Annotated in this window: 48 protein-coding genes, 2 tRNA genes and 1 pseudogene (1 of these 51 running past the window's edge); 29 read left to right on the forward strand and 22 right to left on the reverse strand. The window is 67.2% G+C overall.

Annotated features, from left to right (window positions below; translation table 11 throughout):
* Together A5706_RS33790 and A5706_RS22315 are read left to right on the forward strand one after the other, a co-directional pair.
* A partial coding sequence (locus A5706_RS33790) for a PecA family PE domain-processing aspartic protease (RefSeq protein WP_304528406.1) occupies positions 1–1,134 on the forward strand: 1,134 nt, incomplete at its 5' end.
* A gap of 72 nt (positions 1,135–1,206) precedes the next feature.
* A complete protein-coding gene (locus A5706_RS22315) occupies positions 1,207–1,467 on the forward strand; it encodes a hypothetical protein (protein ID WP_068135414.1) in 261 nt (86 codons plus the stop codon).
* 15 nt (positions 1,468–1,482) lie between these two features.
* On the opposite strand, the gene A5706_RS22320 is transcribed toward A5706_RS22315, so the two are convergent.
* Genes A5706_RS22320 through A5706_RS22340 form a run of 5 tightly spaced genes read right to left on the reverse strand, consistent with a single transcriptional unit; the run spans position 1,483 to position 7,279 of the window.
* Positions 1,483–2,982 (reverse strand): class I adenylate-forming enzyme family protein, encoded by a 1,500-nt coding sequence (locus A5706_RS22320; RefSeq protein WP_068135416.1) that lies wholly within the window; start codon positions 2,980–2,982, stop codon positions 1,483–1,485.
* 49 nt (positions 2,983–3,031) lie between these two features.
* Positions 3,032–3,967, reverse strand: a complete 936-nt coding sequence (locus tag A5706_RS22325; RefSeq protein WP_068135420.1) for an acyl-CoA dehydrogenase family protein — start codon at positions 3,965–3,967, stop codon at positions 3,032–3,034.
* Entirely contained in the window at positions 3,964–5,121 is a 1,158-nt protein-coding gene (locus A5706_RS22330) for an acyl-CoA dehydrogenase family protein (protein ID WP_197517939.1), read from the reverse strand. The genes A5706_RS22325 and A5706_RS22330 overlap by 4 nt, the downstream gene beginning before the upstream one ends.
* Positions 5,118–6,224: an acyl-CoA dehydrogenase family protein gene (locus A5706_RS22335; protein WP_068135607.1), complete on the reverse strand. Its 1,107-nt coding sequence runs from the start codon at positions 6,222–6,224 to the stop codon at positions 5,118–5,120. The genes A5706_RS22330 and A5706_RS22335 overlap by 4 nt, the downstream gene beginning before the upstream one ends.
* Positions 6,221–7,279 carry an acyl-CoA dehydrogenase family protein gene (locus A5706_RS22340; RefSeq protein WP_068135423.1) on the reverse strand — a complete coding sequence of 353 codons (1,059 nt, stop codon included), beginning with the start codon at positions 7,277–7,279 and terminating at the stop codon, positions 6,221–6,223. The genes A5706_RS22335 and A5706_RS22340 overlap by 4 nt, the downstream gene beginning before the upstream one ends.
* Positions 7,280–7,349: 70 nt before the next feature.
* Here A5706_RS22340 and A5706_RS22345 point away from each other — a divergent pair, with 70 nt between their 5' ends.
* Positions 7,350–8,216 (forward strand): LLM class flavin-dependent oxidoreductase, encoded by an 867-nt coding sequence (locus A5706_RS22345; protein WP_068135426.1) that lies wholly within the window; start codon positions 7,350–7,352, stop codon positions 8,214–8,216.
* Here the strand turns inward: A5706_RS22345 and A5706_RS22350 are convergent.
* On the reverse strand, positions 8,179–8,898 hold the full coding sequence (locus A5706_RS22350; protein WP_068135429.1) for an SDR family oxidoreductase: 720 nt from the start codon (positions 8,896–8,898) through the stop codon (positions 8,179–8,181). The genes A5706_RS22345 and A5706_RS22350 overlap by 38 nt on opposite strands.
* Positions 8,899–8,903: 5 nt before the next feature.
* Positions 8,904–9,737, reverse strand: coding sequence for a FadR/GntR family transcriptional regulator (locus A5706_RS22355; RefSeq protein WP_068135432.1), 834 nt, complete (start codon positions 9,735–9,737; stop codon positions 8,904–8,906).
* Positions 9,738–9,798: 61 nt separating this feature from the next.
* Between A5706_RS22355 and A5706_RS22360 the strand changes: the two genes are divergently transcribed.
* From A5706_RS22360 to A5706_RS22370, 3 genes are read left to right on the forward strand one after another with little or no spacing between them, the layout of a single operon-like run.
* Entirely contained in the window at positions 9,799–12,189 is a 2,391-nt protein-coding gene (locus tag A5706_RS22360; RefSeq protein WP_068135434.1) for a CoA transferase, read from the forward strand.
* A gap of 18 nt (positions 12,190–12,207) precedes the next feature.
* The gene (locus A5706_RS22365; RefSeq protein ID WP_046185638.1) at positions 12,208–12,399 is read left to right on the forward strand and encodes a ferredoxin; all 192 of its coding nucleotides are present in this window, start codon (positions 12,208–12,210) and stop codon (positions 12,397–12,399) included.
* Between the two features lie 40 nt (positions 12,400–12,439).
* Positions 12,440–12,880, forward strand: coding sequence for a nuclear transport factor 2 family protein (locus A5706_RS22370; protein ID WP_068135437.1), 441 nt, complete (start codon positions 12,440–12,442; stop codon positions 12,878–12,880).
* Position 12,881: 1 nt separating this feature from the next.
* Here the strand turns inward: A5706_RS22370 and A5706_RS22375 are convergent, their stop codons facing one another.
* Positions 12,882–14,189, reverse strand: a complete 1,308-nt coding sequence (locus A5706_RS22375; protein ID WP_369831942.1) for a cytochrome P450 — start codon at positions 14,187–14,189, stop codon at positions 12,882–12,884.
* A gap of 51 nt (positions 14,190–14,240) precedes the next feature.
* On the opposite strand from A5706_RS22375, the gene A5706_RS22380 reads away from it, so the two are divergent.
* The 6 genes from A5706_RS22380 to A5706_RS22405 all read left to right on the forward strand — a co-directional run bounded on the left by A5706_RS22380 (position 14,241) and on the right by A5706_RS22405 (position 18,953).
* Positions 14,241–15,368, forward strand: a complete 1,128-nt coding sequence (locus tag A5706_RS22380) for a Rieske 2Fe-2S domain-containing protein (protein WP_156767275.1) — start codon at positions 14,241–14,243, stop codon at positions 15,366–15,368.
* Positions 15,368–16,933: an AMP-binding protein gene (locus tag A5706_RS22385; protein WP_068135443.1), complete on the forward strand. Its 1,566-nt coding sequence runs from the start codon at positions 15,368–15,370 to the stop codon at positions 16,931–16,933. Before A5706_RS22380 ends, A5706_RS22385 begins: the two co-directional genes overlap by 1 nt.
* Positions 16,934–17,025: 92 nt before the next feature.
* On the forward strand, positions 17,026–17,451 hold the full coding sequence (locus A5706_RS22390; protein ID WP_068135445.1) for a nuclear transport factor 2 family protein: 426 nt from the start codon (positions 17,026–17,028) through the stop codon (positions 17,449–17,451).
* The gene (locus tag A5706_RS22395) at positions 17,412–17,984 is read left to right on the forward strand and encodes a MaoC family dehydratase N-terminal domain-containing protein (RefSeq protein WP_156767276.1); all 573 of its coding nucleotides are present in this window, start codon (positions 17,412–17,414) and stop codon (positions 17,982–17,984) included. Before A5706_RS22390 ends, A5706_RS22395 begins: the two co-directional genes overlap by 40 nt.
* Positions 17,981–18,430, forward strand: a complete 450-nt coding sequence (locus A5706_RS22400) for a MaoC family dehydratase (protein WP_068135448.1) — start codon at positions 17,981–17,983, stop codon at positions 18,428–18,430. Before A5706_RS22395 ends, A5706_RS22400 begins: the two co-directional genes overlap by 4 nt.
* Positions 18,417–18,953, forward strand: coding sequence for a maleylpyruvate isomerase family mycothiol-dependent enzyme (locus tag A5706_RS22405; protein ID WP_231985380.1), 537 nt, complete (start codon positions 18,417–18,419; stop codon positions 18,951–18,953). The genes A5706_RS22400 and A5706_RS22405 overlap by 14 nt, the downstream gene beginning before the upstream one ends.
* Here A5706_RS22405 and A5706_RS22410 read toward each other — a convergent pair.
* The gene (locus A5706_RS22410; protein ID WP_068135451.1) at positions 18,948–20,414 is read right to left on the reverse strand and encodes an aldehyde dehydrogenase; all 1,467 of its coding nucleotides are present in this window, start codon (positions 20,412–20,414) and stop codon (positions 18,948–18,950) included. The genes A5706_RS22405 and A5706_RS22410 overlap by 6 nt on opposite strands.
* A 97-nt stretch (positions 20,415–20,511) precedes the next feature.
* On the opposite strand from A5706_RS22410, the gene A5706_RS22415 reads away from it, so the two are divergent.
* A complete protein-coding gene (locus A5706_RS22415) occupies positions 20,512–21,870 on the forward strand; it encodes a secreted hydrolase (protein ID WP_068135454.1) in 1,359 nt (452 codons plus the stop codon).
* A gap of 60 nt (positions 21,871–21,930) precedes the next feature.
* Here the strand turns inward: A5706_RS22415 and A5706_RS22420 are convergent, their stop codons facing one another.
* Positions 21,931–23,079 carry an aromatic ring-hydroxylating dioxygenase subunit alpha gene (locus A5706_RS22420; RefSeq protein ID WP_068135457.1) on the reverse strand — a complete coding sequence of 383 codons (1,149 nt, stop codon included), beginning with the start codon at positions 23,077–23,079 and terminating at the stop codon, positions 21,931–21,933.
* 40 nt (positions 23,080–23,119) lie between these two features.
* On the opposite strand from A5706_RS22420, the gene A5706_RS22425 reads away from it, so the two are divergent.
* The 5 genes and pseudogenes from A5706_RS22425 to A5706_RS22445 all read left to right on the forward strand — a co-directional run bounded on the left by A5706_RS22425 (position 23,120) and on the right by A5706_RS22445 (position 36,426).
* The gene (locus tag A5706_RS22425; protein WP_068135462.1) at positions 23,120–23,995 is read left to right on the forward strand and encodes a MerR family transcriptional regulator; all 876 of its coding nucleotides are present in this window, start codon (positions 23,120–23,122) and stop codon (positions 23,993–23,995) included.
* Between the two features lie 69 nt (positions 23,996–24,064).
* Positions 24,065–24,784 (forward strand): DUF1906 domain-containing protein, encoded by a 720-nt coding sequence (locus tag A5706_RS22430; RefSeq protein WP_068135466.1) that lies wholly within the window; start codon positions 24,065–24,067, stop codon positions 24,782–24,784.
* 498 nt (positions 24,785–25,282) lie between these two features.
* Positions 25,283–34,519, forward strand: coding sequence for a type I polyketide synthase (locus tag A5706_RS22435; RefSeq protein WP_068135469.1), 9,237 nt, complete (start codon positions 25,283–25,285; stop codon positions 34,517–34,519).
* Positions 34,520–34,604: 85 nt separating this feature from the next.
* Positions 34,605–34,997 (forward strand): holo-ACP synthase, encoded by a 393-nt coding sequence (locus tag A5706_RS22440; RefSeq protein WP_066928483.1) that lies wholly within the window; start codon positions 34,605–34,607, stop codon positions 34,995–34,997.
* Positions 34,998–35,029: 32 nt separating this feature from the next.
* A pseudogene (locus A5706_RS22445) lies at positions 35,030–36,426 on the forward strand (dipeptidase).
* A 3-nt stretch (positions 36,427–36,429) separates the two neighbouring features.
* On the opposite strand, the gene A5706_RS22450 reads toward A5706_RS22445, so the two are convergent.
* Positions 36,430–36,957, reverse strand: coding sequence for a DUF3060 domain-containing protein (locus tag A5706_RS22450; RefSeq protein ID WP_068135475.1), 528 nt, complete (start codon positions 36,955–36,957; stop codon positions 36,430–36,432).
* 161 nt (positions 36,958–37,118) lie between these two features.
* On the opposite strand from A5706_RS22450, the gene A5706_RS22455 reads away from it, so the two are divergent.
* Positions 37,119–37,478: an MmpS family transport accessory protein gene (locus tag A5706_RS22455; protein ID WP_197517940.1), complete on the forward strand. Its 360-nt coding sequence runs from the start codon at positions 37,119–37,121 to the stop codon at positions 37,476–37,478.
* 24 nt (positions 37,479–37,502) lie between these two features.
* Here A5706_RS22455 and A5706_RS22460 read toward each other — a convergent pair whose 3' ends face one another.
* Positions 37,503–38,288, reverse strand: coding sequence for a DUF4239 domain-containing protein (locus A5706_RS22460; RefSeq protein WP_068135482.1), 786 nt, complete (start codon positions 38,286–38,288; stop codon positions 37,503–37,505).
* Positions 38,289–38,411: 123 nt separating this feature from the next.
* The gene (gene bcp, locus A5706_RS22465; RefSeq protein WP_068135485.1) at positions 38,412–38,885 is read right to left on the reverse strand and encodes a thioredoxin-dependent thiol peroxidase; all 474 of its coding nucleotides are present in this window, start codon (positions 38,883–38,885) and stop codon (positions 38,412–38,414) included.
* Positions 38,886–38,989: 104 nt separating this feature from the next.
* Here bcp and A5706_RS22470 point away from each other — a divergent pair, with 104 nt between their 5' ends.
* On the forward strand, positions 38,990–39,217 hold the full coding sequence (locus tag A5706_RS22470) for a DUF3618 domain-containing protein (RefSeq protein WP_068135488.1): 228 nt from the start codon (positions 38,990–38,992) through the stop codon (positions 39,215–39,217).
* Positions 39,218–39,260: 43 nt separating this feature from the next.
* Here A5706_RS22470 and A5706_RS32520 read toward each other — a convergent pair whose 3' ends face one another.
* Entirely contained in the window at positions 39,261–39,479 is a 219-nt protein-coding gene (locus A5706_RS32520) for a ferric uptake regulation protein (RefSeq protein WP_082964554.1), read from the reverse strand.
* A gap of 547 nt (positions 39,480–40,026) precedes the next feature.
* Here A5706_RS32520 and A5706_RS22475 point away from each other — a divergent pair.
* Both A5706_RS22475 and A5706_RS22480 read left to right on the forward strand, forming a co-directional pair.
* Positions 40,027–40,449 (forward strand): MmpS family transport accessory protein, encoded by a 423-nt coding sequence (locus A5706_RS22475; RefSeq protein ID WP_197517943.1) that lies wholly within the window; start codon positions 40,027–40,029, stop codon positions 40,447–40,449.
* Positions 40,446–43,403, forward strand: coding sequence for an RND family transporter (locus tag A5706_RS22480; protein ID WP_068135497.1), 2,958 nt, complete (start codon positions 40,446–40,448; stop codon positions 43,401–43,403). The genes A5706_RS22475 and A5706_RS22480 overlap by 4 nt, the downstream gene beginning before the upstream one ends.
* Before the next feature lie 43 nt (positions 43,404–43,446).
* Here A5706_RS22480 and A5706_RS22485 read toward each other — a convergent pair.
* Positions 43,447–43,519 (reverse strand) — tRNA-Lys (locus A5706_RS22485).
* A 142-nt stretch (positions 43,520–43,661) separates the two neighbouring features.
* A complete protein-coding gene (locus tag A5706_RS22490; RefSeq protein ID WP_068135616.1) occupies positions 43,662–44,900 on the reverse strand; it encodes a GNAT family N-acetyltransferase in 1,239 nt (412 codons plus the stop codon).
* Positions 44,901–45,071: 171 nt separating this feature from the next.
* On the opposite strand from A5706_RS22490, the gene A5706_RS22495 reads away from it, so the two are divergent.
* The 4 genes from A5706_RS22495 (at position 45,072) to A5706_RS22510 (ending at position 50,038) form a co-directional block, all read left to right on the forward strand.
* Positions 45,072–47,432, forward strand: coding sequence for an MMPL family transporter (locus A5706_RS22495; protein WP_068135499.1), 2,361 nt, complete (start codon positions 45,072–45,074; stop codon positions 47,430–47,432).
* Positions 47,425–48,318: a DMT family transporter gene (locus tag A5706_RS22500; RefSeq protein ID WP_068135502.1), complete on the forward strand. Its 894-nt coding sequence runs from the start codon at positions 47,425–47,427 to the stop codon at positions 48,316–48,318. The genes A5706_RS22495 and A5706_RS22500 overlap by 8 nt, the downstream gene beginning before the upstream one ends.
* A gap of 118 nt (positions 48,319–48,436) precedes the next feature.
* Positions 48,437–49,660 carry an Ig-like domain-containing protein gene (locus A5706_RS22505; protein WP_197517941.1) on the forward strand — a complete coding sequence of 408 codons (1,224 nt, stop codon included), beginning with the start codon at positions 48,437–48,439 and terminating at the stop codon, positions 49,658–49,660.
* 87 nt (positions 49,661–49,747) lie between these two features.
* The gene (locus tag A5706_RS22510; RefSeq protein WP_067155278.1) at positions 49,748–50,038 is read left to right on the forward strand and encodes a hypothetical protein; all 291 of its coding nucleotides are present in this window, start codon (positions 49,748–49,750) and stop codon (positions 50,036–50,038) included.
* Between the two features lie 46 nt (positions 50,039–50,084).
* Here A5706_RS22510 and A5706_RS22515 read toward each other — a convergent pair.
* Positions 50,085–50,160, reverse strand: a tRNA-His gene (locus A5706_RS22515).
* Between the two features lie 53 nt (positions 50,161–50,213).
* Positions 50,214–50,861, reverse strand: a complete 648-nt coding sequence (gene orn / locus A5706_RS22520; protein WP_068135505.1) for an oligoribonuclease — start codon at positions 50,859–50,861, stop codon at positions 50,214–50,216.
* Positions 50,862–50,965: 104 nt separating this feature from the next.
* On the opposite strand from orn, the gene A5706_RS22525 reads away from it, so the two are divergent.
* Complete coding sequence (locus tag A5706_RS22525) at positions 50,966–52,522, forward strand: helicase HerA-like domain-containing protein (RefSeq protein ID WP_068135508.1); 1,557 nt, start codon at positions 50,966–50,968, stop codon at positions 52,520–52,522.
* Positions 52,523–52,542: 20 nt separating this feature from the next.
* Here A5706_RS22525 and A5706_RS22530 read toward each other — a convergent pair whose 3' ends face one another.
* Together A5706_RS22530 and cmrA are read right to left on the reverse strand one after the other, a co-directional pair.
* Positions 52,543–53,460: a cyclopropane mycolic acid synthase family methyltransferase gene (locus A5706_RS22530; protein WP_156767277.1), complete on the reverse strand. Its 918-nt coding sequence runs from the start codon at positions 53,458–53,460 to the stop codon at positions 52,543–52,545.
* Positions 53,461–53,629: 169 nt separating this feature from the next.
* Positions 53,630–54,436: a mycolate reductase gene (cmrA, locus tag A5706_RS22535; protein WP_068135511.1), complete on the reverse strand. Its 807-nt coding sequence runs from the start codon at positions 54,434–54,436 to the stop codon at positions 53,630–53,632.
* Positions 54,437–54,479: 43 nt separating this feature from the next.
* Between cmrA and A5706_RS22540 the strand changes: the two genes are divergently transcribed.
* Positions 54,480–55,805 carry an MFS transporter gene (locus A5706_RS22540; protein ID WP_068135514.1) on the forward strand — a complete coding sequence of 442 codons (1,326 nt, stop codon included), beginning with the start codon at positions 54,480–54,482 and terminating at the stop codon, positions 55,803–55,805.
* Here A5706_RS22540 and A5706_RS22545 read toward each other — a convergent pair.
* Together A5706_RS22545 and A5706_RS22550 are read right to left on the reverse strand one after the other, a co-directional pair.
* Positions 55,802–56,590, reverse strand: a complete 789-nt coding sequence (locus tag A5706_RS22545; RefSeq protein WP_068135516.1) for an MmpS family transport accessory protein — start codon at positions 56,588–56,590, stop codon at positions 55,802–55,804. The genes A5706_RS22540 and A5706_RS22545 overlap by 4 nt on opposite strands.
* Before the next feature lie 67 nt (positions 56,591–56,657).
* Positions 56,658–57,314 (reverse strand): TetR/AcrR family transcriptional regulator, encoded by a 657-nt coding sequence (locus A5706_RS22550; RefSeq protein ID WP_082964555.1) that lies wholly within the window; start codon positions 57,312–57,314, stop codon positions 56,658–56,660.
* A gap of 172 nt (positions 57,315–57,486) precedes the next feature.
* On the opposite strand from A5706_RS22550, the gene A5706_RS22555 reads away from it, so the two are divergent.
* Positions 57,487–57,671, forward strand: partial view of an AMP-binding protein gene (locus tag A5706_RS22555; RefSeq protein WP_082964558.1) — the beginning only. The gene runs 1,381 nt beyond the window's last position; 185 of the gene's 1,566 nt are visible here — the first part of the coding sequence; its start codon is at positions 57,487–57,489; the stop codon falls past the right edge of the window.

The following is a 57,671-nucleotide window of genomic DNA, read 5'->3' on the forward strand; positions in this document are numbered from 1 at the left end:
GGATTGCTGGCCGGTGTCGGCGGGGCCGGAGGTGCCGGAGGTCCAGGCGGCGCCGGCGGTGCCGGTGGGAACGTCAACCTGTTGGGTATCGGCGGCATGGGTGGGGTCGGTGGGGAAGGGGCCTCGGGCGGAGCCGGAGGTGGTGGCGGCCTATGGGGCAACGGCGGCCTCGGCGGCAGCGGCGGGGTTGGCGGTGTTGGCGGTGCCAGCGGCTCCGGCGGTTTGCTGGGCGGCGTACCGGGCGCGGCCGGCACCGCCGGTCCGGCGCCTACGATCCCGCTGCAGTACATGACGGATGGCCCCGCCCACATCGGCTTCTACATAAACCCGTCGATAGGCGGCGGGCCGAATGTGCCGGTGCTGGTGGATACCGGATCGAGAGGTCTCACGGTCCCACTTCAAGACGTCAACCTTGCGAACCTTGGCACGCCGGGCCCCTCGGGTACCGCCCATTACGGCGACAGCAGCGCGTCAGTCTTGACCGAGGAATACACCACGTATACGACAACGGTGAATTTCGGGAACGGAATCGTCACTGGGCCGACCACCGTCGCCGTCGTCACCTCCGCGTTCCGCACGGACAGTAGTGGCCAATACACCGTTCCCCTGTCAGACATACCTGCTGTTATGGGTGTCGGGGTAAACGTTGGCCATTTCCCCACCAGCACCGTGCAAGCGTTGCCGGGCAACCTCGGTCAAGGAGTGTTGGTAAACGACCCCATGTTCGCCCCCGGGGGGACGCTGGAGTTCGGTCCCAACCCGCTTCCGGCCGTTACTTCCGTGTCCGGAGCGCCGACCGCCACCCTGGTCCTACAGATCACGCCGCCAGGCGGGACGCCCGGCGCTCCCCAGACTGTGTATCCCTCGGCTATCGATGCCGGCGGTCAACTCGGGGTGATCCCGCAATACCTCGTCCCCGGGAGTACGGCCGGCGATCCCGTGCCATTGGGAACAACTCTTACCGTCTACACCGGCAGCGGGACGGAGCTATACCAGGAAACGTTCATGACGGCCGACGCACCGACGGTTGAGCCAACCTTCAACTTCAATACCGGGATTCTCCCCTTCTACAAGTATCCGATCTACATCTCCTACAGCCCCAGCGGTTTCGGGACGACAATTTTTGATGCTTAAGGCGCGGTCGTCAAAGCCGGCGGTTAAGCATTCGGCGCTGAAATGCCGTCATCGGACTAGCATCAACGTGTTATGAAAGCGGTCGTCGTCGCGGTCTGTTTCGTGATCGTCTCGGTGTTCGTCAGCGTTCCGGCGGTGGCGCACGCGGACCCGTGCGTCAACGGCACCGTCCGGCCGGGTGGTTGGGGTGGGGACTCGTTCCTGTGCCAGGACCGCGGGTGGTTGCATGTCGTGCCGAACGGTGTCGCCGGTAATCGCCCCGATCAACCGCCGCCGCCGGGGTGTGTGAGGTTTCCGGACAAGTACATGTGCCCCGCTGACAGCCCCGGCTAGCAGCCACGCCAGGACCTAGCCGCCGCGGGACTCGATCATCGCCGAGCGATTGACCTTGGTGGCCGCGGTGCGGGGGATCGCGTCGACGAACTCGACGGTCTTGGGCGCCTTGTAATGGGCGAGCCGGCCTTTCGCGTACTCGATCACCTCTTCCTCGGTGAGGCGCACGCCGTCGGCCGGCTGAACCACCGCGTGCACGCGGCGCCCCCACTGCGGGTCGGAAAGCCCGATGACGACGACGTCGGCGATGCCCGGGTGGCCCGCGAGGGCCGACTCCACCTCCGCCGGAAAGACATTGGCGCCGCCGGTGATGATCATGTCCACCCGGCGATCGACGATGTACAGGTAGCCGTCCTCGTCGAGATACCCGATGTCGCCGGCGGAACGGAAGCCGTCCTCGGTCGTCGGCAGGGGCGCCGCCCCGCCCAGGTACCGCGAGCCCGCGGCCATCGGTGACCGCAGGTAGACCTCGCCGTGTTCACCGGGGCCCAGCGGTATCCTTCCGGCGTCGAGAATCCGGATCTCGGTGTCCCGAAAGCCGCGTCCGACGCTGCCCGGATGCGCGAGCCACTCGTCGCCACGCAGCGCGGTGAGTCCCAGGTTCTCGGTCATTCCGTACGCCGTCACGATCTGCTCCGGGCTCAGCAGCTCGAACCAGGTATGCATGAGCGACGGCGGCATCACCGCGGCGCCCTGCAAAACGAAGACGACGCTGGACAGGTCGCGCTGCCGGACGTCGGGCCGCGCGGCGATGCGCGCCAGCATCGTGGGCGTCGCCGTGAAGTTTGTGACCCGGAAGCGTTCGATCAGATCCAAAACGAGTGCCGCGTCGAACTTTTCGAGCACCACCAAGTGGTCACCGGCCAACAGGAAAAAGAACGTGGCGAAGCCGTTGGTGTGATACATCGGCGCGGGCACCATGATCGTCTGCGGCTGCGCCACCGGCGTCCAGTTCGACAGGAACGGCTCGCCGTGCTGCGGCGTCCACAGCGAGGGTGCCAGGCTGAGGATCACCTTCGGCACACCGGTCGAGCCGCTGCTGCAGATGCCGTTGGCGTTGGGGGAAACGACTGGGGGCAGCGGGGTTTCCGGCTCGGCGGCCGCCCGCGCGTCCAGCTCCCAGCGGGTTTTTTCGTCGACGACGACCGCGGGGTCGATGACCTCGCGCACCCGGTCTCGCTCCCACTCGGGCAGGTCCCAGTGCATGGGCACGGGAACCGCGCCGATCTTCCAGCACCCCAGCGCGGCGAGCATCAGGTGCTGGGAGTTCGGGATCGCCAGCGCCACAAGGGAGCCGACCCCCGCGCCGCCGGCCGCCAGCGCGCGACCCCACTGGTTGGCGCGGGCGTCGAGTTCACCGAAGGTCAGCGTGCTCGCGGTGCCGTCGAGCGCGACGACCGTCACCGCCTTGTCGTCGGGGCGTTCCTCGGCGAGCTGCTGAAGCTTGGCGCCGAACGGGATCCCTTCCTCCAGCGGATTGGGGCCCGCCTCGGACGCGACTTGCTCGGTGCTCATGCGCGCCGCTCCTCCTCATCGCTGCGCTCTGCATCGTCGCCGGCGCGGCTCACGCCGATACCGGCCCGCTGAACAGCGTCTCCAGGTGGCCGTCCCGGACGTCGGGTATCAAGCGCAGCGCGAGCGCCTCGGCGCTCAACGGCAACCGGATCAGCGGTTGGGTGTGCCGGTCGAGCACGCTGACGTCGGACTCGTCGCAGAAGCCCAGGGCGCCGAGCAGTTGATGCGAGGTCCGCAGCACCTGCCGCGCGGTGTCGGCGGCCTTGTATCGCAATACCAGCGCGTCGGCCGAATGCACCTGCACAGGCAGGGATTCCGGCCGGCAGATGGTGTACTTGGCGAGTTCGTGCAGGCCGCGCACCCCGACGGCGGCGTCGGCGACCGCGAACCTGACGGCCTGGAAATCGGCCAGCGGCTGGCCGAACTGGACCCGCGCGCGCACGTGTTCGGTGACGATGTGCAGCGATTGCTGCAGGGCTCCCAGAATCCGCCATGATCCCAGCACGAGATGAAGGTTAACGTCGCCGGCCGGGACGGTTCCGTCGGGTGCGCTTAAGGTGGCGGGCACCAGAAACGGCCCCAGCTTGGCGTTCGTCCGCACGCCCGGTTGCGGGTGGTACCGAGCGCCGTCCAGGTCGGCGGCGATCCAGTCACCGGGCAGGTCGCCGTGATCGATGCGCGGCGCTTCGGGATTGACCAGGGTCAGTCGGGCGCCGTCGATCGCCAGTAGCTCCTCCACGACGGGGTAGGGCAGCGCGTTTGCGCCGGCGGCCTGGCAGAGCACCGCGGCGGCAAGCAAGTCGTCGGCCTCCGACCGTACGTCGAGTTCGAACGCGCCGACGTCGGTCAGGGCGCTGCGTGCCGCGTCGCGCACGCTGTCGTCGGCCTCGGCGCGCAGCGCCGCCGGTGGGCCGCCCACCCGGGCGAGCCGCTTGGTGGCGACGGCGGCGAAGTCGCTGATATCTTGTGGCAGTTCGGTTTTCACCGATGGCCTCCCAGAACGTCGCGTGCCACCAGCATTCGCTGCACCTCGATGGTGCCCGATGCCACGGTGGCGGCCTGTGCGTAGCGCCAATGGTCTTCGATGGCCCCGTGCAGGGGCGCCGACGAGCCGCTGTCCAGCGCGAACGGGCCCAGCACGTCGAACAGCAGCTCGGCGACCTGCTGATCGCACGTGGTGGTGGCGATGCGGGCGGCACTGGCCGCCGCCCCCGCCGACGGGTCGTCCTGCAGTGAGATGGCCCGATATGCCAGCAGCCTGGCCACCCGCAGGTCGACCAGCGCCCGAGCCCAGCGGGCGCGAATCGATTCGGGCAGCGCGTCCCAGCCGTCGCCGAGTTGTTTCTGCAGCCGGTCGAGCAGGGACTCGCACCGCGCGTAGCGCGCGATGCCGACCCGCTCGAACGCCAGCGCTTCCCGCATCACCCGCCAGCCGTCGCCGACCTCGCCGAGGACGTCACCGGGGAACGCCTGCACGTCATCGAGGAACATCTCGTTGAGGTGATGCGGTCCCAGCATCGACGGGATCGGCCGAACGGTGAACCCGGGCCGGTCCATGGGTATCAGGAACAGGGTGAGCCGCTTGGCCTTTGGCGCGTCGGGATCGGTGCAGGCCGCCAGCACGCACCAGGACGCCATCTGGGCGTACGAGGTCCACACCTTCTGGCCGGTGATGCGCCACCCGTCCCCGTCCGGCACCGCGCGGGTGCGCAGCGAGACGAGGTCGGTTCCGGCCTCGGGCTCGGAAAAGCCTTGGCACCAGATCACATCGCCGGACGCGATGGCCGACAGGTGCTTGGCCTTTTGTTCGTCCGTGCCGTAACGCATCAGCGCCGGGCCGACCCAGTTGATCCCCATATACTGCGGGCCGCGGGGCTCGTGCTGGGCCCACATCTCCTCGCGCAGCACGGTCTGCTGCCAGACCGAACCACCGCCGCCGCCATGCTCTTTCGGCCACGCCAGCGCCAGCAGCCCCTCGGTGGCCAACAGCTTGCAGAACGTCTCGGTGGTGGCGAGATCTTGCGGGTTTTCGGTGCAGGCGCCGAGGAAGTCGGCGGGGATGTGGTTGGCGATCAACTCCCGCAGATGATTTCGGAGTTGTCCGGCGTCCTCGCCGAGGTCGTAATCCATCCGAGTCATCCCTTCGGCAGTCCGAGCAGCCGCTCGGCGATGATGTTGCGCTGCACTTCCGACGTTCCGCCGTAGATGGTGGCGGCCAGCGCGTCCTGACGTTCGAACAGCAGATCCGAATCGCTGACCCAATCCTGTCCCTTGGCGACGGCGGCCAGTTCCCAAACGCGTTGCAAGGTAACCGATCCGAGCAGCTTCATGATGTCGGCCTCGGGGCTTGGCCGGCCCGCCAGTTCGTTGCCCAGGGCCCGGTATCCGGTGGCGCGCAGCGCCTCGGCATCGGCCAGCAGCGACCCGAGCTCGGCGCAGATGTCGTCGGTCGGACGGGCCCCGCGCACCGCATCGAGTCCGCGCTTGATCTCGACCCAGTTCATGATCCAGATCATCTGGCGCTCGTGGTGCAGCGACGACAACGCGACGTTCCAGCCGCCGTTGAGCGGCCCGAGCAGGTTTTCCGCAGGAACCTCGACGTCGTCGAGGAAGACCTCGCAGAACGTCTCGTCGGAAATCGAGGCCATGCGGATCGGCTCGATCCGCACCCCGGGCGATTGCAGGTCGAGGATCAGACACGAGATGCCGCGATGCTTCGGCGCCTCGGGGTCGGTGCGCACATACAGGGTGCACCAGCGCGACAGGTGTGCGTGGGTCGTCCAGATCTTGTGACCGTTGACCCGGAAGATGTCCCCGTCACGCTCGGCCCGCGTGCGCAGCCCGGCGAAATCGGACCCCGCTTCCGGCTCGGACATGCCCAGTGCCCACCACTCGTCGCCTCGCAGCAGGGGAACCAGGAGCCGGTCGACCTGGGCGGGCGTGCCGAACTGGCGGATACCGGGCGCGGCGACGCCGGGACCCTGAATGTTGGGCAGCTTGGGCGCGGATCGCAGCGCCGCCTCGATCCGAACCTCCATCGCGTCGCGCAGGCCGAGCGAGCGGCCACCGTGCTCGCGGGGCCAGGTCGGCTGGATCCAGCCGGCCTCGAAGGACGCCCGCTGATAGTCACGCCGCAGCGGCAGGTCCCAGCGGTATTCGCGGTAGTTCTCGTAGTAGTCCTTCGGCAGGAATTCCGTGAGCCACGAGCCGAATTCGTCGACTATGGATTCCACGGCGGTCATCCGCTGCACCCCGCGAACCGGCGGCCCACCTCGTGGTAGAGCGCGCGGCTGTCACCCAGCATCGCCGCGCCCTGCCAGGCGTGCCGGACGTAAAGGTGGATGTCGTGTTCCCAGGTCTGCCCGAGGGCACCGTGTACCTGCACCGCGGTCCGCGCGCAATTGACCGCCGCTTCGCCGGCCGCCGCCTTGGCCAGCGCGGCGACGGTCCAGGCGTCACCCGGGTCCGGATCGGCCAGCCGGGCCGCCGCCGAGTAGGTGAGGCTGCGCGCCCGCTCCACGCCGACGTGGTTGTCGGCCAGCGCGTGTTTGATGCCCTGGAACGCACCGATCGGCGTGCCGAACTGCCGCCGCGTCTTCGCGTGCTCGACCGCGCGGTGCAGGGCGGCGCTGGCCACGCCGACCAGGTCGGCGGCCGCGGCAACCAGAGGCGCGGCCAGCGCCGATTCGAGCTCCACCGGCGCGGCGGCCACCGGCTCGGCGTCGACCTCGACGTCGGCCACCGGTTGCGCCGGGTCCGTCGACTCGCCCGCCAGCACGGTCACCCCGTCACCGCAGCGCGCGACGACCGCCATGACCTCGTTGTCCGCGTGGGCCAGCGTGACGAGCAGCTCCGCGCGCGACAGATTGGGGACCGCGACCGCCCGCCCGCGCAGCCGTCCCCCGCGCAACGTCATCGGTGCGCCGGGTAGCCGAGACCCTTTCGAGTGGACCGCCAGGGTCGCGACGGCGCCGCCGGCGACGTCGGCGAGCACCGAGTCGAGGCCGCTGGCCCGTAAGGCGCCCGCGGCCAGCCCGACGCTGCTGAGCAACGGGATCGGCGCGATCGCGGCGCCGCATTCCTCGAGGACGACTGCCAGCTCGACGGGTCCGTAGTCGATTGCTTCAGGGGCCGCGAGCTCCGTCCAACCGAGGTCGACGACCGTCTTCCACGGGGCACGCCAGCGCTCGGGATCTACCATCGCCTGGCGGGCGGCATCCGGCGGACACTCGGTGCGCAGGATGCCGCGCACGGTGTCGCGCAGCGACAGCTGCTCCGAAGTCAGTCCGACATCCATAAGACCCCTAACATAATAAAAATAGTAAACTAGCGCCGCTGTTGCAATCGGCGCGAGCATAGGTGGGCACATGGTCGAGTGGTATCTGTTCCTGCCCCAAGTACGGTTGTCGGCCGCCGACATCACAGAGCGGACGCTTCATGCCGAGGCCGCCGGTTTCGACGGGGTGGCGTTCATCGATCACCTCGAGGCGCCCGGGCTGCCCGACGAAACCATATGGGAGGCAATGGGCATCGCCACCTGGGTCGCGGCCAGGACGGAGCGGCTGCGGATCGGCCACCTGGTGCTCTGCGACGCGTTCCGGCATCCCGCCATGCTGGCCAAACAAGCCGTCACCCTCTCGGACGCGTCGAACGGCAGATTCGACCTCGGCCTCGGCGCGGGCTCCTGGCCCGCCGAGTTCACCAGATTCGATGTGGGTGAGCAGGATCCGAAGGCCAGGGTGGCACAACTCGGGCGCCACATCGAGCTGATCCGGCAGTACTGGGGCGACGCGCCGGGGGAGGCCGTGCAAGTCCCGCGCAGGTCCCATCCGATACCGCTGCTGCTGGGCGGCACCGGACCCCGGATGATGGAACTCGTTCGTAAATACGCGGATTGGTGGAATCTGCCGGCCAACCACCTCGACAAATTGCCCGAGCTGGCCCCGGCCGCAGGCACGGCGCGCGTGTCGATGCAGCAGATGGTGGGATTTGTCCGGACAGGCAGCGACCCGGACAAGGTGCGCGAGGTGAGCACCCGGCGATTCGGCAACCTCGGTTCGGGACTGGTCTGTGGTGCTGCCGACGAGCTGATCGCGCACTTCGGCGGTCTGGCCGCCCAGGGCGTCGAGCGGTTCTACGTGTGGTTCGCCGATTTCGCCGCCCCGGAATCCCTGCGCGAGTTCGGCGAGTCGGTGATCAAGGGGTTCGCTGGCGCCGGCGGCGGGCTTCCGTAGGCACGACCGGCGGCCGCGCGAACGGACCGCGCTGCACGGCCGAGAGCCGGATCTCCGGCAGGTCGACCGACGGGTCGACGGTGTCCAGCCAGGCGACCGCCTCGGCGACGTCGGACACCTGGATCGCGTACATCTCGAAGGGAACGTCCTGCAGCATCTCGGTTTCCACCGGGCCGGGCGTCACGATGTGCACGGCGATCCCGTCACGGTCCACCTCGAGCGCCAGGGCGCGGGCGAACGCATTCATGCCGGCTTTCGACGCGGAGTAGGCGGTGCGGGCCATCATCGGCTCATGCGCCGCCGACGACGAGATGAACACGAACCGTGAGCCCGCGCGCATCCGGGGCAAAGTGGCGGCCGTGACCACGAAGCAGGAATCCAGGTTGGCCGAGATGATGGTCCGCCACTGGTCGAATGTCTGCTTGCGCGCGTACGTTCCGCCGAGGGTGCCGGCCGCGTGCACGACGAGGTCGATCCGCTCCAAACCGCTTATGGCAGAAGCGAACCCGTCGGGATCGGACGCGTCGGCGACGATGTGGCGGGCGCTGAGTTCCTCGGCGGCCGCGCGGAGCGGGGCCTCGCGCCGCGCCGAAAGCACCACGTCGTAGCCGAGCTCGCTGAGCTTGCGGGCGCATCCCTTCCCGATCCCGCCGCTGCCGCCGGTGACTAGTGCCGTTCGCATCGACGTCAGGTGCGCCGGACGTCCCGCGGGCGCGACCCCGAACGTGAAAGAGCCTGCGGCGACAGCGCGTAGATGCGTTGATCCGGCCTGCCCGACAGCACGTAGGTCTGCGCGTCGGCGAGGTGGCGGCCCGCGATGCGGCGGGCGCGGTCGACGTCACCCTCGGCGATGGTGTCGGTCAGCTTGATGTGGGTGGCGAGCACGGCGCGGCGCTGTGTCAGCGAGGGGTAGGTGCCGCGCGCCGAGCTTTCGTCGGCCCACTGCTGCTCGTGGCTGGTCCACAGCGTCTCCAGGCTGCCGACCACCGCGATGATGGTGTGATTTCCGCAGCCACGGACCACGAGATCGTGGAATTCACGGCCGATTTCGGTGAAGAGCCGCCCGTCGTCGAGGTTTTCCGCCATCGAGTCGTTGACCCGCTTGAGTTCCGGCACCAGCGTGTCCGCCCGGTCGGGGCGTTGGGCGGCCAGTGCGGCGCAGGCGGGCTCGAGTTCCCGCAGCGCGAAGCCGAGGTCGGCCACCTGGACAGACTCGCTCTGCAGCAACAGGCCGAGCATGTAGGCCGCGCTGGTCTTGGCGGGCGCGTGCACCACCGCGCCGCCGCGGTTGCCCCGCCGCACCGAGACCAGGCCCTCGGTCTCTAGGATCCGCAGCGCCTCGCGCAGGGAGACCAGGCTGACGTTGAACTGCTCGACGAGCACCTCCTGGCGCGGCAGCAGGTCGCCGTCGGCGAGCTCACCGTCGATGATCTGACGGCGTAACTCGTCGGCTACGATTTCGGCGATCCGCGGCGCCGACAGTCGGCGACGGGCGTCTTGGCCAATTCCCAGGGCGGTCATCCAATCCTCGCGCGTGCTCGACTGGCTTAGCTATTTTAGCAGTAATGGTATAAATAGCCGCGTGAGGCGCGAGCCCGACAGCCGGCCGACACCGCTCGACGGATTGCGTGTCGTCGAGATCAGCGACCGGATCGCCGGCGACTACTGCGGCAAGCTGCTCGTCGACGCCGGGGCGGAGGTGCGCACAATCGAACCGCCGCAAGGGGATTGGTTGCGGCGGTACTCCGCCAGCTGTTCGCCCGTCCCGGAGGGCCAGGCAGCCCCATTTTTCGGCTACCTCAATGCCGGCAAGCGCAGCCTGACCGTCGCCGCGGACTCCGAACGCTATCGCGCCGAGCTGGCCGGCGCCGACGTCGTGGTGGTCACCGCGGGCCGGTCACGGGCCGCGGCGCTGGGCATCGACCCACAGCGGCTGTTGGGCGATTCCCCGCGCGCGATCGTCGTCACGATCTCCGACTTCGGTTGGACCGGACCCTACGCCGAGCGCGCCGCGAGCGAATTCACGTTGCAGGCTTGGGCCGGCTCGCCCGGCTTTCGCGGCGACCCCGCCGGGCCACCGATCGCGATCGGCGGCGACCTGGGGGAGTACATGGGCGGCGTCTACGCGGCGTTCGGCGCGCTGGCGCTGCGTCGCCGAGTCGAGCGTGGCGGCCCGGGCGAGCATCTCGACCTGTCGATGCTCGAGGCGATGACCGCGATGCAGAGCAGCGAATGGTTGCATTCTCAGCTGCTGCGAGTTCCGCCCGTCCGCCGCACGCTGGAGGTGCCCTCGATCGAACCGGCCAAGGACGGCTACGTCGGCATCACCATGGTCACCGGGCAGCAATGGCTCGACTTCTGCGCGATGGTCGAGTGCCCACAGCTGGAGGAGATCGAACAGCTGCGGTTTCAGATCGGGCGGTGGGCCTACCGCGACCTGATCCGCGAACACATCGGCCCGTGGCTGGCCGAACGCACCGTGGCGGAGATCGTCGAACTCGGTCAGCTCTTCCGGTTGCCGATCGCGGCGCTGGGCAACGGCTCCACCATCCGCGACATGGAGTACGCGCGGGAGCGCGGGGTGTACACGCACAACCCGGCCGGCTTTCACCAGCCGCGCCCGCCGTGGCTGATGGCGGCGTGCGCGCCCGCGGCGCTGGGCGCCACCCCCGCGCCGGGTGAGGCCAACGACGAACCAGCTTGGGCGAGAAGCGAATCCGATCCGGTGCCCACTTCGCGGGGTCTGCCGCTGGAGGGCCTGCGCATCGTCGACCTGACGGCGTTCTGGGCCGGGCCGGCCGCGACCCACCTGCTCGCCGCGTTCGGCGCCGACGTCGTCAAGGTGGAGTCCATCCAGCGACCCGACGGCATTCGCTACTCGGGCGGGATGCGCACCGATGTGGACGACTGGTGGGAGTACGGCTGGGTGTTCCACGCGATGAACACCAACAAGCGTTCCGTCACACTGGATTTGGGCTCGGCTCGCGGACGCGCGGTGTTTCTGGATTTGGTCACCGGCGCCGACGTGGTGATCGAGAACTTCTCACCGCGGGTGATGGACCAGTTCGGCCTGACCGCAGACGTGCTGCTGGAGGTCAACCCGAAACTCGTCGTCGCCCGGATGCCGGCGTTCGGCCTGGACGGTCCGTGGCGTGAACGCGTCGGATTCGCCCCGACCATGGAGCAGATCGCGGGCCTGGCCTGGGTGACCGGGTTGCCGGACACGCCACCGGTGACGCCGCGCGGAGCGTGCGATCCGCTGGCCGGCGTGCACGCCGCGTTCGCCGTGCTGGCCGCGCTGAACTTCGCCGAACGCACCGGCACCGGCCAGCTGCTCGAGCTGCCGATGTTGGAAACGGTGCTCAACGCCACCGCGATACAGGCGATCGAAGCCGAGGTGTTCGGGGTGACGCTGGGTCGGCGCGGCAATCGTGGTCACGGGGAGGCGATCCAGAACATCTATCGGTGCGCCGGTGACGATGACTGGATCGCGCTCACGGTGCGCGACGACCGGCAGTGGCAAGCCCTGGTGGACGCGATGGATCGTCCCGCCTGGTGCGACGAGGGCCTGGCGACCGTGGCGGGGCGGCGGGAGCGCGCCGACGACATCGATCGCCGGCTGCGGGATTGGTTCGCCGCGCAAGCGCTGGAACCGACGGTGGAGCGGTTGGCCGGCGCGGGCGTTCCCGCCGCGCCGGTCGTGTCGCCGTCGTTGGTGACCGAGAACCCCCAACTACGCGACCGGGGATTCCTGGAGGCCCTGAACCATCCGAGCACCGGGCCGGGCCTGTATCCGTGCCCGCCGTTCGCGAAGCTGGCCGGCCAGGACAAGTGGCTGCTACGCCCGCCGCCGCGGCTAGGCGAGCACAATGGGCAGGTACTGCGCGATCTGTGTGGACTGACCGACGACGAGCTGGCAAACCTGGCCAGCGACAAAGTGATCGGGACCCGCCCGGCGGGCCTCAAAAGATAACAGTGAGGAGGTCGCCTGATGCGCGTTACGGTCGACGAGAACCTGTGTGAGGCCAACGGCTTTTGCGAATCGCTCGCCCCGGAGGTGTTCGAACTGGGAGACGAGGACGTGGTGCAGATCGCGGACGGTCCGGTGCCGCCGCGGCTGGAGATCGATGTGCGCGCCGCGGTGGACCAGTGCCCCAAGGCCGCGCTACGGCTGATCGACTGACGGGCGCCACCATGTCGGCGGCGCACCGTAGAGTGCGGGCATGCCGCCGAGGGACATGTCCAGGTACGCCGCGATGCGCCCCTACTTCGAGGTCGTCGCTGACGCCCTGACGGGGTTGGTCGACGGGACCGACTTCTTCGACATGCACGCCGAGGATGTGGTGGTCGAGTACGTCATCACCGTCCCGGATTACCCGCGCCGCATCGTCGGCCGCGAGGCGCTGGCCGAGCTGTACGCCGACTACGGGGAGTCGATCGTCCAGAGCGGCAGCAGCGACGTGTACCGCTATTACGACCCGGAGAAGTCGGTGGTGATTCTCGAGTACACCATGCACGGCACTGTGGTGCGCACCGGTGCGCCCTACGTCAACCGCTTCATCTCGGTGATCGCGGTCAAGGACCGCAAGATCGTGCACTGGCGCGACTACCTGGACCCGTTGGCCGTGTTCGCCGCGTTCGGCGACGCGCCGGCGCCCTATTGAGTTACCGCCGCTCTCCCAGCGAAATCGCCATCTCGTCATAGATCGACATGTTGGTGAGCAGATTCGGATAGGCCACCTTGGCCGGACCGAGGGCGATGTCGTCGCAGCGCAGCAGCAGTTCGTCGAAGACCGCGCGTAGTTCGGCGCGCGCCAGCATGGCGCCCAGGCAGTGATGCGGTCCGCCGCCTCCGAATGCCACATGCGGGTTGGGCTGACGCGCGATGTCGAACGTGAACGGGGAGGGGAACACCTCCTCGTCGCGGTTGGCCGAGCGCAGCATGGACACCACCCGCTCGCCCTTCGCGATGTGCTGGCCGTCCATCTCGACGTCGACCTTGGCGGTGCGCGTCCAGTAGGCAACCGGTGACGCCCAACGCAATACCTCCTCGACGGCGCTCGGCCGCAGCTCCTCCCGCGCGCGGTACCGCTCGATCTGCTCGGGGTTCTCGACGAACGCCTGCAGCCCAATCGCCAACGCGTTCTTGGTGGTGTCGCTGCCGGCGAATGTCAGCACGAAGAAAAAGAACTCGAGTTCGTTGGCGGGCAAGCTGAATTCCTCGCCGTCCTCGCCGGTGATCACGGCGGAGGCCAGTGTGCTCCAGATGTCATCGGTGGGACGGCGCCGCTTCTCCGCGGTGAGTTCCATCGCGTACCCGAAGATGGTGGCGTAGAGATCGGTGTAGTCCTGAAAGGTCGGCCGCGCCCCGGGCGCATTGGCTTTCAGGATGCTGTCCAGGCAATCGAAGATCCGCGGCCGGTCTTCTTCCGGTATGCCGATGATGTCGCCGATGACCGTCATCGGCAGCGCGTCGGCGACGTCCTCGATCCAATCGCCGCCGCCCTCGGCGAGTAGGCGGTCGATCATCCGCGCGGCGCGCGCCCGGATGCCGTCCTCGAGTTTGGCGATCGCGCGCGGGTTGAACGCGTTGGATATCAGCTTGCGGCGCTTGTTCAGATCCGGGGGGTCCATGTTGATGATCGTCGGGTACGACGAGAACATCCCGACCGGCTGGATGAGCGGGCCGTCGACCGCGGTGAAGGAATCCGTATCACGATGCAGGCGCACCGCGTGCCGATGCTTGGTGGCCACCCAGAATTCACGGTGGACGGTCTTGGAAAAGAGCTGAGTGACACCCGGGGTCATCTCGTGCCGGAACAGCGGGCGGGAGCGTCGCAATTCGGCGAACAGCTCGTCGGGAAAACCATTGCGCCACAAGGCAAGATCGGATAGATCCACCGCCGCAGCCGTCATCTGAACCCCGCTTCTAGCGCAATGCGGGCACCTTACCGGCGCCGCGTTGACGTTCAATGCTTAAGATAGTAAAAATAGAGCCTATCGTCGAACCCGCTGGGAGGGGTCGTGACGGATACAATTTCGGACTCGGCATCAGAGTCGGCCGCAGATCCTTCGGAGCGTGAGTTCGGGCAGGCCGGCATCGCCCTGTCTACCTACCGGTTCCCGACGGGCTGGTTCATCGTCGCGTTCGGCTCGGACCTGCCTCCCGGTGAGGTCAAGCGCGCGCACTACTTCGGCGAGGAGTTGGTGCTCTTCCGCACCGAATCCGGCCAGGTGCATGTGATGGACGCGTACTGCCAACACCTCGGCGCCAACCTCGGCGTCGGCGGCACTGTCGAGGGCGAGAACATCGTCTGTCCCTGGCACGGCTGGCGGTGGCGCGGCGACGGCACCAACGCCCTGATCCCCTACAGCAAGATCGGCTGCAAGAACAACGTCCGCATCCGCACCTACCCGAGCATGGAGTGGTACGGGTTCATCCTCGCGTGGCACGAGCGGCATGGGCGCGCGCCATACTGGCAGCCGCCGGTGCTGCCCGAGCTCGAAACCAACGAGTACTACCCGCTGCACCCGCACACGCAGATGCTCAACCGGGTCAAGGTGCACCCGCAGATGATCATCGAGAACGCCGCCGATCCCTACCACGTGCAGTACGTGCACAAGGCCGCCAATCCCGCCACCACCTCGTCGTTCGAGGTCTCCGGATACCACCTGCACGCCACCGTCAACGCCCATTTCGGCGGCGGTCGCGCCTCGACCTGGCTGACCCCGAACGGGCCGGTCGACGCCAAGATCATTTACGACAACTACTCGCTGGGATTGGGCCTGGTTCGCTTCCCCAGCGAGCTGGTGGCCACCGTGCAGGTGACCGGGCAGACGCCGGTCGACGAGGACTACACCGACTACTTCTACACGCAGGCTTCGATTCGCGAGCCCGGCGACACCGGCGACGCACCCACCGGCCGCGCCGCCAAGTTCCTGGCGCTGCAGCAAGAGGTCATCAAGCAGGACTTCTTCACGTGGGAGAACATGAAATACCTCGAAAAGCCCAACCTGGCACCCGAAGAGGCGCACGACTATGCCGCCCTTCGCCGCTGGGCGCACCGCTTCTATCCGGGCCCGGAGCCGTCGCCGTCCGACTTCGGCTACACCGCCGAGGGCGAACCCGACCCGGCGGCCGCGAAAGCCTGATGCCGGGACCGTCGGATTTCGGCGTCGACAGCTTCACCGTGCCGGCCGTCCTGGATCGGCGGGCGGAGCAGCACCCTGACCGGGTGATGATGTCGATCGCCGGCGTGGACGTGACGTTCGAGGAGATGCGCCAGCGGTCCCGCGCGGCGGCGCACGTGTTGGCCGGTTTGGGCGTCGGACCCGGCGATTGCGTGGCGCTGTTCACCGCCACCTGCCCGGAATGGGTGTACTTCTGGCTGGGCGCGGCGCGCATCGGCGCGGTCAGCGCGGCGGTGAACGCCGCGAACAAGGGCGATTTCCTGCTGCACACGCTGCGGTTGTCGCGGGCCAAGGTGATTCTCACCGACACCGAGCGCCGGCCCCGGGTCGACGAGGTCGTCGGGCAGCTGGACACGGTGACCGGCGTTGTGGTGCAGGATGATTCGCTCACCGCCACGTTGCACCTCGACGCCGACGTTCCGGTGACCGAAAGCCCGGTCGGCCCGGCCGACGTGGGGGTGTTGTTTTTCACCTCCGGCACCACCGGGCCGTCGAAAGCGGTTGCCACGACGTGGCATTACCTGTTCTCGGTCGCCGCTACCGCCGCCGCCGCGTGGGAATTCGGCCCGGGGGAGGTGCTGTGGACGGCGATGCCGCTCTTCCACCTCAGCGCGGCGCCCAGCGTGCTGGCACCGATGCTGGTCGGCGGAACGACCGTGTTGGCCAAGGCGTTTCATCCCGGCCAGGTGTGGGACGACATCCGCGCCCGCGGCGCCGTCGGATTCGCCGGTGCCGGCGCCATGGTGTCGATGCTGCGGAACCTGCCCTCGGATCCGCGTGACGCGCAGCTCCCACTGCGGTTCATCTCCGCCGCGCCCATCGACGCGGACTCCTACCACGAGATCGAAAAGCGTTACGGCTGCCGAATCGTCACGATGTACGGCATGACCGAGGCCTTTCCGGTCGCTGTCAAGGGCGTTTCCGACGAAGGCGTGCCCGGGACCTCGGGCCGGCCGAATCCGAATTTCGAGGTGCGCATCGTCGATGAGCGCGGCGACCCGCTGCCGCCCGGCGCGGTCGGCGAGATCGCCTGCCGTCCCAGGCACCCGCATGTGATGAGCGAGGGCTACGTGAGCGAGGGCTCGCGGGTGGAGCCGCACCCGGAGTGGTTTCGCACCGGCGATTTGGGCAGACTCGACGCCGATCGGAACCTGACATACGTGGACCGCATCAAAGACTCGTTGCGCCGGCGCGGCGAAAACATTTCCTCGGTCGAAGTGGAGGCCGTCGTCGTGCGCCATCCGGCGGTGGCCGAAGCCGCAGCGGTCGGGGTCCCCAGCGACTTGGGCGAAGACGACATCCTGTTGATCGTGACGCTGCGCCCCGGAGCGGACCTGGACTACGCGGAGTTGCTTGACTTCTGCACCGCCCGGATGCCGTACTTCTGCGTCCCGCGATTCGTCGAAGTGGTGGATGAACTGCCCAAGAACGTCATCGGACGAGTGCGTAAAGACGTGTTGCGCGGTCGCGGACTGGGTCCGGGCGCCTGGGATCGTGAGAAAGCGGGGTATATCGTTCGCCGGTAAGTTACGTTAATGTTACGTAATCGTCGGTAAGTTAATTTATTGTTACGTAACTACCCCTTGGTGGGCGTCATCCAAGAGAGGCTGCACAGCACATGACCATGACCTATCAGGAACAGCAGATGCTCCAGGCCGCCACGGCCCGCGCTGCCATTCTGGATCTGACCGCCCGACACAACAGGGCCTACTCCGACGGTGACCGCGACCGCTGGATCGCTACGTTCCGCCATGCCGGCGCCAGCTACACCCGCGATGGCGACCTGTTCACCGATCTGCGCGCGGCCTTCGACGGCGGCGACGGGCAGCGCCTGGTCACCCTCGACCACGAGATCCGCATCGACGGCATCAACGCGAGCATGCGTTGCGTCGCGGTGCTGTTCGCCGCGATGTACGGCGACACCACCCTGCGGGCCACCGGAACGTTCCGGGACACGCTGATCTACGAGCGCGGCGCCTGGTACTTCACTTCCCGTGCGCTCGAATGGGATTCGGTGCCCAGCCGGCATCCGCTCGTCATGTGAGTGGGGATCACGACCTCAGCTACCAGTTAGCCTTTGGTAGCTACGAAGACGCGCTGCGCATGGTCGGCGCGAAGAGCGAACCCCGCACCGCGGCGACCCCCGTCAGCGGCGCACGCATCCAGCTTTTTGCCGCGATGGTCCACGACGGGAACCGATCGTATTGGGATGCGGAGTTTGCCCGGGAGAAGTGGGGCGGCCTGCTCGCCCCGCCGGCTCTCCTGATGGGTTGGCTGATCCCGCCGCCCTGGCAGCCGACGGGCAGACCGCCCGTGGCCTCGGTGGTGCTGCGGGTGCCGCTGCCCGGCACCACGTTCATCAACGCGGCCAACGACGTCGAGTTCCTGCGGCCCATCGTCGAGGGAGACGTGCTCACCGCCGTCGAGGAGCTGGTGTCGGTGTCACCGGAGAAGCGGACTCGGCTGGGGGTCGGTCATTTCGTCGAGACGCTGGAGACGTATACCCGTCAGGACGGCGCCGTGGTGGCCACGTGCCGAAACACCCTGTTCCGGTTCACCCCGGACGGCGCCTCGTGACCGACTTGGACTGGAACACGATCGACGTCCCCGCTGACTTGCCGGAGGTGGTCGATCACATCAGCTATCAGCGAGTGGTCGAGAACGCCGGAGCGACATGGGACTATTTCCCGGGACATTTCGACCCCAGTTATGCCCAAAATCAAGGCAACCCAACGATCTACGTCAACACCATGCACCTTGCCGGGTTTGCCGATCGGGTCGCCACCGACTGGGCGGGCCCGAGCAGCCGTGTGGTGCGCCGCTCGATGCGGCTGGTCGGTTCGGTGTACGCGGGGGACACGATGATCGGGCGCGGGCGGGCTCTGACCAAGCGGCGGGACACCTCGGTGGGTCCGCCGCGCTGCCTTGTTGACATCGAGATTCAGGTGACCAATCAGCATGGCGCCCTGTGCTGTCCGGTCGAGCTCACGCTGCAGATGCCCGAATGCCGTGGCGATAGATGACGTAGCCGAACTGCACCTCGCGGCGTGCCGGCGGTTCAGCGAGGCTGTCGCCGCAGCGGAGGGCAGGTGGGACCGTCGCTCACCGTGTGATGCCTGGGACGCCCGAGGGGTTCTCGAGCACGTGATCGGCTTTCACGACATGCTTCTCCTGCGGCCCGTCGGGCTGAAACCCGACCGGCCCCGGGACGATCCGCAGGCGCGTTGGCAATTGACCTACGACTCGCTGACAGGGGCGCTCGAATCCGGTAGCGCGACGCGGCTGGACGCCTACCGGCTGATGCCGAACCTGACCCGCGATGTCGTGGTGCACACCTGGGACCTCGCCCGCGCGGTGGGCGCCGACGATCAGCTGGATCCCGGCTGGTGCGAAAGGTTTTACGCCGCCTTGCCGCCGGACACCCGGGAGCTGACCGGGTCGGGGATGTTCAAGGCGCCGGTTGCGGTGAACGACGAAATCGACGTGCAGGCAAGGCTTCTCGCGCGGCTGGGCCGCGACCCCGCGTGGCGACCCCCCGAGCTATAGCGGCGGCAGCTTGCCCTTGCACACCAGCGTCTGAAGCTCGACGTACTCGTGCAGGCCCTCCGGTCCGAACTCGCGTCCGATGCCCGATTGCTTGAAGCCGCCGAACGGGGCGCCGATGTCGAGGGTGTACATGTTGATGCCGTAGGTGCCGGTGCGGACGCCGGCCGCGATCTCCAAGCCGTGGGCGATGTCGGAGGTCCACACCGAACCGGCCAGACCGTAGTCGCTCTCGTTGGCGATCCGGATCGCGTCGTCTTCGTCGCGGTAGCGCAGCACGGTCAACACCGGGCCGAAGATCTCCTCCCGGGCAATGCGCATGTCGTTGGTGGCGTCGGCGAACAACGTCGGTCGCACGTACCAGCCGCGCCCCGACGGATTCTCCTCGCCGCCGACCACCACGCGGGCCCCTTCTGCCTTGCCCGATTTGATGTACTCCTGCACCCGACGTTGTTGCCGTTGCGCGACAAGGGGTCCGATGTCGGTGGCCTCGTCGCCCGGATCGCCGACGTTGAGCGCCGACATCATTTCGGCGAGCGCGTCGACGACCTCGTCGTGTCGGCGATCGCTGACCAGGATGCGGGTCTGCGCGACGCAGGCCTGGCCATTGTTCATCAGGCCGGCGGTTTTCAGCCCCGCCGCCGTCTTGGCGATGTCGGCGTCGTCGAGAATGATGGCCGCCGACTTGCCGCCCAGCTCCAGGCTGTAGCGCTTCAGCTGCTCGCCGCAGAGCGCGGCGATGCGGCGCCCGACGGCGCTGGAACCCGTGAACGCGATCTTGTCCACACCGGGATGGCGGACCAGCGCCTCGCCGATATCCGGTCCGCCCGGCAGCACCGAGACCACCCCGTCGGGCAGGTCCAGTTGTTCGATCATTTCGGCCAACCACAAAGCGTCCAAGGGCGTTTCGGGCGCGGGCTTGATAATCACGGTGCAACCGGCGATCAGCGCCGGGATCAGCTTGGGCATGATCAAAAACTGCGGCACATTCCACGGCACGATCGCCCCGACCACCCCGACCGGTGCCCTGCGCAGGTGCACTTCCCCGAGCACGCCCTGGCGGCGCTCCGTCCAGGGAAAGTCGCGTGCGGCGGCCAGCGCGAGGTGGATCAGCGAGGCAGCGGCGGCCCCTTGGCCGAGCCGGCTGAAACTGCGCGGAGAACCCATCTCGTCGGTGATTAGGTCGGCCATCTCCTCGATGTGGCCGCCGTAGATCCCGGCGAGCTGCTCGACCTTGGCCATCCGATCGGCGTGGGTCATGCGGGGCCAGGGGCCGTGGTCGAAAGCGTTTCGTGCGGCGGTGACTGCGGCGTCGACCTCCTCGGGCCCGGCCACCTGGACGTGGCCGACCGGCTCTTCGGAGTGCGGCGAGATCACGGCGAGCTGTTGTGGGTTGGCGAGCTTGCGCCACTGCCCCCCGATGAAGAGTTCGTTATAGGAACGATGGCCGGGATTGTCTGTCATCGGGACACTTCCTCGGGGAATGGGACCGCGACCGCAATTTCGCTATTGACGCTAACATAGTGAAAAAAGCAGGCTGGCGCCGTGGCAAGGAAGCGACATGGATAGCGACTGGCGCACTTACCCGTTCCGGTTGGTTCCCGGGGATCCCCAGTTGGACTTCCCCGCCGCCGAAGGCGAACATGCCGACCAGGAGTCGGACACCTGGTTCATCGCCGGGCAGCTCGATGCCGCCGAGAGCGGCCGCTCGTTTGCCTTCCTGACCATCTTCAACAAGAACCGGCCGGGCGGAACGATCGTGGCGGATTTCTACACGATGGCGCTGTTCGACCTGGACACCGGTGACTACGGCACCTATACGGACTACGACATGCCGCCGGCCAATATGGAGCCGGGGGCCCAGCGCAAGCTGAGCATGGCGCCGGGTTACCTCGACCTGAGCTACCACAGCGGCGCGGGAACCGCGTCGTGGAGCGCCTGCCGCAACGGCGACGGGGAGTTGCTGCCGTTCACGTATCGCGTCAGCCTGGTGGGCCAGGACCACTCCGGCCGGCCGATGCGGCTCGACCTTGCCGTAACCCCAACGCGGGCACCGACGCCGGTCGGTGCGTCGACCTACAACGGGAAGATCGTCTGCTTCGGCCAAAGCGACACGTACTCGTATTTTCAGACGGGAATGGCGATGACGGGGACGCTGCGCTGGGGAGACGTCGTCGAGCAGGTCTCCGGTAGCGGCGGGCACGTCGACCGGCAGTGGTTCCCGAAGTACGCCGGCGGCGGGGGGAGCGGGGGAGACCCCCGGGCGAGGTCACACGAGTGGCGCACCATCAACTTCGACAATGGCGTGGACCTGAGCATCTGGCGGCAATTCGACCGCACGAACGGCAATGCGCTGCAACCGTTTACCGGTGTCACGACCAGCTACCCCGACCCGGCCACGCCGCCCGACTGCGCCGAAGACGTCGAGATCACGATCCACAGCTACGTGCGGTGGCCGAATTCGGTGCGGCCGCTGGTGCGGCCCGTCGCGTCGGCTCGGTATATGCCGGACCGCCACCGAATCCGCTGCGCCACACTGCAACTCGACATTGTCGGGGAGCCGCTGGTGCCGGCCCCGGCGCATGGCCTGCCGATCGAGTACATGGAAGGTCCCTACCGCTACCAGGGGACGCTGTGGGGCAAACCCGTGACCGGGTTTGCCTTCAACGAGCGCTCGCTCGCCCTGTATCGCGATTGGGAGTTGGTCGAGGTGCTGGCGACCACCGTCGCGAACGTCGAACCGACCGCCTCGGAGCTGCAGACGATCGTCGATCGGGTGGCGCCGTTGATTGCCGCCGGCCGTCGCGGGGAGGCGGTCGAACTGCTGACTGGCGCGGCTTTAGTCGAAAATGGATTGCTGGCAACGGTTCTCGAAGATCTGCTCGCCGTCTTGTCCGACGACACGCCGCGCGAGACTTAATCTACGTACATACCCGGCGGCGTGTCGTGTGCGTGAGTGCAGTGACGCGAACGGCGGACGTCAGCCGCGACCCAACTCGGAAATCGCCCGCGCCCAGGTGATGTGCCGGTGCTGCAGCCCCGGTTCGTTGCGGCCGAACACCAGGTGATCCCTAGCGCCTGACTCGAGGTTCGCCTGCAGGCCCTCGACCAGCCGGTAATCCTCGTCGCGGACCGTGGCGTGGGCGTACTCGAAGACGGCTCGAGCGCCGGCGGCCACGGACTCGTCGGACAGGTCCAGCGGTGTCGAGTTCTGGTGCACGGTGATCGACCGACCGGGCCGGTCGCCCGGGTAGATGCGGAAGAGCTCACCGTTGGCGATCGTCACCGACAGCACGATGTTCGGGAACAGCGCGTAGATCACGACCATGTTGTGGAACGGGTCCCATTGCTCTTCGGGAATATCGTCGAGCTCCAGGATCGTGTTGAGCGGGAAGATCAACCGGTGATGGGGGCCGAACGCGTCGAACACCGTGCAGTTGCTGCGGGCGATGGTGGCAAAGGTTTGCCGATGCACGGTGGCGAAATGGTAGTTCTCCGCGAAGGTGTCGGCCGCCAGCTTCCAGTTGATCGGAAAGTCGAGCACCTTCTCGCCCAACGGGGACCACCGCCCGATGCCCCAGGAATCGAGCTCATCGGCCAGCGGCCCCAGATGCGCGGCGACGTCCAACGCTGCGCCGGGATCCAAAGCGACCCAGAGGAATCCGGCATATTCGGTGGCCGGCAATTCCGTCAAACCATCGGACTTGATCCCCGCCTCCGGGAACCCCTCATGTCCCGGAAGCGCCACCAATCGCCCCGTGTTGTCGTACGTCCACGCGTGGTAGGGACACGTGAACCGCTTCGCCGTGCCGCAACCCGTTGCGACCTGTGATTGGCGGTGCAGGCAGACGTTGTCGAACGCCTTGACCGAACCCGCCGACGTGCGCGTCAGCAGGATCGATCGACCCATCACCGTCTTGGTGCAATACGCGCCCGGAGCCGGCAGCTCCGAGACGTAGCCGACCAACTGCGGGCTGGCCAGCAGCATGGCCCGATCCTGTTCGTGTCGCTCGACCGACGTGTAATCCCGTGCGTCGACGCGATGCTGCGACGGGGCGAGGTCGGTCGTCTTGTCACGCGCCAGCTTCAACGCACGCCTCGTCAGGTCGACGAGCTGGTCACGCTCCATATGCCCAGTACAGACCTTGTGACAGTTGTAAGGTCAAGCCGTGGCTGAGCAGTTGCTGATCGGCGACGTTGTGGCCCTGACCGGAATCGCATCGGGCCGCATCCGCCACTACGAGAAAATCGGGTTGCTGCACGCCGAATACCTGAGCAACGGCTATCGCGTCTTCGACGTCGACCAGGTTCTCGAGCTGCTGCGCATCGACCTCATGAGAAGCCTCGGCGTCGGCATCAACGACATCCAGCGCCTGCTCGACGGCGGCCAGACCACCCTTGCCGGGTTGCTGGACGAGCACCGCACCTTGCTGGTGCGCGAGCGTGACCGCCTGGATCAGCTGATCGCGGCGATCGATGCCGCGACCGGCATGGCCGACGCTTCCGATCTCGACGAGCACCTGCTGCGGAGGCTGGCGACGAGGCATCGCGACAGCATCGGCGTCATCGGGAGGCTCACCGCCCCGCTTTCCCCGTCTGTCACCGAGATGTACGCCCAGCTCTTCGACGGGTGGGAGCTGCCGGTTCCCGCTTTGTTCGGGCAGATGGCGTTGCCCCCGGCGGCCAGCACGCTGCTGGAGCAACTGGCCGAGACGCCGGGACATCAAGTGCTCTTCGACCGGCTGCGCAAACTCGCCAACGACGTGGTTGCGTTAGACGAAAGCGATTCCGCGGCAACAGAACTCGCGCGTACCTGGATCGACGCGCAAGTCGCCGACCCGTTGCCCGAAGACGTGGTCGGCGTGCTGCGGCGGGTGCAACCGTTGCTGGTGAATGACCCGGTGATGGTGCAGGGATTCCGGGCCTGGGCCGGATCCATAAGCCCGGCGGCCGCCCATTTCCTTGATGAGATCTCGCGGCAGACCGCCAGCCGCGGCCTGGAGGCCATCATCGTCATCGTGCTGCCCGGCGACGCGTCGCTGTGACGCATATGTGACCGCTGTGATTTGAGTGGTTAATGTGACATGTGATGTTCCTGTCGTACCCTGTGGCATGTGTCGGTCTCGCGCCGTGACGTGCTCAAACTCGCGGCCGCGACCCCGGGCTTGGTAGGGCTGGGCGTCGCGGCGGCGTCGTTGCGCGCCGCGCCGGCGTCCGCGTCGCTGGGCACCCTGCTGGATTACGCGGCGGGCGTCATCCCGGCGAGCCAGATCAGGGCTGCCGGGGCGGTCGGATCCATTCGCTACGTCTCCGACCGCCGGCCGGGCGGCAACTGGATGCTGGGCAAGCCGATCCAGGTGGGTGAAGCCCGTGACCTGAGCAGCAACGGGCTCAAGATCGTCTCGTGCTACCAGTACGGCAAGGGGTCCACGGCCGACTGGCTGGGCGGGGCGGGCGCGGGGCTGCAACACGCGCAACGCGGCATGCAATTGCATGCCGCCGCCGGCGGTCCGGCGAACGCCCCGATCTATGCGTCGATCGACGACGACCCGTCATACGAGCAGTACAAGCAGCAGATAGTTCCGTACCTGCGTTCCTGGGAGTCGGTGATCGGGCACGAGCGCACCGGCGTGTACGCCAACTCGAAAACCATCGACTGGGCGCTGCACGACGGCCTCGGCTCGTACTTCTGGCAACACAACTGGGGCTCGCCGAAGGGCTTCGTCCATCCGGCAGCGAGCCTGCATCAGGTGGAGATCGACAAACGAAGCGTCGGCGGGGTGGGGGTCGACGTCAACGAAATCCTCAAACCGCAATTCGGTCAGTGGGCCTAGGGGCCCAGACGGTCCGACTCCCAGCAAACACTCGTTCGCTCATTTTCGGCCGTAGCGGGTCGGGCCGGCGGGGCTGACGCGGCGTCAACGGCAGTTAAGCGAGCCGATTTTTTTAACATAACGATTACATAACAATCGTGCCTTGATCAGCGCAGTTATAGCTACTCGACCGTAACCACCTGCATGCAGCAGGTTTGTTCGCCGCGCCCGCGCGGGCGGTTAAACCCGGTGTTACCCACGACACGGTTACCCGTGCGTAGAACTCACCAGTAACCGATCAACATGCAAAAAGGGCACTGATCCTTATGACACTCTTAGTAGAGCCGATGCCGTCCGCCGCCCCGCTCGACCATTGGGGTGGCCCGTGACAGCACACCGGCCAGCCGTCCTCCGGCTGTGATTCGACGGGGAATCGACGTTATGGAAAACAGGCCCCCACCGTCGGGAGCGGCCGAACGAAACCGAGACGTAAAGACGCATACAGGGGAGAGATAGAAGGTGACGATCCACGAGCACGACCGGGTGTCCGCCGACCGCGACGAGAACAGCCCGCACAGCGCCCATGCTCTGGTCGACCGCCTGGCGGCCGGCGAGCCGTACGCCATCGCCTTCGGCGGCCAAGGCAGCGCCTGGCTGGAGACCCTCGAAGAGCTGGTGTCGTCGGCCGGGATCGAATCCGATCTGGCAACGCTGGTCGGCGAGGTGGAACTGCTGCTCGAGCCGGTGGCCAAAGAGCTGGTCGTGGTGCGTCCGATCGGTTTCGAGCCGCTGAGGTGGGTGCGCGCGCTGGCCGCCGAGGATCCGGTCCCGTCGGACAAGCACCTGACGTCGGCCGCGGTGTCGATCCCCGGCGTGCTGCTCACCCAGATCGCGGCGGCGCGTGCGCTGGCCCGGCAGGGCATGGATTGGACCGCCACGCCGCCGGTGGCCGTCGTCGGGCATTCGCAGGGCGTGCTCGCCGTCGAGGCGTTCAACGCCGCGGGCGCCCGTGACATCGAGCTACTGGCGCTGGCCCAGCTGATCGGCGCGGCCGGGACGCTGGTCGCCCGCCGGCGCGGGATCTCGGTGCTGGGGGACCGCCCGCCGATGGTGTCGGTGACCAACGCCGACCCCGAACGCATTCGCCGGCTGCTCGACGAGTTCGCCCAGGATGTGCGCACCGTGCTACCCCCAGTACTGTCCATCCGCAACGGTCGCCGGTCGGTCGTCATCACCGGCACCCCCGAGCAGCTCTCGCGCTTCGAACTGTATTGCCGGCAGATCTCCGAAAAGGAAGAGGCCGACCGCAAGAACAAGATCCGCGGCGGCGACGTCTTCGCGCCGGTCTTCGACCCGGTCCGGGTCGAGGTGGGCTTCCACACGCCGCGGCTGGCCGACGGCATCGACATTGTCGGGAGCTGGGCCGAGAAGGTCGGCATCGACGTCGCGCTGGCCCGGAAGCTGACCGAGGCCATCCTGGTGAATGGCGTCGACTGGGTGGATGAGATCACGAGCGTTCACCAAGCTGGCGCCCGCTGGATTCTCGATCTGGGGCCCGGGGACATCCTGACCCGGCTGACCGCTCCGGTGATCCGCGGCCTCGGCGTCGGCATCGTGCCCGCGGCGACCCGCGGCGGACAGCGCAACCTCTTCACCGTCGGTGCCACCCCCGAGGTCGCCCGGGCATGGTCGACCTACGCCCCCGGCGTGGTCCGCCTCCCCGACGGCCGGGTCAAGCTGTCGACGAAGTTCACCCGGCTGACCGGACGCTCGCCTATCCTGCTCGCGGGCATGACCCCGACCACTGTCGACGCAAAGATCGTCGCGGCCGCGGCCAATGCCGGGCACTGGGCCGAGCTGGCCGGCGGCGGGCAGGTCACCGAGGAAATCTTCGCCGACCGCATCGAGGAGCTCTCCGGACTGCTCGAGCCCGGGCGCACCTACCAGTTCAACGCTCTGTTCCTCGATCCCTACTTGTGGAAGCTGCAGGTCGGCGGCAAGCGGCTGGTGCAGAAGGCCCGCCAGTCCGGCGCGGCGATCGACGGCCTGGTGATCAGCGCCGGCATCCCGGACCTCGAGGAAGCCGTCGAATTGATCGGCGAGCTCAACGACGTCGGGATCAGCCACGTGGTGTTCAAGCCCGGCACTGTGGAACAGATCCGCTCGGTCATCCGCATCGCGACCGAGGTGCCCACCAAGCCGGTGATCATGCACATCGAGGGCGGCCGCGCCGGCGGGCACCACTCCTGGGAGGACCTCGACGACCTGCTGCTGGCGACGTATTCGGAACTGCGGTCGCGTCCCAACATCACGGTCTGCGTCGGCGGCGGCATCGGCACCCCCGAGCGGGCGGCGGAGTACCTGTCCGGCCGTTGGGCCGAGGCCTACGGCTTCCCGTTGATGCCGATCGACGGCATCCTGGTCGGCACCGCGGCGATGGCGACGCTCGAGTCCACGACGTCGCCGTCGGTCAAGCGGATGCTGGTGGAAACCACGGGCACCGACCAGTGGATCAGCGCCGGAAAAGCCCAGGGCGGCATGGCTTCCAGCCGTAGCCAGCTCGGCGCCGACATCCACGAGATCGACAACAGCGCCTCGCGGTGCGGCCGGCTGCTCGACGAGGTCGCCGGCGACGCCGACGCGGTCGCCGAGCGCCGCGACGAGATCATCGCGGCGATGGCCAACACCGCCAAGCCGTATTTCGGCGACGTGGGGGAGATGACCTACCTGCAGTGGTTGCGGCGCTACGTCGAACTGGCCATCGGCGAGGGCGATTCGACCGCCGACACCGCGGGGCCCGGCAGCCCTTGGCTGGCCGACACCTGGCGCGATCGTTTCCAGCAGATGCTGCAGCGCGCCGAAGCGCGTTTGCACCCAAAGGATTTCGGGCCGATCGAGACGGCTTTCGCCGACAGCAAGCTGCTTGAGAACCCCGAGGCGGCGATCGAGCTGCTGCTGGCCCGCTACCCGGACGCCGAAACCGTGCAGCTGCACCCGGCCGATGTGCCGTTCTTCGTCACGCTGTGCAAGACCCTGGGCAAGCCGGTCAACTTCGTGCCGGTCATCGACAAGGACGTGCGGCGCTGGTGGCGCAGCGACTCGCTGTGGCAGGCGCATGACGCCCGTTACGACGCCGACCAGGTGTGCATCATCCCGGGCACGGCGGCGGTGGCCGGCATCACCCGGATGGACGAGCCCGTCGGCGCGCTCCTGGACCGCTTCGAGCAAGCTGCCATAGATGAAACGCTGGCCGCGGGTGCGGAGCCCCGGCCGGTCACGTCGCGCCGGCGCGGCCGCGCGGACGTGACGGGACCGCTGGCCGTCGTGCTTGACGCGCCCGACGTGCAGTGGGCCGGCCGCACCACGACCAACCCTGTTCATCGGATCGCCGACCCGAGCGACTGGCTGGTGCATGACGGACCCGAGAGCCAGCGTGCGACGCACTCCTCCACCGGGGCGCGGCTCGAGGTCAACGGCGACGGCGTCGCGCTGAGCGTGCCCGTGTCGGGCGCGTGGGTCGACATTCCATTCCGGTTGCCCGCCAACACCGTTGACGGCGGCACCCCGGTGGTGTCCACCGAGGACGCCACCGCCGCCATGCGCGCGGTCCTGGCGATCGCCGCGGGCGTCGACGGGCCGGACCTCCTTCCCCCGGTCACCGACGGGACGGCCACCCTGACGGTGGACTGGGATCCCGAGCGGGTTGCCGATCACACCGGCGTCACGGCCGTCTTCGGCGAGCCGCTGGCGCCGAGCCTCACCACCGTGCCCGACGCGCTCGTCGGCCCTTGCTGGCCCGCCGTTTTCGCGGCCATCGGCTCGGCCGTCACCGATTCCGGTGTCCCAGTGGTCGAGGGCCTGCTGAGCCTGGTGCATCTGGACCACGCCGCCCATGTAGTCGGCACGCTCCCGACGGTACGGGCCCAATTGACCGTCACCGCAACGGCTTCGGGCGCCCTCGACACGGACATGGGCCGGGTGGTCCCGGTGTCGGTGTCTATTTCGGACGCGGACGGTGCGGTAATCGCCACGCTCGCGGAGCGTTTCGCGATCCTCGGACGTACCGGCGCGGCCGAGCTCACCGATCCGGTCCGGGCCGGCGGCGCGGTGTCGGAGAATGCGACCGACACCCCGCGTCGTCGCCGTCGCGACGTCACGCTGACGGCGCCGGTCGACATGCGCCCGTTCGCGGTGGTGTCCGGTGACCACAACCCCATTCACACCGATCGGGCAGCCGCGTTGCTGGCCGGACTGGAATCGCCGATCGTGCACGGCATGTGGCTGTCGGCTGCGGCGCAGCACGCGGCGACCGCGACCGACGGCAAGGCCCGCCCGCCCGCTCGGCTGGTCGGCTGGACCGCGCGTTTCCTGGGCATGGTGCGCCCCGGCGACGAGGTCGATTTCCGGGTGGATCGCGTCGGAATCGACCGGGGCGCCGAGGTTTTGGAGGTGGCCGCTCGGGTCGGTTCCGACCTGGTGATGTCGGCCACCGCGCGGCTGGGCTCCCCGAGGACGGTCTACGCGTTCCCCGGACAGGGCATCCAGCACAAGGGCATGGGCATGGAGGTCCGGGCCCGGTCCAAGGCGGCGCGCAAGGTGTGGGACGCGGCCGACAAGTTCACCCGCGACACGCTGGGTTTCTCGGTGCTGCATGTGGTGCGCGACAACCCGACCAGCATCATCGCCAGCGGCGTGCACTACAACCACCCCGAGGGCGTGCTGTACCTGACGCAGTTCACCCAGGTCGCGATGGCGACCGTGGCCGCCGCGCAGGTCGCCGAGATGCGTGAGCAGGGTGCCTTCGTCGAGGGCGCCATCGCGTGCGGCCACTCCGTCGGTGAATACACCGCGCTGGCCTGCGTGACCGGCATCTATGAGCTGGAAGCCTTGCTGGAGATGGTGTTTCACCGCGGGTCGAAGATGCACGACATCGTACCCCGCGACGAGTTGGGTCGCTCCAACTACCGGTTGGCGGCGATCCGGCCCTCGCAGATCGACCTGCCCGACGAGGAGGTTCCGGCGTTCGTCGCCGGGATCGCCGAGAGCACCGGTGAGTTCCTCGAGATCGTGAACTTCAACTTGCGTGGCTCACAGTACGCGATCGCCGGCACTGTGCGCGGCCTCGAGGCCCTGGAGGCCGAGGTCGAGCGTCGGCGCGAGCTCAGCGGCGGGCGGCGCTCGTTCATCCTGGTGCCGGGCATCGACGTGCCGTTCCACTCGCGGGTGTTGCGGGTCGGCGTGGCCGACTTCCGGCGCGCGCTGGATCGGGTCATGCCGCGCGACAAGGATCCCGACATCATCATCGGCCGCTACATCCCGAACCTGGTGCCGCGACCGTTCACCCTCGATCGCGACTTCGTCCAGGAGATCAGGGATTTGGTGCCCGCCGAGCCGCTCGACGAGATCCTCGCCGACTACGACACCTGGCGTCGCGAGCGGCCTGCCGAGCTGGCCCGCAAGGTGTTGATCGAGCTGCTGGCTTGGCAGTTCGCCAGCCCGGTGCGCTGGATCGAGACCCAGGACCTGCTGTTCACCGAGGAGGCCGCGGGCGGTCTCGGTGTGGAGCGGTTCGTCGAGATCGGTGTGAAGTCGGCGCCGACCGTCGCCGGTCTCGCGACCAACACCCTCAAGCTGCCCGAATACGCCCACAGCACCGTCGAAGTGCTCAACGCCGAGCGCGACGCCGCCGTGCTGTTCGCCACGGACACCGACCCGGAGCCGGAGCCCGAGGACGAGGCCGACGATTCCGCGCCGGCCACCGCGGACGCTGCGGCGCCGGAAACCGCTGCGGCCGCACCGGTTTCCGCGCCGGCCGCGCCGTCGGGGGCAGCTCGGCCGGACGACATCACGTTCGACGCCGCCGACGCCACCCTGGCGCTCATCGCGCTGTCGGCCAAGATGCGCATCGACCAGATCGAACAACTCGACTCCATCGAGTCCATCACCGACGGCGCGTCGTCGCGGCGCAACCAGCTGCTGGTGGACCTGGGTTCGGAGCTGAACCTGGGGGCCATCGACGGCGCCGCCGAGGCCGATCTGGCCGGTCTGCGCGCGCAGGTGACCAAGCTGGCGCGCACCTATAAGCCTTACGGCCCGGTGCTTTCCGACGCGATCAACGACCAACTGCGCACGGTGCTGGGGCCGTCGGGCAAGCGGCCGGCCGCGATCGCCGAGCGGGTCAAGAAGACCTGGGAACTGGGCGAGGGTTGGGCCAAGCACGTCACGGTGGAAGTGGCGCTGGGCACCCGCGAGGGCACCAGCGTTCGTGGCGGCGCCATGGGCCACCTGCACGAGGGCGCGCTGGCCGATGCCGCCTCCGTCGACAAGGTCGTCGACGCGGCGGTCATGTCGGTCGCCGCGCGGCACGGCATTTCGGTGGCGCTGCCCTCGGCGGGCGGTGGCGGTGGCGCGACCATCGACGCGGCCGCGCTCTCCGAATTCACCGACCAGATCACGGGTCGCGACGGCGTGCTGGCCTCGGCGGCCCGCCTGGTGCTCGGCCAGCTGGGCCTCGACAATCCGGTGAGCGTGTCGCCGGCGGCCACCGATGCGGAGCTCATCGACTTGGTCACCGCCGAATTGGGCGCGGACTGGCCACGTTTGGTGGCTCCGGTGTTCGACGCCAAGAAGGCCGTCGTGTTCGACGACCGGTGGGCCAGCGCCCGCGAGGACCTGGTCAAGCTGTGGCTGACCGACGAGGGCGACATCGACGCCGACTGGATGCGGCTGTCGGAGCGGTTCGAGGGCGCCGGGCACGTCGTCGCCACCCAGGCCACCTGGTGGCAGGGCAAGTCGCTGGCCGCCGGCCGCCAGATCCACGCGTCGCTGTACGGCCGCATCGCCGCCGGCGCCGAGAACCCGCTGCCGGGTCCGTCCAGCAGCGAGGTCGCCGTGGTGACGGGCGCGTCCAAGGGTTCGATCGCGGCCTCGGTGGTCGCACGGCTGCTCGACGGCGGCGCCACCGTCATCGCCACGACATCCAAGCTCGATGACGAGCGGCTTGCGTTCTACCGCGGGCTCTACCGCGACCACGCCCGCTACGGTGCCGCCCTGTGGGTGGTGGCGGCCAACATGGCGTCCTACTCCGACATCGACGCCCTGGTCGAGTGGATCGGCACCGAGCAGACCGAAAGCCTTGGGCCGCAATCCATTCACATCAAGGATGCGCAGACCCCGACGCTGCTGTTCCCGTTCGCGGCCCCGCGCGTCGCGGGTGACCTGTCCGAGGCCGGTTCGCGCTCGGAGATGGAGATGAAGGTCCTGCTGTGGGCCGTGCAGCGGTTGATCGGCGGGCTGTCGAAGATCGGCGCGGAACGTGACATCGCGTCGCGGTTGCACGTGGTGCTGCCGGGCTCGCCGAACCGCGGCATGTTCGGTGGCGACGGTGCCTACGGCGAGGCGAAGTCGGCGTTGGACGCGCTGGTGAGCCGTTGGCACGCGGAGTCGTCGTGGGCGGCCCGAGTTAGCTTGGCGCACGCGCTAATTGGCTGGACCCGCGGCACCGGGCTGATGGGCCACAACGACGCCATCGTATCGGCCGTGGAGGAGGCCGGTGTCACCACCTATTCCACCGACGAGATGGCCTCGATGCTGCTCGCCCTGTGCGATGTGGAGTCCAAGGTGGCCGCGGCCAGCAAGCCGATCGAGGCCGACCTGACCGGCGGGCTCGCCGACGCCAACCTCGACATGGCCGAACTCGCCGCCAAGGCGCGCGAGGAGATGTCGACCGAGGCCGCCGGCGAGGACGACGATGACGCGGCCGCGGGCACCATTCGCGCGCTGCCGTCCCCGCCGCGCGGCTACCGCCCAGCGCCACCGCCGGAGTGGGCCGACCTCGACGTCGACCCGGCCGACCTGGTGGTGATCGTCGGCGGCGCCGAGCTCGGGCCGTACGGCTCGTCGCGGACCCGCTTCGAGATGGAGGTCGACAACGAGCTGTCGGCGGCCGGTGTGCTCGAGCTGGCCTGGACCACCGGGCTGATCCGCTGGGAAGACGACCCCCAACCCGGTTGGTACGACACCGAATCCGGTGATCTGGTCGACGAATCCGAGCTGGTCGAGCGCTACCACGACACGGTGGTGGAACGCTGCGGCATCCGTGAGTTTGTCGACGACGGCGCGATCGACCCCGATCACGCGTCGCCGCTGCTGGTGTCGGTGTTCCTGGAGAAGGATTTCGCGTTCGTGGTGTCCTCGGAGGCCGACGCGCGCGCGTTCGTCGAGTTCGACCCGGAGCACACGATCATCCGGCCGGTGCCCGACTCGAGTGACTGGCAGGTGATCCGCAAGGCGGGCACCGAGATCCGGGTGCCGCGCAAGACCAAGCTGTCCCGCGTCGTCGGCGGCCAGGTGCCGACTGGGTTCGACCCGACGGTGTGGGGCATTAGCCCCGACATGGCGAGTTCCGTTGACCGGCTTGCCGTGTGGAACATCGTGGCGACCGTCGACGCGTTCCTGTCCGCCGGCTTCAGCCCGGCCGAGGTGATGCGCTACGTGCACCCGAGCATGGTGGCCAACACCATGGGCACCGGCATGGGTGGTGGCACGTCGATGCAGACGATGTATCACGGGAACCTGTTGGGCCGTAACAAGCCCAACGACATCTTCCAGGAAGTGCTGCCCAATATCGTTGCCGCACACGTGGTTCAGTCCTACATCGGCAGCTACGGCGCGATGATCCACCCCGTCGCCGCCTGCGCGACCGCCGCCGTGTCGATGGAGGAGGGCCTCGACAAGATCCGGCTGGGCAAGGCCGAGATGGTGGTGGCCGGCGGCATCGACGACCTGACGCTCGAGGGCATCATCGGCTTCGGCGACATGGCCGCCACCGCGGACACCGGCATGATGCGCGGCCGCGGAATCCACGACTCGAAGTTCTCCCGGCCCAACGACCGGCGTCGGCTGGGCTTCGTCGAGGCACAGGGTGGCGGCACGATTCTGCTGGCGCGTGGTGACCTGGCCCTGAAGATGGGGCTGCCGGTGCTCGCGGTGGTCGCGTTCGCGCAGTCGTTCGGCGACGGCGTGCACACCTCGATCCCGGCCCCGGGCCTGGGTGCGCTGGGCGCGGGCCGCGGCGGCAAGGACTCACCGCTGGCGCGGGCGCTGAACAAGCTGGGTGTGGGCGCCGACGACATCGCCGTGATCTCCAAGCACGACACGTCGACGCTGGCCAACGATCCCAACGAGACCGAGCTGCATGAGCGGCTGGCCGACTCGCTGGGCCGCTCGCCGGGCGCGCCGTTGTTCGTGGTGTCGCAGAAGAGCCTCACCGGCCACGCCAAGGGCGGCGCCGCGGTCTTCCAGACGATGGGCTTGTGCCAGATGCTGCGCGACGGTGTCATCCCGCCCAACCGCAGCCTGGACTGCGTCGACGACGAACTGGCGGGCTCCTCGCACTTCGTGTGGGTGCGCGAGACGCTGCGGCTGGGTGAGAAATTCCCGCTCAAGGCGGGGATGCTGACCAGCCTCGGGTTCGGCCACGTGTCCGGGCTCGTCGCGCTGGTACACCCGCAGGCGTTCATCGCGGCGTTGGACCCGGATCAGCGCGCCGACTACCAGCGGCGTGCGGACGCGCGCTTGCTGGCCGGTCAGCGCCGACTCGTGTCGGCCATCGCCGGCGGCCCGCCGATGTATCAGCGGCCCCCGGACCGTCGCTTCGACCATGACGCGCCGGAGAAGCGGCAGGAGGCGGCGATGCTGCTGAATCCGGCCGCCCGCCTGGGCGATGACGACGCGTACCAGGTCCCTGCCGGATGACGCCGTCCAATTGCCCGGCTTCTCCTCGGTCCGCCGCGCGGACCGCATCGTCGCCGGGCGCGCCCATCGGTTAACCTGGCCAGCCATGGGCATTGTCGGTGTGGGGATCGATCTCGTCTCCATCCCTGATTTCGCCGAGCAAGTCGACCAACCGGGCACGGCATTCTCCGAAACGTTCACCCCGGGCGAGCGGCGCGACGCCTCGGACAAGAGCTCGTCGGCGGCGCGTCACCTGGCGGCCCGCTGGGCGGCGAAGGAAGCGGTGATCAAGGCGTGGTCGGTGTCGCGGTTCGCGCAGCGGCCCGTCTTGCCCGAGGACATCCACCGCGACATCGAGGTGGTCACCGACATGTGGGGCCGCCCCCGCGTGCGGCTGACCGGCGACATCGCCAAGCATCTGGCCGACGTGACGATCCACGTGTCGCTGACGCACGAAGGGGACACTGCCGCCGCGGTCGCCATCCTGGAGACTCCTTGAGCGCGCGAGCCCTCATCGGCGAGCGTGCGCGTTTGTCCGCGACACGCCGGCGTGTGACGGCATTCTGCGCACCCTCGCGGGATAAGGGAAGGGCATGAGCGAGCTTGTCGAGCGCGTCCGAGAGGTATTGCCGTCGGTGCGCCGCAACCTCGAGGACCTGGTGCGGATCGAATCGGTGTGGGCCGACCCCGCCCGCCACGACGAGGTGCACCGCAGCGCGCGGGCCGTGGCGGACCTGTTGTCGCAGGCCGGTTTTGGCGATGTGCGCATTGTCAGCGAGGGCGGGGCGCCGGCCGTCATCGCGCGGCATCCGGCGCCGCCAGGGGCGCCCACCGTGTTGCTGTACGCCCACCATGACGTGCAGCCCGAAGGCGACCACAGCCAGTGGGCATCGCCGCCCTTCGAACCCACGGAACGTGACGGGCGGCTGTACGGCCGCGGCAGTGCCGACGACAAGGCCGGTGTCGCAACGCATTTGGCGGCGTTTCGGGCCCATGGCGGCCAGCCGCCGGTCGGCGTGACGGTCTTCGTCGAGGGCGAGGAGGAATCCGGCTCGCCGTCGCTGGGTCGATTGCTCGCCGCGCACCACGACGCGCTGGCCGCCGACGTGATCGTGATCGCGGACTCGGACAACTGGAGCACGGACACCCCCGCGCTGACGGTTTCGTTGCGCGGGCTGGTCGACTGCGTGGTCGAGGTCGCCACGCTCGACCACGGGCTGCACTCGGGCCTGTGGGGCGGTGTGGTTCCCGACGCGCTGAGTGCCCTGGTGCGGCTGCTGGCCAGTCTGCACGACGATGACGGCAACGTCGCTGTGGCCGGCCTGCACGAAACCGACATCAGCTCACTGAATTACCCCGACTATCCGCCCGAGCGGGTCCGCGCCGATTCCGGTGTGCTGGACGGGGTGTCCGAGATCGGCTCGGGTTCGGTGCCCCAGCGGCTCTGGGCCAAACCGGCGATCACGGTGATCGGCATCGACACGACACCCGTTGCGGCAGCGTCGAATACGCTCATCCCGCGGGCCCGTGCCAAGGTCAGCCTGCGGATAGCGCCCGGCGGCGACGCCGAGGCGCACCTGGACGCATTGACCGCGCATCTGCAGCGGCACGCCCCGTGGGGGGCGCGGGTGAGCGTCACGCGCGGCGACAAGGGCGAGCCCTACGCCATCGACGCCAGCGGCCCCGTTTACGAGGCGGCGCGAGCGGCCTTCCGGCAGGCCTGGGGCGCCGAGCCGATCGATATGGGCATGGGCGGCTCGATCCCGTTCATCGCCGAGTTCGCCGCCGCGTTCCCGAAGGCGAAGATCCTCGTCACCGGCGTCGAAGACCCGGCGACCCAGGCGCACAGCGTCAACGAGAGTGTGCACTTGGGCGTGCTGGAGCGTGCGGCGATCGCCGAGGCGCTGCTGCTGGCCAACCTGGGCTAGGTTTTAGCGGTTTCGCTGCGAGACGATGTTGTTGTTTCCCGTCCTGTTGATCGTCGGCGCGCCGCCCCGGTAGGTCACCAGGTTGTCGTCGCCGATGATGCCGATGGTGTCGGCGCTGTCGACGGTGACTTTGTTTGCGCTACCTCGGATGTCGAGCCGCAGGCAGTGGCCGGTGACGGTGTAGGTGTTGTTGCCCCCGTCCAGCTCGAGGTTTCCGTTGTTGCAGTCGATCGTGCCCGTCGTACCGGCGTTGATCATGATGAGGTGTCCGTGCACGGTGTCCTTGTTGTAGTGAGTCGCCACGAACGACCCGATCGCGATCAGGGCCGCGACTGCACAGATCAATAGAAATCTCTTTCTCGGATTCTTTGCCAGCTCGACCACGCCGGGAAACCGCCGCCACAAGGACTCCCCGGGTACCGCCCCACGTCCCGAGTCGGTGGTGAACGGCTGGGGCGGCGTCCCGGGTGTCTGGCCGACGCCGCGCTCCAGGTCGCGTATGTACTGCTCGGGATCTTCCGGGTCCCTCATCGTCGACTCCTAACGCTTGTCCATCTGGGCGCGCCATCAGTCTGCCGCAGAACGCTTGCGAGATCCTTGTGTGCCTACCCGACTGGCGTTGGCCTACAAGTTGCTGAAAGCGGCGAACTCGCGCAAAGTACCCATGAATGGGGGGCGAGAAAGGAGCATTGATGAAGTCCTTGTTTGCCCTAACCATCGCGCTGTTGGTCGGGGCGTCGCTGACGATGGCGCCGGTTGCGGCCGCTGCACCGGGCGATGCGGTGGTGTACACGGTGACGTCGGATGCCCCGTTGGCGGCGGTGTCGTATTACGACGCGACCGGTGCCCTGCAGGTTCTGAACAATCAGCCTGTCCCGTGGTCGGTCTCGTTCACCAGCAAGGACACCAGCCCATCGGCGGTGCTGAGCGTTGCCGCGAATCCGACGGGTCAGAAGACGACGTGCACGATCACCGTCAACGGGACGGTGAAGGATACTCAGTCCAAGACCGGGTCGGGCGAAGCCAACCTGGTGCAGTGCAGCGTCGTTTAAACGGAACTACCCCGCTCGACAACCTCACGTTCCGCGGTCGACCTCGTCAAAAACCGCAACCGCGTGGGCAAATGGTTGCGAGGTGACGCCTAGTGGGCCGAAAGGGTGGTCGAGCACGAAAACGAGGAACAGCAGTAAGCCGAGCAGGACGGCGACCGTGCTCGTCAGGACCATGTGACCACGGTTGCTCGCAAGGCGCAGGAAGCCGGTGAGCGTGATCAGCACCAACCCGCCGAAGATCAAAGAACACCACAACAGCGGCGGTATTCGTGGCTTGGCATCTAGGATCCGGGTGCTGCGTTCGGATGCCAAGGCGGTCAGCCTGCCTAGAAAATCCTGGCTGATGGGGCTCGACGCGGCATTGGACTGCTGACCGCCAACGATGCGATACATTCCCGTGATCGCGGCCCGCCCCCGATTGCTGATGCGGCCGAAATCCTGCTTGCCCCACTCCGGACCTTGCGTCCCTTCCGCGTATTGGCGCAGCTGTTCCCGGATCTGCGATTGCTCGGGCTGCGGCATGGCGACGGTCTGGCGGTACATCGTCGTCAATGTCGATGCCTCGTTGGAAACATTGACCTCTGCGGACAGGAACTCCTGCCAGCCGACCACCACGGTGAAACCGAGGAGAGCGCCGTAGACCAGGCCCACAACCGTCACATACGGCGACAGCGCCGAGTTATGTTCCGGGCCGGTGTCATCGGAAAGGACCCGGCTGCCCAGCTGGACGGTGCCCACCGCTATCAGTACCGCGCCGACGATGACGACGGCCAACAACAGCCAAGCGCCGATTGCCCCGAAGTCTCCCATTAGCCAATCAGGATGCCAACAATCGCCAGCCATCCCGCGAAGCGCAACCGACGTGTCGCCGAATAGCTTCGCGGGTTGTCCACCAGACAAGCGCTGCTGTGTACGGGGGTCTTCGATCCCCGACTACACGGATAGGTCGCGGCGCAGCTTGGCGACGTGGCCGGTGGCCTTGACGTTGTACTGCGCGACGGCGATTTTGCCCTTTTCGTCCACCACGAAGGTTGACCGGATCACCCCGGTGACGGTCTTGCCGTACATCATCTTTTCGCCGAAGGCGCCCCACGCCGTCAGCACCTTGCGGTCGGGGTCGGACAGCAGCGGGAACGTCAGGCCTTCGGCGTCACGGAATTTCGCGAGCTTCTCCGGCTTGTCGGGGGAGATGCCGACCACGTCGATGCCGGCCTCGTTGAGTTCGGCCAGGTTGTCGCGGAAATCGCAGGCCTCTTTGGTGCAGCCGGGGGTGGACGCCGCCGGGTAGAAATAGACGATGACACGGCGTCCCTTGTAGTCCGCGAGCGACACCTTCTTGCCGTCGGCGTCGGGCAGGCTGAAGGACGGCGCTTTGTCGCCGGGCGCAAGCCGCGTGGTCTCGGTCAACGCGGGTCCTTTCTCTTCACCGGCGCGATGGGGTTATCGCCGGCTGATCTAGGGTAGTGCGGGCAGGTGTATCACCTGAAGACTGGGACTTGGAGGACAGACACGTGGCGGACCGGGACCCCGAGGCCATCAAGCGGGACATCGACCTCGCCCGCGACCAGCTGGCGGCCACCGTCGACTCACTCGCCGAGCGCGCCAACCCCCGCCGTCTCGCCGACGATCTCAAGGCCCGCGCGGTGGAATTCGTGAAGAAGCCCGTGGTGATCGCCTCGCTGGTGGGGATCTCCTCGGTCGTCGTGATCGTCGTGGTCCGCCGGATCAGGGACCGCTGACCATCAAAGAAGGTGGCGAGTCCGTTATTTGGGGAGCCGTTGTTTATCGCGCCGCTTTGGCGGCTTCGCGACGAGCCTTATCTTTCGCGCGGGTCGAACAGCAATGTCCCATATCGCAATGGAACCGGTCGGCGCATTCATGCGAACAATAAATTGAGGCGGCCGGAAGCCAGTCCGGATCGGACAGGTCACGCCATCGATCGTTCGGATCGAACGTATGGCCGCAATGTACGCAGGTCTTCACCTTGACCTTGGTAGCCATGTCGGTCAGCGTACGCTCTTTGACCTTAAATCTGTGCTGGTTTCAACCCGTGACAACAATCGAGGTCTTGTAACGCGTTTGCGGCAGCGAATCGATTATTTCCTGATACTGATTCAGCCGTCTTCGGTCCTCGCTGTCGCCGCAGTCGACCCGACCGCGCTGCTATCTCGATGTGACCAAAGGCACGAGGTCGACGCAATAAAATCAGTGCCTCTCAGTGAAATCGCTTGTAAAACAGGACATTCCACGTCACCGGCTCAAACAACCGTCCTCGAGGGCCTTTCGCCCGACAACACGGTCATGCATGTCCTGTATTACGCGTCGCTTATTGCTGTTCGCGCGCGAGTAGCCCACCCTGGCGTTGCGTCGTAGCCCAGCGAACTGGATCAGGGGAGTACGACGAGCGGTGCGGTTGCCGCGCGGTTCCGAGGCGCCGCGCAAAGGCGGAGGAATTAACTCGACAGTCATGGCGTTGGCTACCGGTGGCGCGGGCGCCGAGATACCTAAATAATGAGCCCGTCGCGCTTCCTAATCGGGGGGGACGGTGTTGACGCATCTCAAGCGGGCATGGGTTGTGCTGGTCGTCGTAGTGGCAGTAGTCATTGGCGGCGTTGCGGTGGAGCGCCTCAGCGGCGTCTTTCCGGGACCCGGCCTACCCAAGCCCGACCCGCGCGACGCGACCCCGCCCTACGCTGCCAAGACCGCCATCTACGAAATCCTGGGGCCACCAGGGACAACCGGCGTCGTCAACTGGATGGATGCCGACGCGCAACCGCAGAAGGCCAGCTTCACCACGTTGCCGTGGTCGCAGACGATCGTTGCGGAAATGCCCGGCATCTTCGCTTACGTCGTCGCCCAGGGCGACAGCCCCTCGATCGGCTGTCGCATCACCGTCGATGGCAAATTGGTCGATCAGCAACAGGTCAACACGCGTGATGCGCAGGTCTCCTGCTTGGACAAATCCGCGTGACCGATAACTCGAGCGACACGGACGAGATACCCGTCGTGCAACGTGCCGAAGTCGAGCACAAGCCGCGACTGGCCCGCGCCATTCGCGTCCTGGCATTGCCGATCGTAGTGATCTGGCTGTTGATCGCGGTGGGCGTCAACGTGTTTGTTCCGCAGTTGGAGAAAGTTGCCGAGGACGTCTCGGTGCCGCTCTCGCCATCCGACGCGCCCTCGGTGACCGGGATGAAGCACATCGGGGAGAAGTTCAAGGAGTACGACTCGGACAATCTCGTCCTGGTGACCCTCGTCGGTGACCAGCCGCTCGGCCAGGACGCCCACCGCTACTACGACGATCTGGTCAAGAAGCTGAAGCAGGACACCAAGCACGTCGAGCATGCGCTCGACTTCTGGGGACAGCGATTCACCGCCTCGGGTGTCGAGAGCTACGACCACAAGTCGGCCTACGTCCAGGTCAACCTGCGCGGTGACCAGGGCGGCGCTGTCGGCGACAAGTCGGTTGACGCGGTTCGCAAGATCGTCGCGGACTCGACACCCCCTCCGGGGGTGAAGGCCTACGTCGCGGGTCAGGGGGCCCTGACCGACGACACGATCGTCGTGGGTAACGCGAGCCTGTTCAAGATGACGATCATCACCGTCATCATCATCGCGATCATGCTGATGTTCGTCTATCGGTCCATCGGCACTGTGCTGTTGACGATGGTGATTCTATTCGTCGGGCTGGCCACCGGCCGAGGTGTGGTGGCGCTGCTGGGCGACACCGGCATCATGGGGCTTTCGACGTTTGCCGTCAATTTGCTGACGGCACTGGCCATCGCGGCCGGCACCGACTACGCGATCTTCATGGTGGGCCGTTACCAGGAGGGTCGCGAGCGGGGACTAGACCGCGAAGCCGCCTACTATGACACCTTCGCCGGGGTCACCAAGGTGGTGCTGGGCTCGGGTTTGACAATCGTCGGAGCGCTGGCCTGTTTGCATTTCACTCGACTGCCCTACTTCAATTCGCTGGCCTACCCGTGCGCAATCGGTCTGTTGGTAGTGGTGGCCGCCGGGGTGACCCTGACGCCGGCGCTGATCGCGTTCGCAAGCGGCTTCGGCCTTTTCGACCCGAAGCGCAAGTTCAACTACACCCGGTGGCGCCGCCTGGCGACGGCCATCGTGCGGTGGCCGACGCCCATCCTCGCGACCTCCGTCATCCTGGCGATCGTCGGCGCCATCGGGTTGATGGGTTTCAACCCGCGCTACAACGACCTGTACTACCTACCCAAGAGCGCTTCCTCGGTTCAGGCATACGACGCGGCCGATCGACACTTCACCCAGGCCCGGCTGAATCCGGACCTGCTGATGATCGAATCGGACCACGACCTGCGCAATCCGACCGACATGCTGGTCCTTGACAAGATTGCCAGTGCCATCTTCCGGGTGCCCGGCATCGAACGGGTGCAGAGCATCACCAGACCCCTGGGCCCGCCGATCCAGGACGGGTCCGTCCCGTTCCAGCTCAGCGTGCAAACTGCGCCGATCCGCAGCAACCTGAACTACCTCAAGGACCGCGTCGCCGACATCAAGAAGATCACCGGTTTCCTCGACACTCAGATCGCCCTGTTGGAGCGCCAGTACGCGGTGACCCAGAAGCTCGCGGCCGCCGCGGAGGACAGCTCGAAAACCACGGGGGAGACAGCGGCGATCACGGACGAGATCCGGGACCACATCGCCGATTTCGACGACTTCTGGAGGCCGATTCGCAGTTACTTCTACTGGGAGAAGCACTGCTACGACATCCCGATCTGCTGGTCGCTGCGATCGCTGTTCGACGCGCTGGACGGATTCGACCAGCTGGCCGAGAAGTTCCACGCCCTCACCGGCGATCTCTCCGACACCGCTAAGGCCACCCGCGAGTTGCTGGCGATCATCCCGGAGAATATTGCGACCTCGAAGGCGATCAGGGATACCACCCTGACCATCTACAGCACGTTCGACAACCTGGTCGATCAATTCGATCGGCTGACCGACACGAACGCCGTAATGGGCAAGTCCTTCAACGACTCTCAGATCGAGAGCCTGTTCTACCTACCGCCCGAGATCTTTAAGAACCCCGACTTCCAGCTGGGGTTGAGCTTGATGGTGTCGCCGGACGGGAAGGCTGCTCGCTTCATCATCACCCACGCCGTGGATCCGGCGACGACCAAGGGAATCGCGTCGGTCGAGCAGGAGCGCCAGGCGGCCAAGGAGGCGATCAAACTCACCTCGCTGCAGAACGCCGACATCTACCTCGGCGGCACGGCGGCGACGTTCAATGACATCGCCCACGGCGCCAAGTTCGACCTGATGATCGCCGGGGTGGCCTCGATTGTGCTGATCTTCATCATCATGGTGATCGTCACCCGTGCTTTGGTCGCTGCGGGCGTCATTGTCGGCACGATCGTGTTGTCGCTGGGGGCAGCCTTCGGATTCTCGACACTCATCTGGCAGCACCTCCTTAATTTCGAGTTGCACTGGGTAGCAACCGAATTCGCGTTGATAGTGCTCTTGGCCGTGGGCTCGGACTACAACCTGATGCTGGTGTCGCGAATCGAGGAAGAGATCGGCGCAGGCCTGAAAACGGGTCTCATCCGCGGCATGGGTCTCACCGGTCCGGTGGTGACCGCCGCCGGTCTGGTGTTCGCCGTCACCATGGCCACGATGATCACCAGCGACCTCCGGGCGATCGGCCAGTTCGGCACCACGATCGGGCTCGGCCTGATGTTCGACACCTTCGTCGTGCGATCGCTCATCACGCCGTCGATCATGACGCTGATGGGACGCTGGTTCTGGTGGCCAAAACGGGTACGCGTCCGCCCCGCCAGCCAGATGCTTCGGTCCGTCGGGCCGCGCCCGCTGGTTCGTGCGCTGCTGTACCAGCCGCGGCACGCGGATGCGCAGAGTAGCGCGCGGCAGAGCACGCCGGTTGGAGGCTGAGGCGTCGTTCAGACGCGCCTGTTCAAAGTGCGCCTGTTCAAAGTGCGCCGTCAGGGTTTCGAACCCCGGACCCGCTGATTAAGAGTCAGCTGCTCTACCAACTGAGCTAACGGCGCCGTGTACGGCCGAGACCGCGTAGGCGACAATAACAGGCGTCCTGCCGCCAAGCGAAATCCCGATGTCCCCAGGATAGCGGTTGGGTCGGGAGGGTGGTCCCCTGCCCGGTGGCGTAGGAAAGGTCTTGTTCGCCAAGAACTATCAAAATAGCGTCCCGCAGTAAGGTGCCCGCTCGGTGCTGAACGCTGCATCCAGGTCGCGGATGGCGCCCGGACGCAGTTCGGTGAGGCGGTCCGCTCGGGCCAGTTCGGAGGCGCGATGCGCCCCCATGTAGATGGTCGACAATTCGGCCAGGCCGATTTCGACGTCCGCGGGCCCTTCGTGCGGCGTGCATTTCCCGGCGCCGTCACGGGTCTGGAGCTGAAATCGTCCGCCGGCCAGGTTGAGCGGATCTGTGACTTCCAGCACGAGGTCGGTGTCGGCGGAGTACTCCCGTGCGCCAAGCACTTCGGGCACGTCGTTGATGCGCACCCAGAGGAAATCGCTCATCCCCGTGGTCTGGGCGGTGCGCTGGTCGCGCAGTTTGAGCCGAAGCGGATCATCGACCGGCACGTCGATCTCGATGTTGTCGAACATCTCCAAGACCAACAGTGTCTGCAGCAGCTCGGTGTGAGCTTCGTCCGTGATGGGGCAGAAGTCCTCGACTAGCACGGAGCCGAGCGGCGGCCGAAAGGCATGTTTGCCCGCCCCGACGACGCGGTATGCCAGGAAGCCGTCCGGATGGATCGTGTAGTTCAGCGCAGATCCGTTGCCCCGCTGCGTGGGCCGATCTTCCAGGAAGTCGGCCCACCACGCGCTGTCGCGCTCCATCGCCCCATTGGTGATGGCGCACCATCGTTCGTAGATTTCGGGCAGCAGTTCCTTCGCCTCCGCAGCGTTGACCTCACGCGCCCGGTTTCCGTTCGGCGCGTCTCGAAGCTTCGCGAAGCGGCGGTCGACGGAGTAGGAGTGGCTGTAGCTCGCCACGCCGGCGCCAAAACCGTCGTACATCGCGGTCTGGGTGGGAACCCCGCAGACGATCGGATAACCACGTTCGAGAAGCTTTCCCAGCCCCTGCGCACTGAGCTGGGCCCAAATTCCGGTTCCCTGGTGCGTCGACGCGACCGCGATCATGGTCAGCCACGCGGCCCGCAGGCTGCCGCCACCGGGCACGGTGAGCCGGGCGCGATAGATGATCGATGTCCCCACCAGGGTCGGATGCTCGGGATCCGAGACATCCTCGGCCACCAGGATGTCCTCGAGCTCGACGCGGCGCTTCCACGCTTCCACGGCGCGCGGGTCCACCGGATCCCCAAAAGTGCGAGCCTGATTCTCATAGACCGCCTGCCAGTCATTTTCGGTCGGATGCCTAATTACGATGGCGTCGTCGGTCGTATTCATCGCTCGTCCAATCCGCTTCTCGCCCAGCCCAATCGGCGCTCCCCACGCCAAATCCATGTACCGGGCGCCCCTCTGGATCGATACCCGGGTGTTGGACCGTCAAACGTCAATTGACGCGAGCAACTCACGTCGGTGGGTCGGACAGCCCTCGTCTGGGTATAGCCATACCCCATGCTGCAAGGAATCACGCGGCTCGCCATTTCCGCGCCGCGTCGCATCATCGCGGCCACCCTCTTGATCCTGGTAGGGGCCGCGATCTTCGGGATACCGGTGGTCAACCGCCTGTCGGGCGGCGGCTTCCAGGATCCGACGTCGGAATCCGCGCGGGCGACCGCCCTGCTCAGGGACCGATTCAACCAAACCGATCAGCAGATGCTGATCGCCGTGACCGACCCGGCCGGCGCCCAAAGCGGGCCGGCGCGCCAGGTCGCCACCGACATCGTCGACCACCTGGAACGGTCCCCGTGGGTGCTGAATGTCTCATCCGCCTGGACGTCGCCGCCGCAGGTCGCTACCCAGCTGGTCAGCAAGGATAAGTCGTCCGGGCTGATCGTGGCCGGGCTGAAAGGCGGAGAGAACGACGCACAGGATTACGCCAGCATCCTCACCCGCGAGCTGGTGCACGACCGCGACGGCGTCACCGTGCGCGCCGGCGGCATGGCGGTGGCGTATGCGCAGATCAATGACCAAAACGCGCGCGACCTGCTGTTGATGGAGTCCATTGCGATCCCGCTGAGCTTCGCGGTGCTGGTCTGGGTGCTCGGCGGGGTGGTGGCCGCGGCGCTGCCGATCGGCGTGGGCGGGCTGGTCATCGTCTGCACGATGTCGGTGTTGCGGCTGATCAGCTTTGCAACCGACGTGTCGACATACGCCCTGGACCTGAGCATCGCGATGGGTCTTGCCCTGGCGATCGACTACAACCTGCTGATCATCAGCCGCTACCGCGAGGAGCTGGCACATTCGGGCGAACGGGACCGGGCGCTGTTTCGGACGATGGCCACCGCCGGCCGCACGGTGCTGTTCTCGGCCACCACTGTCGGGTTGTCGATGGCGGTCATGGCGCTGTTCCCGATGTACTTCTTGAAATCCTCCGCCTACACCATCGTGGCCACCGCCGTCATCGTGGCGATCGCCACCGTGGTGGTGACGCCGGCGGCGATCGCGCTGCTCGGTCCCCGACTGGACGCGCTGGACCTCCGCCGGTGGTTCGCGCGGCGGGTGCCGCCGCGGTCGAAGTCGTGGCGCGACCACGCCCACAAGCCGGTCTATTCGCTGTTCTGGTACCGGTCGACCAAGTTCGTGCTGCGCCACGCCATTCCGGTCGGCCTGGCCGTCGTCGCGCTGCTGCTGTTGCTGGGTGCCCCGTTCCTGGGGGTGAAGTGGGGCTTTCCGGACGAGCGCGTGCTGCCCCGCTCGGCGTCGGCGCGCCAGGTGGCCGACATGCTCGACAACGATTTCGGCAACGGGTTAGGAACCTCGATATCCGTCGTCCTTCCCGACGCCCGCGGGCTGACAACCGCCGACCTGGAGCGCTACGCCGCAGCGATGTCGCGCGTGCCCGACGTGTCCGCCGTCACGGCGCCCACCGGGATGTTCGTGGCCGGATCCCTGGCGGGGCCGCCCGCCGCGGCCACCGGCATGGCCAACGGCAGCGCGTTCCTCACCGTGGCCACCACTGCGCCGCTGTATTCGCAAGCGTCGAACACCCAGCTCGACCGGTTGCACGCGGTCAGCAGACCGGGCGGGCGGTCCGTGGAGATGACCGGGCTCGCGCAGATCAACCGCGACAGCGTCGACGCGATCACCCAGCGGCTGCCGGCCGTGCTGGCGCTCATCGCCGTCATCACGTTCGCGCTGCTGTTTGTGCTGACCGGCAGCGCGGTGCTACCGCTGCAGGCGCTCGTGTGCAATGTGTTGTCGTTGACGGCGGCGTTCGGCGCGATGGTGTGGATCTTCCAGAACGGGCACCTCGGCGCATTCGGGACCACACCCAACGGGACGCTGAACGCCAACATCCCGGTGTTGTTGTTCTGCATCGCATTTGGGCTGGCGATGGATTACGAGGTGTTCCTGGTCTCGCGGATCCACGAGTACTGGCTGGCCTCTCCGGTCGCCCGAGAGGAGCGACCGAATCCCGCCGAGGCGCACGCGGTCACGGACGAGAGCACGGCGCTGGGCCTGGCCGGCATCGGCCGGGTCGTCACCACCGCCGCGCTGGTGATGTCGATCTCATTCGCCGCGCTGATCCCCGCGCACGTCTCGTTCATGCGAATGCTCGGCGTCGGCCTGACGCTTGCCGTGCTGGCTGACGCGACCCTGGTGCGGATGGTCCTGGTTCCGGCCTTCATCCATCTGCTCGGCCGGTGGACGTGGTGGGCGCCCGGGCCGCTGGTTCGGCTGCGTGAACGATTGGCGACGGGTGAGGCGGACGCCGCCGAGGTTGGTCGGCGCCGTTGGGCCGCCGACGCCCACGAGCCACGGCAGCCCCGGATCAGGAGATGGCCCACCCGGGCGGTGTCGGAGCGTGGTTAGCGCCGCCGTCCTGGCCTTGAGCTCGGCGCTCTGCATCGCCATCGGTGACGTCCTGCAGCAACGGGCCGCGCACTGCATCGAGGACAGGTCGATCGGCAACATCGCATTGCTCGCCACCCTGCTGCGCAACCGGCGGTGGTGGTTGGGTGCGCTGTTGCTCGTAGCCAGCATCGCGTTGCAGGCGGCCGCCCTGGGGAAGGGGTCGGTGCTGCTGGTCCAGGCGCTGCTCATGCTTTCGCTGCTGTTCGCGCTGCCCATCAACGCCCGGTTGTGGCGTCGCCGGGTGACCGTCGGCGAGTGGATCTGGGGCGGCTTGCTGACCGCCGCGGTGGTCGTGGTCGTGGTGGTCGGCAACCCAGAGGCCGGTCGCTCGCGCGCCTCGCTGGGAACCTGGGTCGCTGTGGCCGTCGTGCTCGCGCCGCTGCTGGTGGCGTGCGTCGTGGCCGGCCGGATTTGGGGTGGTGCCGTGGCTGCCGCGCTGTTCGCGTTCGTGTCGGGGTCGCTGTGGGGTGTCTTCGGGGTGCTGACCAAGGAGGTCGTCGCCCGGCTTGGCGACGGCGGGTGGGCGGTGGCCCGAAGCCCCGAGCTGTATGCCTGCGTCCTGGCCGCGGCGGGGGGCATGGTCTGGAGTCAGGCAGCGTTCCGGGCGGGACCCCTGACCGCGTCGATGCCCACACTGCAGATGTCGCAGCCGGTGGTGGCGGCGGTGCTGGGCGTCGTCGTCCTCGGCGAGACGCTGAGCGCGGGCCGCGCCGGGATAGTCGCCCTGGTAGTCGCGGGGCTGGTCATGACGGCGGCGATCTTCAAGCTCGCGCGTGTCGAGGCCGTCGTGACCCGTGATGGCGTCGAGGCCGGGCGCCGACGCCAGGTCGGCCAACCGGCGTAACCGCCCGCGCGGCAATCCGCGGGTTTCCCAGGCGGAGTGCGCAATCCGTTCGCATAGCGCATTGTGAGCGACCAAAAACCCATTACAATACTTCCACTCTGGTCAGCGGTGACCGAATATGCCGATCGAATTGGAAGGTCGCTCGATGACGCCTTTGCGCAGACGTCGATCATGGCTGGCTGCCGCCATGGTCGTGTTTGCTGTCGTCGCCGTTGCCTGCAGCAGCAGTCACACCGCCGCGCCGGCGAAGGTCATCTTCGACAAAGGCACACCGTTCGCCGACCTGCTCGTCCCCAAGCTCACCACGTCGGTGAGCGACGGCGCCGTCGGCGTCACGGTGGACGCGCCGGTGACGGTGAGCGTTGCCGACGGTGTCATCGGATCGGTCACGATGGTCAACGAGAACGGCAAGACGGTCAATGGTCAGCTGAGCCCCGACGGGCTGCGCTGGTCGACGACCGATCAGCTGGGCTACAACAGGCGCTACACGCTGAACGTGAAGGCGCTGGGACTCGGTGGGGCCGCGACCCGGCAGATGACCTTCCAGACCAGTTCACCGGCCCACCTGACGATGCCCTACGTGGCGCCGGGCGACGGCGAGGTGGTCGGCATCGGTGAGCCGGTGGCGATCCGCTTCGACGAGAACATCGCCAACCGCGCCGCGGCGCAAAGGGCGATCGTCATCACCACCAACCCGCCCGTCGAGGGCGCGTTCTACTGGCTGAACAACCGCGAGGTGCGTTGGCGCCCAGAGCATTTCTGGAAGTCGGGCACCGCGATCGACGTGGCGGTCAACACCTACGGCGTCGATCTGGGTGACGGGATGTTCGGCGAGGACAACGTCAAGACGCACTTCACCATCGGCGACGAGGTCATCTCGACGGCCGACGACAGCACCAAGATGGTGACCGTGCGCGTCAACGGCGAAGTCGTCAAGACGATGCCGACCTCGATGGGCAAGGACAGCACGCCCACGGCGAATGGCTTCTACATCGTCGGCGGCCGGTACAAGCACATCATCATGGACTCCTCGACCTACGGCGTACCGGTCAACTCGCCCAACGGGTATCGCACCGATGTCGAGTGGGCCACCCAGATTTCGTACAGCGGCGTCTTCGTGCATTCCGCGCCGTGGTCCGTCGGCGCCCAGGGCCACACGAACACCAGCCACGGCTGTCTGAACGTGAGCCCGAGCAACGCCGAGTGGTTTTACGACCACAGCAAGAGCGGCGACATTGTCGAGGTGGTCCACACCGTGGGATCGACCCTGCCGGGCACCGAGGGACTGGGCGACTGGAACGTCCCGTGGCCGGTGTGGCAGGCCGGTAACGCTAACACTTAGCCCGGTACATCCTTTCTGCGGCTCGGCAATGCGTCTTTCACGTTTCATTCATTCGTCTGCGACCTGAACGTTGTATGGTGCCGGGCCATGAGCACCCCTTCCCCCGGGCCCGGTTGGTGGCTGGCGTCGGACGGCAATTGGTACCCGCAGCGTTGGGAGACCACCTTCGTCCATTACACGAACGAGTCTCTTGACGCAGTGATCGAAGAGGCGGCCCGCCAGTCCAAGGTCTACGGAGAACAGGGCTGGGAGATCGTGGGCTCCTCGGTGCAACGGGTCCAGGTCGCCCGCCACTTCAGCGACTACGACAAGGGCGGCGACCACTATTTCGAGTGGAGCATCGTCTGCACGCTGAAACGGCCCCTGGCGCCGGGATAAACGCACCCCTGCAAAAGGCCGGAGGACGAAATGCCGTCCGGCCTGTTGGGGTGGCTGACGGGACTCGAACCCGCGACACCCAGGATCACAACCTGGTGCTCTACCAGCTGAACTACAGCCACCATTGCCGCGAGCCGGCATCCATAACTGGGCCAACGAGCGGCGATCATCGATACTAGCCGCTCGGTGGCTCGGTCTCCGAATCGATTGTTCGAGTTGGGTTCTCTCCGTCCTGGAGATCGGCGACCACCATCTCGATTTCGCTGGTAGAAGGCCCCGGCAGGGGCACGAACGCGGTCCGCCGGTAGTACTGCAGTTCGCGGATGGATTCGTGGATGTCGGCCAGCGCTCGGTGCGTGAGCCCCTTGGCGGGCTGACCGTAGTAGATGCGGGGGTACCAGCGCCGGCAGAGTTCCTTGATGGAGCTGACGTCGATCATCCGGTAGTGCAGGTAGGAGTCCAGCTTCGGCATGTCGCGGGCGATGAACGTGCGGTCCGTGGCGATCGAGTTGCCCGCCAGCGGCGCCGTCTTCGGTTGCTTGACGTGCGTGGTGATGTAGTCCAACACCATCGCCTCGGCGGTCGCCAGATCGACGGTGGACGCCTTGACCTCGTCGATGAGCCCCGAGCGCGAATGCATTTCGGCGACCACGTCGATCATCGACGACAGAGCGGCGTCGTCGGCGTGGATCACCACGTCGACCCCGTCGCCCAGGACGTTCAGCTCGGCGTCGGTGACCAGCACCGCGATCTCGATCAGCTTGTCCGAGGCCAGGTCCAGCCCGGTCATCTCGCAGTCGATCCACACCAATTCGTCGCGCACAGCGCTCAGCGTATGCGCATTTGAGCTCCGCCTCTGCCGGGGCCTGGAAGTAGTGTGGGTGTGCCGGACCGGACGGGCGCGACTCGGGAAGAGGGGCGAGCACGATGACCACCGAATCAGCGGCGACACCCGCACAGCGAATCGCCGGCGGCTACGCCGTCCAAGGCCAGGCCTTGGAATTGGGCACGGTCGTCGTCGACGGCGCAGCGGACCCGACCGCACAGATTCGCATCCCGTTGGCCACCATCAACCGTCACGGGCTGGTGGCCGGGGCGACGGGAACCGGCAAAACCAAGACGCTGCAACTGATCGCCGAACAGCTCAGCGCCGCGGGTGTACCCGTGCTGATGGCCGACGTGAAAGGCGACCTGTCCGGGCTGTCCCGGCCCGGAGAAGCCAACGACAAGACCGCCGCGCGTGCGAAAGACACCGGCGACAACTGGACGGGAACGGCCTACCCGGTGGAGTTCCTGTCGTTGGGCACCAAGGGAATCGGCGTGCCGATCCGCGCGACCGTCGACAGCTTCGGCCCGGTTTTATTGTCAAAGGCGTTGGGGCTCAACGCCACCCAGGAGTCGACGCTCGGGTTGATCTTCCATTGGGCGAAGGGGCGAAACTGGCGGCTGGTCACCACCGACGATCTGCGCGGCGCCATCAGCTACCTGACTAGCGACGCGGGCAAGGAAGACCTGAAGTCCCTGGGCGGCGTGTCCGCGACGACGGCGGGCGTCATCCTGCGGGCGCTGGTGAACCTCGACGCCGAGGGTGGCGACACCTTCTTCGGCGAGCCCAAGCTCGACCCGAACGATCTGCTGCGCGCCGACGGCCAGGGCCAGGGCGTCATTTCGCTGCTGGAGTTCACCGGTCAGTCGGTGCGTCCCGTCATCTTCTCCACCTTCCTGATGTGGTTGCTCGCCGACCTGTACGCCAAACTCCCCGAGATCGGCGATGTGGACCGGCCCAAGCTCGTCTTCTTCTTCGACGAGGCGCACCTGTTGTTCGCCGACGCGTCCAAGGCGTTCCTCGAGCAGGTCGAACAGACCGTCAAGCTGATCCGCTCCAAGGGTGTCGGGGTGTTCTTCTGCACCCAGCTACCCACGGACATCCCCAATGACGTGCTGTCTCAGTTGGGCGCTCGGGTGCAGCACGCGTTGCGGGCGTTCACGCCCGACGATCAGCAGGCTCTGTCCAAGACCGTGCGCACCTATCCGAAAACCGATGTCTACGACCTGCAATCGGCGCTGACGTCCCTGGGGATCGGTGAGGCCGTGGTGACCGTGCTGTCCGAAAAGGGCGCACCGACTCCCGTCGCGTGGACGCGCATGCGGGTGCCCCGTTCGTTGATGGCTTCGATCGGCACCGACGCGATCGCCGCCGCGGCCAAAGAGAGTCCGCTGCAAGCCAAGTACGGGCAAACGGTTCAGCAAGCGCCACAGCCCCAGGCCGGTCCGCAGGTTCCGCAAGCCCAGTCCGACTACCCTCCGGTCCCACCGAACGAGCCGATTCCGCCGATGCCCGCTCCCGTTGAGCCGGCGGAACCGAAGGGCCCGGCCGTGTGGGAGGACGTGCTGAACAACCCGACGGTGAAAAGCGGCATCAACACCGCGATCCGCGAAGCGGTGAAAGCGATCTTCGGCACCGGCGGACGCGGCCGGAAGTAGCGCCTACGGAAATTCTGCGTTTATTCAGCTGAGTGCGTGACGGCCCGCGGCTTGAGGTGGCTGACCAAAATGCAGTCCAGCATCTCCTCGGAGAAGTAGTGTTCGCAACCGCGCAGGTACTTCATGTACTGGTTGTAGATCTCTTCGGAGGTGACCTCAACGGCCCGCTCCTTGTTGGACTCCAGCGCGTCACCCCAGAGGTGCAGCGTCCGGATGTAGTGCTGACGCAACGAAACCGGTTCTGGCACAATAAATCCCGCCCTTTCGGCGTGTTCGACCATCATCGACGTTGACGGCAGCCGCGCACCGGGGAAGATATCGGTGATCATGAACCTGATGAATCGCATCGTCTCGAAGGTCAGCTTCTTGCCGCGGGCGGCCAAGTCGTAGGGGTGGTAGCTGACGTTGCTCTGGATCGTCATCCGACCGTCGTCCGGCATGATGTCGAAGCACCGCTTGAAGAAGTCGTCGTAGTTCTCGTGCCCGAAGTGCTCGAAGGCCTCGATCGATACGATCCGGTCGACGGGCTCGAAGAAGTCTTCCCAATTCTGCATCCGAACCTCGCGCGACCGAGTGCTGTCGATGGCGCTGAGGACCTGCTCGCAGTGGGCATGCTGATTGTGGGACAGCGTTAACCCGATGACGTTGACGTCGAATCTTTCGACGGCGCGCTTCATGGTGGTGCCCCAGCCACAGCCGATGTCCAGCAGCGTCATCCCCGGCTTGAGGTCCAGCTTGTCGAGGTTGAGGTCAATCTTGGCGAACTGCGCCTCTTCGAGAGTGAGATCCGGCGGCTCGAAGTAGGCGCAGCTATATGTGCGGCTGGGGTCCTGGAACAGCGCGAAGAAGTCGTCTGAGAGGTCGTAGTGTGCCCGGATGTCTTCGGGACGGGTCCGTATCTTGGTCGGACCCCGCTGCACCTCGGCTATGTTCGTCATCTCCCCCCGAACGAAATGCACTGTCTGTGCAGAATACCCGCGTCGCTCAGCGTATGAGGGGAAGTCTAAGGGTTTCGCCGGGCGTGGCTAGTTGTTCGGCGGACACCGCTGGGGTGACCCCGAACACATGCCCGAGACCGGCTCGCCGCACTCGGGGCGGATATAGCCCCTACCCACCGCCGAGCTTCTTGTAGAAACTGCCTGCGATCGGTGCGACGATCGCGCGAGGGGCGTACCCGCTCGCCACCGACATGGCCTTCGACGTAAGACCCGGCACGACGCGCATCTTGTTGCGCTCCAAGGCATCCAAGGAGATCTGGGCGGTGTGCTCCGTCGAGATCCACAGGAAATCGGGCACCAGCTTCTCCACCAGTGACCGTTCGGCCTCATCGGGGAGGTCGGTGCGAACCGGCCCGGGCGCCAACAGCGTGACGTGCACACCGGAGTTGCGCAGTTCGCCGCGCAGCGATTCGCTGAAGGTGTTCGCGAACGCCTTGGTGGCCGCATAGGTGGCGTTGTAGGGGATCGGCGAATTGCCCGCCGCCGAACCGGAGATCAGGATGCCGCCTGCCTTGCGCTCGACCATGCCCGGCAGGACCGCCAACGTAAGGTCATGCACGGCAATGGCGTTCAGCTGCACCTGCGCCCTCTCGCCTGCTGGGTCGAGGCCGGCGACCGGACCGAATGTCGCCGTGCCCGCGTTGGCGCACAGGATCGAGATGGGCCGGGCGGCGAGCTCGTCGCACAGTTTCGCCCGTTCCGTGGGATCGGCCAGGTCGGCGGGCCGCACCTCAACAACGACTCCGTACGTGTCGGTCAGCCGGGCGGCCAGCTCGTTGAGCAGGTCCTCGCGGCGCGCGGTCACGATCAGGTTGTGCCCGCGGGCGGCAAGTTCGGTGGCCAGCGCTGCGCCGATGTTTTGCGAAGCCCCGGTGACAACGGCGCGCGCGTCGGGACTGGGAGCTGGGACCGGCATGCGGCCAATGGTAGACAGCCTCGCACCCAATAGAGTGCCGAGCATGAGTCAGCGAGGGCCGGACGCCGTCGGGCCCGTGCCATCGCAAGTGGTGGCGTGGGCCCTGTGGGACTGTGGCTCCCTCGGCATGAACGCGATCGTGGCGACCTTCGTCTTCTCGGTCTACCTGACCGGCAGCGTCGGGGCCGGAATGTCCGGTGGCACCTCGCCGGCGAGTTGGCTCGGTCGCTCGCTCGCGGTCGCGGGGTTGACCATCGCGGTGCTGGCCCCGGTCGTGGGGGTGTGGGTGGAGGCCCCGCACCGTCGGCGGGTGGTGCTGACGGTCTTGAGCGGTCTGGCGGTCGCGTCGACCAGTTCGATGTTCTTGATCCGCGACGATCCCAGCTATCTGTGGGCAGGGTTGGTGCTGCTGTCGGCCACGGCCGCGTGCGGTGATCTCGCCGGGGTTCCCTACAACGCCATGCTGCGTCAGGTCTCGACGCCGCAGACGGCGGGGCGCATCTCCGGCCTCGGCGCGGCCTCCGGGTTTACCGGCAGCGTGGTCCTGCTGCTACTCGTCTATTTCGGGTTCATCGCCGGAACCGGCCCAGAGCGCGGGCTGCTGCACCTGCCCGTCCAGGACGGGCTCTATGTCCGGGCGGCGATGCTGCTGACCGCGGCGTGGTTCGCCGTGCTGGCGCTACCGCTGCTGTTCGTCGCCCACCGGCTGCCGGACTCCGGCGAAACGTCGCACCCGGCCAGCATGCTGGGCGGCTACCGCAAGCTGTGGGCAGAGGTGCGCGCAGAGTGGCGCCGCAACCGCAACCTGGTCTATTTCTTGGGGGCCAGCGCGCTGTTCCGGGACGGGCTGGCGGCCATCTTCGGCTTCGGCGCGGTGCTCGGCGTCAACGTGTACGGCCTGTCCCAGGCCGACGTGCTGGTGTTCGGCGTGGCGGCCAGCGTGGTGGCCGCGATCGGCGCGATGACCGGCGGGTTCGTCGACCACCGGATCGGGTCCAAACCGGTGATCGTCGGGTCGCTGGTCGCGCTCATCGCCGTGTCGGCCACCATGATGGTGGTGTCCGGTCCGCACGCGTTCTGGCTCTGCGGACTGTTGCTGGCCATGTTCGTCGGTCCTTCCCTGGCGTCGTCGCGCGCCCTGCTGCTGCAGTTGGCGAAGGACGGCGGGGAGGGCGTCGCGTTCGGCCTCTACACGATGACGGGACGTGCGGTCGCGTTCGTGGCGCCATGGCTGTTCTCCGTCTTCGTCGACGTTTTCGGCGCCGTGCGTGCCGGGATTGCCGGGATATGCCTTGTGCTGACCGCCGGACTGGTGGCGATGCTGGTGGTTCGGGTTCCGGCGCGCGCCGGCCAGCCCGCGCAGGCCTAGCCGCGCGCGTCGCAGACCGTCAGGCCCACCCCTTCGCGTTGGCTCACCTGGGCCCCGGCGATGGTCAGCGAGCAGGTGACGTTGTGTCCGAAGTTGACGACCGTGACGTTCGGCGGGTGTGCGGCCGACTTGGACAGGCTGACCTCTTTGCTCCACGGCAGCGCGACGTTGAACTCGGTCTGGAGCATGTCGCCGGTTCCGATGTAGACGATGCTGAGCGCGCGGCCCTCGCCGGTGACGTTATAGACGACGTCTTGCATCTCTACCGGGCCGGTGGTGTCAGGGGGCGTGCCCGACGCCGTCGGCGGGGGCAACGGCCGGAAGGTGCGCGACGGCGGGGTCGTCCGCGTCGACGGGGTCGGCGTCGGCGTTTCCTCGGTCGATCCGGGCATGGCCGGCAGCGGCGGAACCACCGTCTGGTTCTTGATCGCGTCGTTGACCAGCACCAGCGCTATCACCAGCGCGACCGCCAGCAGCACGGCTACACCGGTGCCGATCCACAGCCAGCGCGGCGGCTTCCGGCGCGCCGGCGTCGTGGGCGTGGTCCCGTCAGGCGGCGCCTGACCCGACGGCGGCAGTTCCTGCTGCCAGTAGGCGGGCAACTGTTTGGTGTCGTTCAGACCGGAGGTCCATTGCGAGCCATACCCGCCATAGGTGGGCGCGTAGGGCCCCGCCTGGTCGGCATACGCGGGGTCGACGGGCGGATACGGGTAACCCTGCCGCCCGGCCGGTCCTGACCCCGATTGAGGGGGACTAAACCGCTCGGGTCGACGTGGATCGTTCATGTCCACCTCATGGCTTGCAGGGTACCTGGGCCGGGCGGTTCGGCGGTGAGACTCCGGAGTACGCGACTCAGGGGCAAGAATTGGCGGCGCTCAGCGCGGCGACCGTCATCGCCCGCATGACCGCGCGCGATCGCGTGGCACGAGCGGGTCGCGACCGCGTATCGTCCGGCGACTTCATGCTGTGCGGTGTCGAGTTCAGCAGGCCGAACACCGCGTGGGCGGTCAGCCGGGCGTCGGCCTCGGCCAGCTTGGGATCGAGCTCGCGCAGCACCCCCACCCAGACCTCGACATATTGGCGCTGCGCCTTGCGGACCTGCTTTTCGGCGGCCTCGGGCAGGTGCGCCAGGTCGCGATCCTGGATCCGGATCAGGTCGGGTTCACCCAGGGCGAAGTCGAGGTGGAAGTCGATGAGCTCGTCCAACGCGGCGGCCGCGTCGGGGTTGCGTGCTCGCGCGCTGCGGGCGCCGGCGAGCAGCCGGGTGCTGATCCCCACCAGCAACTCGACCAGCATCGACTCCTTGTTGGGGAAGTGGCGATAGATCGCCGGGCCACTGACCCCTGCGGCCGCGCCGATGTCTTCAAGCCGCACCGCCAGGAAGCCGCGCTCGGCGAAGAGCCGTTCGGCGGCCGACAGGAGTTGCAAGCGCCGGTCGGATTTCAACTGGCTCCGACGATTCGGGGCGTCGGCCTGGGCGGGCCGGCCCTCCGGCGCGGATGCAGTCACGACGGGCCTCCGTCCACAGCTCGTCCGTTCGGTTAATCGTCACTAACTTAGCACGAGCGCGGCCCGGTTACAGATGTCCGAGAAGGGTTTACCTTAGGTAACCGAACCAGCCGGAGGAGCCGTGGCACACCTTTCATACGACCGGGGGCCGAGCGATCCGCCGTTGCTCGAAATGACGATCGGGGCCAACCTCGCCGCCACGGCCGCCGCGCACCCGCAACGCGACGCACTGGTCGACGTGGCCGCGGGGCGACGCTGGAGCTACGCCGAATTTCTATCCTCCGTGCGCGGGTTGGCGACGGGATTGGCACGCACCGGAATTCGCCGGGGCGATCGCGTCGGGATGTGGGCGCCCAA

The sequence above is a fragment of the Mycobacterium sp. E796 genome (assembly GCF_001672815.1).
Lineage (GTDB): Bacteria > Actinomycetota > Actinomycetes > Mycobacteriales > Mycobacteriaceae > Mycobacterium.

Excerpts from the sequence above, each read along its gene's own strand:
- A5706_RS22340 (WP_068135423.1), bottom strand. The coding sequence starts at position 7,279 with ATGGATGTCGGACTGACTTCGGAGCAGCTGTCGCTGCGCGACACCGTG.
- A5706_RS22335 (WP_068135607.1), bottom strand. The coding sequence starts at position 6,224 with ATGACCGCCGTGGAATCCATAGTCGACGAATTCGGCTCGTGGCTCACG.
- A5706_RS22415 (WP_068135454.1), top strand. The coding sequence starts at position 20,512 with ATGGATAGCGACTGGCGCACTTACCCGTTCCGGTTGGTTCCCGGGGAT.
- A5706_RS22510 (WP_067155278.1), top strand. The coding sequence starts at position 49,748 with ATGAGCACCCCTTCCCCCGGGCCCGGTTGGTGGCTGGCGTCGGACGGC.
- A5706_RS22395 (WP_156767276.1), top strand. The coding sequence starts at position 17,412 with ATGGGATTCGGTGCCCAGCCGGCATCCGCTCGTCATGTGAGTGGGGAT.
- A5706_RS22385 (WP_068135443.1), top strand. The coding sequence starts at position 15,368 with ATGCCGGGACCGTCGGATTTCGGCGTCGACAGCTTCACCGTGCCGGCC.
- A5706_RS22495 (WP_068135499.1), top strand. The coding sequence starts at position 45,072 with ATGCTGCAAGGAATCACGCGGCTCGCCATTTCCGCGCCGCGTCGCATC.
- A5706_RS22315 (WP_068135414.1), top strand. The coding sequence starts at position 1,207 with ATGAAAGCGGTCGTCGTCGCGGTCTGTTTCGTGATCGTCTCGGTGTTC.
- cmrA (WP_068135511.1), bottom strand. The coding sequence starts at position 54,436 with ATGCCGGTCCCAGCTCCCAGTCCCGACGCGCGCGCCGTTGTCACCGGG.
- A5706_RS22525 (WP_068135508.1), top strand. The coding sequence starts at position 50,966 with ATGACCACCGAATCAGCGGCGACACCCGCACAGCGAATCGCCGGCGGC.
- A5706_RS22420 (WP_068135457.1), bottom strand. The coding sequence starts at position 23,079 with ATGGAGCGTGACCAGCTCGTCGACCTGACGAGGCGTGCGTTGAAGCTG.
- A5706_RS22330 (WP_197517939.1), bottom strand. The coding sequence starts at position 5,121 with ATGACTCGGATGGATTACGACCTCGGCGAGGACGCCGGACAACTCCGA.
- A5706_RS22410 (WP_068135451.1), bottom strand. The coding sequence starts at position 20,414 with ATGACAGACAATCCCGGCCATCGTTCCTATAACGAACTCTTCATCGGG.
- A5706_RS22440 (WP_066928483.1), top strand. The coding sequence starts at position 34,605 with ATGGGCATTGTCGGTGTGGGGATCGATCTCGTCTCCATCCCTGATTTC.
- A5706_RS32520 (WP_082964554.1), bottom strand. The coding sequence starts at position 39,479 with ATGGCTACCAAGGTCAAGGTGAAGACCTGCGTACATTGCGGCCATACG.
- A5706_RS22540 (WP_068135514.1), top strand. The coding sequence starts at position 54,480 with ATGAGTCAGCGAGGGCCGGACGCCGTCGGGCCCGTGCCATCGCAAGTG.
- A5706_RS22390 (WP_068135445.1), top strand. The coding sequence starts at position 17,026 with ATGACCATGACCTATCAGGAACAGCAGATGCTCCAGGCCGCCACGGCC.
- A5706_RS22345 (WP_068135426.1), top strand. The coding sequence starts at position 7,350 with ATGGTCGAGTGGTATCTGTTCCTGCCCCAAGTACGGTTGTCGGCCGCC.
- A5706_RS22490 (WP_068135616.1), bottom strand. The coding sequence starts at position 44,900 with ATGAATACGACCGACGACGCCATCGTAATTAGGCATCCGACCGAAAAT.
- A5706_RS22505 (WP_197517941.1), top strand. The coding sequence starts at position 48,437 with ATGCCGATCGAATTGGAAGGTCGCTCGATGACGCCTTTGCGCAGACGT.
- A5706_RS22365 (WP_046185638.1), top strand. The coding sequence starts at position 12,208 with ATGCGCGTTACGGTCGACGAGAACCTGTGTGAGGCCAACGGCTTTTGC.
- A5706_RS22455 (WP_197517940.1), top strand. The coding sequence starts at position 37,119 with ATGAAGTCCTTGTTTGCCCTAACCATCGCGCTGTTGGTCGGGGCGTCG.
- A5706_RS22320 (WP_068135416.1), bottom strand. The coding sequence starts at position 2,982 with ATGAGCACCGAGCAAGTCGCGTCCGAGGCGGGCCCCAATCCGCTGGAG.
- A5706_RS22530 (WP_156767277.1), bottom strand. The coding sequence starts at position 53,460 with ATGACGAACATAGCCGAGGTGCAGCGGGGTCCGACCAAGATACGGACC.
- A5706_RS22460 (WP_068135482.1), bottom strand. The coding sequence starts at position 38,288 with ATGGGAGACTTCGGGGCAATCGGCGCTTGGCTGTTGTTGGCCGTCGTC.
- A5706_RS22370 (WP_068135437.1), top strand. The coding sequence starts at position 12,440 with ATGCCGCCGAGGGACATGTCCAGGTACGCCGCGATGCGCCCCTACTTC.
- A5706_RS22450 (WP_068135475.1), bottom strand. The coding sequence starts at position 36,957 with ATGAGGGACCCGGAAGATCCCGAGCAGTACATACGCGACCTGGAGCGC.
- A5706_RS22350 (WP_068135429.1), bottom strand. The coding sequence starts at position 8,898 with ATGCGAACGGCACTAGTCACCGGCGGCAGCGGCGGGATCGGGAAGGGA.
- A5706_RS22545 (WP_068135516.1), bottom strand. The coding sequence starts at position 56,590 with ATGAACGATCCACGTCGACCCGAGCGGTTTAGTCCCCCTCAATCGGGG.
- A5706_RS22355 (WP_068135432.1), bottom strand. The coding sequence starts at position 9,737 with ATGACCGCCCTGGGAATTGGCCAAGACGCCCGTCGCCGACTGTCGGCG.